The organism is Alteromonas sp. 76-1, from assembly GCF_900654235.1.
GTDB lineage: Bacteria > Pseudomonadota > Gammaproteobacteria > Enterobacterales > Alteromonadaceae > Alteromonas > Alteromonas naphthalenivorans.
In genome coordinates, this window is the sequence record NZ_LR136958.1 from 2,940,667 (window position 1) to 2,998,337 (window position 57,671).

Annotated in this window: 48 protein-coding genes (2 of these 48 only partly in view); 16 read left to right on the plus strand and 32 right to left on the minus strand. The window is 43.8% G+C overall.

The window, feature by feature from the left end; translation table 11 throughout:
- Positions 1 to 1,310 carry the 3' portion of an AAA family ATPase gene (locus tag ALT761_RS12710; RefSeq protein WP_129739195.1) on the plus strand. The gene continues 1,630 nt to the left of window position 1, outside the view, so 1,310 of the gene's 2,940 nt are visible here — the last part of the coding sequence; its start codon lies beyond the left edge, outside the window; its stop codon occupies positions 1,308 to 1,310.
- A gap of 185 nt (positions 1,311 to 1,495) precedes the next feature.
- On the opposite strand, the gene ALT761_RS12715 is transcribed toward ALT761_RS12710, so the two are convergent.
- The 5 genes from ALT761_RS12715 to ALT761_RS12735 form a co-directional block, all read right to left on the minus strand.
- Positions 1,496 to 3,766: a xanthine dehydrogenase family protein molybdopterin-binding subunit gene (locus ALT761_RS12715; RefSeq protein ID WP_129739197.1), complete on the minus strand. Its 2,271-nt coding sequence runs from the start codon at positions 3,764 to 3,766 to the stop codon at positions 1,496 to 1,498.
- On the minus strand, positions 3,756 to 4,778 hold the full coding sequence (locus ALT761_RS12720; RefSeq protein WP_129739199.1) for an FAD binding domain-containing protein: 1,023 nt from the start codon (positions 4,776 to 4,778) through the stop codon (positions 3,756 to 3,758). Before ALT761_RS12720 ends, ALT761_RS12715 begins: the two co-directional genes overlap by 11 nt.
- Positions 4,778 to 5,305, minus strand: a complete 528-nt coding sequence (locus ALT761_RS12725; protein WP_129739201.1) for a (2Fe-2S)-binding protein — start codon at positions 5,303 to 5,305, stop codon at positions 4,778 to 4,780. The genes ALT761_RS12720 and ALT761_RS12725 overlap by 1 nt, the downstream gene beginning before the upstream one ends.
- 328 nt (positions 5,306 to 5,633) lie before the next feature.
- Positions 5,634 to 7,874, minus strand: coding sequence for a heparinase II/III domain-containing protein (locus tag ALT761_RS12730; RefSeq protein WP_129739203.1), 2,241 nt, complete (start codon positions 7,872 to 7,874; stop codon positions 5,634 to 5,636).
- 365 nt (positions 7,875 to 8,239) lie between these two features.
- Complete coding sequence (locus ALT761_RS12735) at positions 8,240 to 9,265, minus strand: zinc-binding alcohol dehydrogenase family protein (RefSeq protein WP_129739205.1); 1,026 nt, start codon at positions 9,263 to 9,265, stop codon at positions 8,240 to 8,242.
- Positions 9,266 to 9,396: 131 nt separating this feature from the next.
- Here ALT761_RS12735 and ALT761_RS12740 point away from each other — a divergent pair, with 131 nt between their 5' ends.
- On the plus strand, positions 9,397 to 10,329 hold the full coding sequence (locus tag ALT761_RS12740) for a LysR family transcriptional regulator (RefSeq protein WP_129739207.1): 933 nt from the start codon (positions 9,397 to 9,399) through the stop codon (positions 10,327 to 10,329).
- Here the strand turns inward: ALT761_RS12740 and ALT761_RS12745 are convergent.
- Positions 10,326 to 10,937, minus strand: a complete 612-nt coding sequence (locus tag ALT761_RS12745; protein WP_129739209.1) for an acyl carrier protein phosphodiesterase — start codon at positions 10,935 to 10,937, stop codon at positions 10,326 to 10,328. The genes ALT761_RS12740 and ALT761_RS12745 overlap by 4 nt on opposite strands.
- Positions 10,938 to 11,077: 140 nt before the next feature.
- Here ALT761_RS12745 and miaE point away from each other — a divergent pair, with 140 nt between their 5' ends.
- Both miaE and ALT761_RS12755 read left to right on the plus strand, forming a co-directional pair.
- Positions 11,078 to 11,836 carry a tRNA isopentenyl-2-thiomethyl-A-37 hydroxylase MiaE gene (gene miaE / locus ALT761_RS12750; protein ID WP_129739211.1) on the plus strand — a complete coding sequence of 253 codons (759 nt, stop codon included), beginning with the start codon at positions 11,078 to 11,080 and terminating at the stop codon, positions 11,834 to 11,836.
- 567 nt (positions 11,837 to 12,403) lie between these two features.
- The gene (locus ALT761_RS12755) at positions 12,404 to 13,000 is read left to right on the plus strand and encodes a Yip1 family protein (RefSeq protein WP_129739213.1); all 597 of its coding nucleotides are present in this window, start codon (positions 12,404 to 12,406) and stop codon (positions 12,998 to 13,000) included.
- A 127-nt stretch (positions 13,001 to 13,127) separates the two neighbouring features.
- Here the strand turns inward: ALT761_RS12755 and purF are convergent, their stop codons facing one another.
- The 10 genes from purF to ALT761_RS12805 form a co-directional block, all read right to left on the minus strand.
- Positions 13,128 to 14,651 (minus strand): amidophosphoribosyltransferase, encoded by a 1,524-nt coding sequence (gene purF / locus ALT761_RS12760; RefSeq protein WP_013783506.1) that lies wholly within the window; start codon positions 14,649 to 14,651, stop codon positions 13,128 to 13,130.
- A gap of 14 nt (positions 14,652 to 14,665) precedes the next feature.
- Complete coding sequence (locus tag ALT761_RS12765; protein WP_126871458.1) at positions 14,666 to 15,154, minus strand: CvpA family protein; 489 nt, start codon at positions 15,152 to 15,154, stop codon at positions 14,666 to 14,668.
- A gap of 160 nt (positions 15,155 to 15,314) precedes the next feature.
- Positions 15,315 to 15,923 carry an SPOR domain-containing protein gene (locus ALT761_RS12770; RefSeq protein WP_129739215.1) on the minus strand — a complete coding sequence of 203 codons (609 nt, stop codon included), beginning with the start codon at positions 15,921 to 15,923 and terminating at the stop codon, positions 15,315 to 15,317.
- Positions 15,924 to 15,954: 31 nt separating this feature from the next.
- Positions 15,955 to 17,274 carry a bifunctional tetrahydrofolate synthase/dihydrofolate synthase gene (gene folC, locus ALT761_RS12775; RefSeq protein WP_129739217.1) on the minus strand — a complete coding sequence of 440 codons (1,320 nt, stop codon included), beginning with the start codon at positions 17,272 to 17,274 and terminating at the stop codon, positions 15,955 to 15,957.
- Positions 17,274 to 18,119, minus strand: coding sequence for an acetyl-CoA carboxylase, carboxyltransferase subunit beta (accD, locus tag ALT761_RS12780; protein WP_013783502.1), 846 nt, complete (start codon positions 18,117 to 18,119; stop codon positions 17,274 to 17,276). Before accD ends, folC begins: the two co-directional genes overlap by 1 nt.
- A gap of 232 nt (positions 18,120 to 18,351) precedes the next feature.
- The gene (gene truA / locus ALT761_RS12785; RefSeq protein ID WP_126871455.1) at positions 18,352 to 19,143 is read right to left on the minus strand and encodes a tRNA pseudouridine(38-40) synthase TruA; all 792 of its coding nucleotides are present in this window, start codon (positions 19,141 to 19,143) and stop codon (positions 18,352 to 18,354) included.
- Positions 19,144 to 19,204: 61 nt separating this feature from the next.
- Positions 19,205 to 23,617, minus strand: a complete 4,413-nt coding sequence (locus tag ALT761_RS12790) for a FimV/HubP family polar landmark protein (protein ID WP_129739219.1) — start codon at positions 23,615 to 23,617, stop codon at positions 19,205 to 19,207.
- 422 nt (positions 23,618 to 24,039) lie between these two features.
- Complete coding sequence (locus ALT761_RS12795) at positions 24,040 to 25,056, minus strand: aspartate-semialdehyde dehydrogenase (protein ID WP_129739221.1); 1,017 nt, start codon at positions 25,054 to 25,056, stop codon at positions 24,040 to 24,042.
- Positions 25,057 to 25,115: 59 nt separating this feature from the next.
- Complete coding sequence (locus tag ALT761_RS12800) at positions 25,116 to 26,318, minus strand: 4-phosphoerythronate dehydrogenase (protein WP_129739223.1); 1,203 nt, start codon at positions 26,316 to 26,318, stop codon at positions 25,116 to 25,118.
- Between the two features lie 81 nt (positions 26,319 to 26,399).
- Positions 26,400 to 27,155 carry a class II aldolase/adducin family protein gene (locus tag ALT761_RS12805; RefSeq protein WP_013783497.1) on the minus strand — a complete coding sequence of 252 codons (756 nt, stop codon included), beginning with the start codon at positions 27,153 to 27,155 and terminating at the stop codon, positions 26,400 to 26,402.
- A gap of 78 nt (positions 27,156 to 27,233) precedes the next feature.
- On the opposite strand from ALT761_RS12805, the gene ALT761_RS12810 reads away from it, so the two are divergent.
- Positions 27,234 to 27,932 (plus strand): Crp/Fnr family transcriptional regulator, encoded by a 699-nt coding sequence (locus ALT761_RS12810; protein WP_129739225.1) that lies wholly within the window; start codon positions 27,234 to 27,236, stop codon positions 27,930 to 27,932.
- A 204-nt stretch (positions 27,933 to 28,136) separates the two neighbouring features.
- Here the strand turns inward: ALT761_RS12810 and fabB are convergent, their stop codons facing one another.
- Complete coding sequence (fabB, locus tag ALT761_RS12815) at positions 28,137 to 29,351, minus strand: beta-ketoacyl-ACP synthase I (protein WP_129739227.1); 1,215 nt, start codon at positions 29,349 to 29,351, stop codon at positions 28,137 to 28,139.
- Between the two features lie 459 nt (positions 29,352 to 29,810).
- On the opposite strand from fabB, the gene ALT761_RS12820 reads away from it, so the two are divergent.
- Both ALT761_RS12820 and mnmC read left to right on the plus strand, forming a co-directional pair.
- A complete protein-coding gene (locus tag ALT761_RS12820; RefSeq protein ID WP_129739229.1) occupies positions 29,811 to 30,830 on the plus strand; it encodes a GGDEF domain-containing protein in 1,020 nt (339 codons plus the stop codon).
- A gap of 36 nt (positions 30,831 to 30,866) precedes the next feature.
- Positions 30,867 to 32,993, plus strand: a complete 2,127-nt coding sequence (gene mnmC, locus ALT761_RS12825) for a bifunctional tRNA (5-methylaminomethyl-2-thiouridine)(34)-methyltransferase MnmD/FAD-dependent 5-carboxymethylaminomethyl-2-thiouridine(34) oxidoreductase MnmC (RefSeq protein ID WP_129739231.1) — start codon at positions 30,867 to 30,869, stop codon at positions 32,991 to 32,993.
- Positions 32,994 to 33,148: 155 nt separating this feature from the next.
- Here mnmC and ALT761_RS12830 read toward each other — a convergent pair whose 3' ends face one another.
- From ALT761_RS12830 to ALT761_RS12855, 6 genes are all read right to left on the minus strand, one after another.
- Entirely contained in the window at positions 33,149 to 33,865 is a 717-nt protein-coding gene (locus tag ALT761_RS12830) for a FlgO family outer membrane protein (RefSeq protein ID WP_129739233.1), read from the minus strand.
- A 2-nt stretch (positions 33,866 to 33,867) separates the two neighbouring features.
- A complete protein-coding gene (locus ALT761_RS12835) occupies positions 33,868 to 34,647 on the minus strand; it encodes a FlgO family outer membrane protein (RefSeq protein WP_129739235.1) in 780 nt (259 codons plus the stop codon).
- 4 nt (positions 34,648 to 34,651) lie between these two features.
- Positions 34,652 to 35,353 (minus strand): FlgO family outer membrane protein, encoded by a 702-nt coding sequence (locus tag ALT761_RS12840; protein WP_232043451.1) that lies wholly within the window; start codon positions 35,351 to 35,353, stop codon positions 34,652 to 34,654.
- Positions 35,354 to 35,820: 467 nt separating this feature from the next.
- A complete protein-coding gene (locus ALT761_RS12845) occupies positions 35,821 to 36,123 on the minus strand; it encodes a YfcL family protein (RefSeq protein ID WP_129739237.1) in 303 nt (100 codons plus the stop codon).
- A gap of 40 nt (positions 36,124 to 36,163) precedes the next feature.
- Positions 36,164 to 37,294: an ATP-NAD kinase family protein gene (locus tag ALT761_RS12850; protein ID WP_129739239.1), complete on the minus strand. Its 1,131-nt coding sequence runs from the start codon at positions 37,292 to 37,294 to the stop codon at positions 36,164 to 36,166.
- Positions 37,291 to 37,815, minus strand: a complete 525-nt coding sequence (locus ALT761_RS12855; RefSeq protein WP_129739241.1) for an elongation factor P hydroxylase — start codon at positions 37,813 to 37,815, stop codon at positions 37,291 to 37,293. The genes ALT761_RS12850 and ALT761_RS12855 overlap by 4 nt, the downstream gene beginning before the upstream one ends.
- 205 nt (positions 37,816 to 38,020) lie before the next feature.
- Between ALT761_RS12855 and ALT761_RS12860 the strand changes: the two genes are divergently transcribed.
- The 5 genes from ALT761_RS12860 to ALT761_RS12880 all read left to right on the plus strand — a co-directional run bounded on the left by ALT761_RS12860 (position 38,021) and on the right by ALT761_RS12880 (position 42,936).
- Positions 38,021 to 38,737, plus strand: coding sequence for an FFLEELY motif protein (locus ALT761_RS12860; protein ID WP_129739243.1), 717 nt, complete (start codon positions 38,021 to 38,023; stop codon positions 38,735 to 38,737).
- Between the two features lie 54 nt (positions 38,738 to 38,791).
- Positions 38,792 to 39,274: an acyl-CoA thioesterase gene (locus tag ALT761_RS12865; RefSeq protein WP_129739245.1), complete on the plus strand. Its 483-nt coding sequence runs from the start codon at positions 38,792 to 38,794 to the stop codon at positions 39,272 to 39,274.
- On the plus strand, positions 39,271 to 40,443 hold the full coding sequence (locus ALT761_RS12870; protein WP_129739247.1) for a retropepsin-like aspartic protease family protein: 1,173 nt from the start codon (positions 39,271 to 39,273) through the stop codon (positions 40,441 to 40,443). The genes ALT761_RS12865 and ALT761_RS12870 overlap by 4 nt, the downstream gene beginning before the upstream one ends.
- 289 nt (positions 40,444 to 40,732) lie before the next feature.
- Positions 40,733 to 41,791 (plus strand): flavin reductase family protein, encoded by a 1,059-nt coding sequence (locus ALT761_RS12875; protein WP_232043452.1) that lies wholly within the window; start codon positions 40,733 to 40,735, stop codon positions 41,789 to 41,791.
- 113 nt (positions 41,792 to 41,904) lie between these two features.
- A complete protein-coding gene (locus ALT761_RS12880) occupies positions 41,905 to 42,936 on the plus strand; it encodes a fatty acid desaturase family protein (RefSeq protein ID WP_442858148.1) in 1,032 nt (343 codons plus the stop codon).
- 120 nt (positions 42,937 to 43,056) lie between these two features.
- On the opposite strand, the gene ALT761_RS12885 is transcribed toward ALT761_RS12880, so the two are convergent.
- From ALT761_RS12885 to ALT761_RS12905, 5 genes are all read right to left on the minus strand, one after another.
- Complete coding sequence (locus ALT761_RS12885) at positions 43,057 to 43,926, minus strand: DMT family transporter (RefSeq protein ID WP_129739251.1); 870 nt, start codon at positions 43,924 to 43,926, stop codon at positions 43,057 to 43,059.
- Positions 43,927 to 44,354: 428 nt separating this feature from the next.
- A complete protein-coding gene (locus ALT761_RS12890; protein ID WP_129739253.1) occupies positions 44,355 to 44,969 on the minus strand; it encodes a hypothetical protein in 615 nt (204 codons plus the stop codon).
- Between the two features lie 111 nt (positions 44,970 to 45,080).
- A complete protein-coding gene (locus ALT761_RS12895; RefSeq protein ID WP_129739255.1) occupies positions 45,081 to 45,878 on the minus strand; it encodes a hypothetical protein in 798 nt (265 codons plus the stop codon).
- A gap of 76 nt (positions 45,879 to 45,954) precedes the next feature.
- A complete protein-coding gene (locus ALT761_RS12900; protein ID WP_197724980.1) occupies positions 45,955 to 46,500 on the minus strand; it encodes a hypothetical protein in 546 nt (181 codons plus the stop codon).
- 233 nt (positions 46,501 to 46,733) lie between these two features.
- Positions 46,734 to 47,753 carry a hypothetical protein gene (locus ALT761_RS12905; protein ID WP_129739257.1) on the minus strand — a complete coding sequence of 340 codons (1,020 nt, stop codon included), beginning with the start codon at positions 47,751 to 47,753 and terminating at the stop codon, positions 46,734 to 46,736.
- 97 nt (positions 47,754 to 47,850) lie between these two features.
- Between ALT761_RS12905 and ALT761_RS12910 the strand changes: the two genes are divergently transcribed.
- Positions 47,851 to 48,870 (plus strand): helix-turn-helix transcriptional regulator, encoded by a 1,020-nt coding sequence (locus ALT761_RS12910; protein WP_129739259.1) that lies wholly within the window; start codon positions 47,851 to 47,853, stop codon positions 48,868 to 48,870.
- A 72-nt stretch (positions 48,871 to 48,942) separates the two neighbouring features.
- Positions 48,943 to 49,671, plus strand: a complete 729-nt coding sequence (locus ALT761_RS12915; RefSeq protein WP_129739261.1) for a hypothetical protein — start codon at positions 48,943 to 48,945, stop codon at positions 49,669 to 49,671.
- Between the two features lie 307 nt (positions 49,672 to 49,978).
- Here ALT761_RS12915 and ALT761_RS12920 read toward each other — a convergent pair whose 3' ends face one another.
- The 3 genes from ALT761_RS12920 to ALT761_RS12930 all read right to left on the minus strand — a co-directional run bounded on the left by ALT761_RS12920 (position 49,979) and on the right by ALT761_RS12930 (position 54,412).
- Positions 49,979 to 50,944, minus strand: a complete 966-nt coding sequence (locus ALT761_RS12920) for a hypothetical protein (RefSeq protein WP_129739263.1) — start codon at positions 50,942 to 50,944, stop codon at positions 49,979 to 49,981.
- 469 nt (positions 50,945 to 51,413) lie between these two features.
- Complete coding sequence (locus ALT761_RS12925) at positions 51,414 to 53,456, minus strand: NADPH-dependent 2,4-dienoyl-CoA reductase (RefSeq protein ID WP_129740641.1); 2,043 nt, start codon at positions 53,454 to 53,456, stop codon at positions 51,414 to 51,416.
- 89 nt (positions 53,457 to 53,545) lie between these two features.
- A complete protein-coding gene (locus ALT761_RS12930) occupies positions 53,546 to 54,412 on the minus strand; it encodes a crotonase/enoyl-CoA hydratase family protein (protein ID WP_129739265.1) in 867 nt (288 codons plus the stop codon).
- A gap of 124 nt (positions 54,413 to 54,536) precedes the next feature.
- Between ALT761_RS12930 and ALT761_RS12935 the strand changes: the two genes are divergently transcribed.
- Positions 54,537 to 55,145 (plus strand): TetR/AcrR family transcriptional regulator, encoded by a 609-nt coding sequence (locus ALT761_RS12935; RefSeq protein WP_129739267.1) that lies wholly within the window; start codon positions 54,537 to 54,539, stop codon positions 55,143 to 55,145.
- An 8-nt stretch (positions 55,146 to 55,153) separates the two neighbouring features.
- On the opposite strand, the gene ALT761_RS12940 is transcribed toward ALT761_RS12935, so the two are convergent.
- On the minus strand, positions 55,154 to 56,800 hold the full coding sequence (locus tag ALT761_RS12940) for a GMC family oxidoreductase (protein WP_129739269.1): 1,647 nt from the start codon (positions 56,798 to 56,800) through the stop codon (positions 55,154 to 55,156).
- A 293-nt stretch (positions 56,801 to 57,093) separates the two neighbouring features.
- Between ALT761_RS12940 and ALT761_RS12945 the strand changes: the two genes are divergently transcribed.
- Positions 57,094 to 57,671, plus strand: the 5' portion of a protein-coding gene (locus ALT761_RS12945; RefSeq protein WP_129739271.1) for a DUF1439 domain-containing protein. 136 nt of this gene lie beyond the right edge of the window; only the first 578 of its 714 coding nucleotides appear in the window; its start codon is at positions 57,094 to 57,096; its stop codon lies beyond the right edge, outside the window.

A 57,671-nucleotide genomic window follows, 5' to 3' on the forward strand; every position in this document is an offset into this window, starting at 1 on the left:
ATATGGACTTCCCCAATATCGCGTTTTCAGATATTGCGGGGCATAAGTACATAAAATCTAGACTTGGCGAAGTAGCCAGCTTGCTTAAACAGCGAAACACGCTTACCGAACTCGGTGTTTCTATGCCCGCGGGCATGTTGCTTTACGGCCCACCAGGCACGGGGAAAACCATGCTTGCTAAAGCCTTCGCACATGAAGCGTCGTTACCATTTATTGCTTGCTCTGGCACAGATATATTGTCGGAGTCTTTTATATCCAGCATTTTCGAGCGCGCCCGTAAATACGCGCCGTGTATAATATTTATCGATGAAATTGATGCGCTGCCTAGCCGAGGTACCATGGGTCCACATGCCGACGCATTAGTTAATAGATTACTGGTTGAAATTGATGGTTTTGCTTCTTCAAAAGACGAAATTTTTATTATTGGCGCTACTAACCTTAAAGATAAGCTCGACCCGGCTCTTACACGCTCAGGCAGATTAGATTTGAATTTTGAGGTACCCTCGCCTGATAAAGCCGCACGAAAATGGTTACTGTCTGAGCTACTGTCTCATTCATTATATGATGACGGCATTGATGTTGACGCGCTGCTATTGCCAACAACCGGCCTTACCGGTGCCGATTTAAACAAAATTCATCGTGAAGCGGTACTTACTGCTATTCGCAACAAGGTAGAAACCATCACCCTCACCATGTTGCTAGAAGAAATCAATACCATTAAATACGGTGCAAAAAGTGTAGTTAACAACAAAAATAACGACAAGGACCGCTTGCGCGAAACGGCCATCCACGAAGCCGGTCACGCGGTAATTTCAAAGTTGCTCATGCCAGAGCGCAACATTGAACAGGTTAGTATTATTGCCAGAGAGCGAGCGCTTGGCATGGTGTCTTATGAGGCTGGGCAAGAGTTAAAGCAAACTAGGGCACACTGGGAAGCGTTGACGTGCGTGGCGCTGGCTGGCCGTACTGCCCAAGTTGAATATAGCGGTGAACTCGGTATCGATACCGGCGCTAGCAGCGACTTAACCCAAGCCACTCACTACGCATGGATTGCTATCACTAGATTTGGGATGCACCCAAATTTGTATAATCTAGACATGAATTATCTATACAAGCAATCGAATACAGCGCTATTTGAAAGCGACATTGAACAAGCAATACAAGAATGGATTGGTGAAGCTACAGACAAAACCAGTGTATTAGTCACTAAGTACTGGCAAGATATTATGAAGTTAGCCGATGCGCTCATCGAACATGAAACCATTGATGAAGCACAGATGATGGCGTTACTTGAAGCACCATCATCATAGACTTTTTTAATCTAACTCGCATAGGCTTACTTACGACTACTACTTTAAAACGTATACTCAGGCGCTTTCGCATAAAACTACTATATTGAAGCGATAACGCCAGAAACGAGTGCTTGTTATTATTTGTGCTAGCTCATACACATTTCAGGCACTGGTTTACAGGACAGACATACGCAAGCCTAAAATTAACTGTGCCGCTGACTCTTCAAACCTTCCATCACCTTATCCATTGTGACCGGAAATTCCCGGATTCGCACGCCTGTTGCATCTGTAATCGCATTGGCAATAGCTGCTCCAGCGCCTGTAATACCAAGTTCACCAATACCTTTGGCGCCAATAGGAGATGCTTCATAATCTGGCGTTTCTAGGAAATCTAACGTGACCTCAGCAATATCGCGGTTTACCGCAATATGATATTCACCGAAGTCAGGATTAATAAAACTGGCCGAATCTGTGTGATGATGAATGGCTTCAGTAAGTGCATACCCTGCCCCCCATACCATCCCGCCTTTAATTTGCGAAGACGCCGTTTTTTCATTAAGTATTTTACCTGCTGAAAAAATGCCATATTGCCTTTTCAGTCGCACTTCACCTGTGTGGGTGTCCACTTCAACTTCAACGAAATGCGCGCCACAAGAATACTGCTCGTCTTCACTTGTGTCGTCTTCGCTAACTTCACCTATTTCAGTTAACGGAAATTCGCTTTCGTCGATAAGATCACTTAAAAGAAAACGCTGCGGCTCACTAGTATTAGCGTGGGTGTCCAGATTTGTTTTACTGTGGGTGTCCACATCGTTTTCATAAACCACCAGCGTGTTGCCTTCTAACACCAACTCGCATTCCGAATTGGGATTTACCAACTTTTGTTTGAGTGCTTTCTTCAACGATTGCTTCAACAACTCGCAGGCCTTCATTAATGCTGAGCCTGTGCTGGCTGCGCCGAAAGAGCCCCCAGAACCACAGGATGGTGGCAAGCTGCTATCACCAAGTTGTACATCTACACTATCAAGCTGTGAATGGAATGCGCCCGCCGCTATCTGCGCCAATATTGTGTAAGATCCCGTTCCGATATCTGTCATATCCGAACGCACAGTAAGCTTTCCGTTGCTGTCGAGGCTTATGCTGGCTGCACTGGGTACCAGAACGTTCATACGCATAGCACTCGCTACACCGTGGCCTATTAATTTCCCAGGCTTGGGCGCTGGTTTATGTTGCCACCCAAACTTCTGTGCCCCTTCTTGCAAGCAATCTCCCAACCTGTGGGTGGTAAACCGCTTACCACTTACTGGATGAACTTGGGGTAAGTTTTTAATTCGAAAGGTAAGCGGATCTATCCCCGCTTTTAGGGCTAATTCATCGATGGCCGACTCAAACGCAAGTGAACCGATGGCATCGCCAGGAGAGCGCGTCGAATCGATAAGTGGTATATCTGCATCTTTAATTCGGTGCGTGCTTTTAATATGCTCCGCACGATAGGTTACCCGCGCAACAGCACCCGTAGCCTCGGCAAACGCGTAACCTTTTGCTCTTGGCATAGCACTATGATGCTGAATATCACCTATCAGACCATCACTATCGCAACTTAAATGCATCTGCTGAAAGCTATTTCCCCTATGGGGCGAGTTATAGAATACCTGCCGCCTGCTTAGTACAATCTTTACTGGTCGTTTCAGATATCGCGCGCCTAAACAAGCTAGTACAGCATCGTAATGCAAACCTAACTTTGAACCAAAACCTCCCCCAACATAGGGGCTTTTCACCTCAATGTTCTGTTCATCTAATTCGAAAGTTACGGCTAACGCCTCTACTGCCGATGCAATAATTTGCACACTGGTGTACACCGTAAGTTTGTCACCATCAAAATTAGCGATGGTGGCATGTGGCTCCATGGCCGCGGATATTTGAGAAGGTGTGGTATAGTCAGCCTCTATCCCCACAGCCTTTTTATCATGGTCTGTATTTCCACTTTCGACATCAGCTTCAAATCCGCCATCAAGGGAATCAGGCACGGTAGTAGCCTGCTCTGAAGATAGAAGCAAATCTGGACTTTTAGCATCAATCGTATACTCAACCAAACTCGCAGCATAACGCGCTTGTTCTAACGTATCGGCAATGACTAAAGCAACTGGCGCACCAAAGTGACGAATATGAGGCTCGTTTAGTACCGCCCTACTTTGCGTAAAACGGCTTTCGCTCGCAGGCTTACTGAATGGTTTTAGCGGTCCAGCATTTTTATAAGTCAGAACAGCATGCACGCCCTCTGCCTTTTCAGCTTTCTCTGCTGATAAATGGGTAATTTCTCCTATCGCAGTGTCGGAAGCTACCAGCCACCCTACTAACGCTTTTTCATCGAACTGCTGCTCGGCCGCATACCGTGCGTGTCCAGTTACTTTTAAAACACCGTCAACGCGATTTATGGGCTTACCTAATACATTCTTTGCAGTATCAATTTTCATGTAGCGCTCCTTCGTAATCTTCATTTTCACGCTGATGTTCATAAAGTGAATTCAGCACGCTTTTGAATGTATTGCGGAGTAAATCAGGTTTGAAATTATTACTGCCATATACCTTCGCATCGGCTAACTCTGCGTCAATCGCAAGGTCTAGTACTTCGTCTGAAAATTCAGTGCCAACCAGCAATTTTATAGCAGAAGCCGGGTACCAAGGCTTGGTGCCTACTCCACCAAACGCTAATGTCAGCTTTTCAATTGTATCGTTTTTTAAAACAAGCCCTGCCGCAACTGATACAAGCGCGAAGGCATAGGAAGAACGGTCACGCACCTTACGATAATACTGTGTGCCATTGCACTGTTTAGGAATAATAACGGCACTAATGACTTCATCGTCTTTTAATACATTTTCAACATGAGGCGTGCTGCCAGGTTCACAGTAAAAATCGCGGAGCGGAATTTCTCGTATTCCGTCAGAGTGACCGTTTAACACTACCCGCGCATTCAGGGCCATCATGGCCACCGCCATATCAGATGGGTGAGTGGCAATGCAATCTTCGCTAGTGCCTAAAATGGCATGAATACGGTTCATGCTCGTCAGTGCAGCGCAGCCCGAGCCCGGTTGTCGTTTATTGCAGGCTTTAGTCGTGTCATAAAAATAGTAGCACCGCGTGCGCTGCAATAAGTTTCCGCCGGTTGTGGCTCTATTTCGAAGCTGTACCGTGGCGCCGCTTAATAACGCTTGAGACAACAAAGAAAGTGATGGTTTTTGATATGCATAATTGGCAAGTGTGGTGTTGGTAACCATGGCACCAATGCGAAAATGATCACTTTCTTCGGTAATACTTTGTTCATCTTCCCATTGGCTTAAATTAATCAACTGTGAAGGGGTTTCAACTTGAAGTTTCATCAAGTCGATAAGGTTAGTACCCCCAGCAATATACTTAGCGCCGTCTTCAGTTGATAGACCCGTAATATCTTGAGTGTGTTTTATATGCTGTACGCTGAACGGATTCATTATTGTGGCTCCAAAGCAATAACATCTTGTATTGCATCGACAATATTGGGATAAGCGCCACAGCGACATAAATTACCGCTCATTCTTTCGCTAATATCTTCTTTTTGTGAGTAATCAGAGCTACAAGTTACCGCACTGGGGTTCTTTGCCGCTAGTTCACCCAGTAGCGCCACGCCCGAGCATATTTGTCCAGATGTGCAATAGCCGCACTGAAACGCATCTCGCTCCACAAAAGCTTTCTGTAGTGGGTGTAATTGGACCTCACCATCACTACTTTTTGTAGCGCTAGTTTTCTTAGCAATACCCTCAATTGTGGTAACCGATTTACCTTCAAGCTGAAACGCGAAAACCAAACACGCATTTACTCGCTCTCCGTCAACTAATACGGTACAGGCACCGCATTGGCCGTGATCGCAGCCTTTTTTGGCGCCAAACATAGAGAGGTGTTGATGCAAAAAATCGAGTAGCGTGGTTCTTGGATCTTCTGGGAGGGGATAAGCTTCTTCATTTACAAAAAGAGTGGACATGGCGTTTTCCTATACCGTACAGCTATCAATCCATTACTGCTCAGGAGTTAGCTGAATATTTGTCATTCACCTTTTCACTACGCCTCCTCTTTATGTTTGGTTCAGCATTAAATGTTGCGGTTAAAAAAAAGAAAAACCGCACGCTCTTTAGGTTGCCCTTAACATATGAATGTAAACGACAACTATCGGAGTTTGTGCGGCTTTAGTTACACTGCGCATTTCGTTACGCAAAGCATTGCTATTTAAAAACAGCGTTCACATACACTTTCCATGAACCTGTCATTACCATGCTTTGATTTTATGCCATAATTTCTATAGCGAGACCAAATTACTGGTACAAGTAAGGGCCCGTCCAGCTATACTTTTCACCGTTTATTTTCACACTATGTTTGGCGCTTTTCGACGCATCTTCATTAGAGATAATAAACACTTGCTCAGTACCTTTAACGTCGGTAATTTTAATACCTGTATAGGCTTCGCTATCAAGCACCACACTCAAGTCAGTAATACTACTTTTTGAGTTCTGTGATGATTCACTAACTGGGCTATAAGACCCATGAGGCTCTACTACCGATACGAACAGGGTATCCTGTGTATCACTTCTACGAAGCATAATCGCAGGATCACGTCGTAAGTTAAACTCAGGGTCGCTAGCGCCTATACGGGTAAAAAACACTTCATCTTCACTGTTAGTGATAGAAGTAATGGTGTAATACTTACCATTACTCAACCACGAAAACTGAGTGTTGTGGTCTGCCGCATCACCTTTTCCTTCAACGTATAAATGTTGATAGCCATTATCATCACCTAACGGATTTAGGCTCGTTGGCGTATCGTATTTGAAGTTCATATCTAATACTTGGCCAAAATAGTAGAACGGAAAGTCATACTGATTTTTCTTATCTGACTCAATCCGCATAATGTCTAACACGAACGGCTTTTCGAAGTTGTCGTTAGCGATCATAGCCATAGTGCGGTGCATCAAGGTACCAGGGTATGCATTTTCTTCTGTCGCACTTACCACTTTGATATCTTCGCGCTCTGCATCAAAAGTAAATAACTCAGAATGATGCTGACTCGCTATATCGTAATCGCCGTTAAAATGTTTCTTCTGATTTATCGACAAAGTGTTATGCGCGATGGTGGTTTTCGCCCAGGTTTTATTCTCTTTTAAGTAATTACCGCCACCTTTTTGCTCAATATTTACAAAACGCGCTAAACCGTAGTCTTGTAATACTTCCTCGCCTTTTTCATACATTGAAAAAGAAAGTTTGTCGTAATGGCCATGACTTAAGCCTTGGGCCGCATACTTAAACACCAAGGTCATATCTTCATCACCTTGGCGCAATACACCTATGCCACCTTGCTTGCCATTCACGCCGTCACTTAAGTTCACTGATTGCTTGATAAAAGGTTCAGCCTTACCATCGCGAACGTCAATTGCCGCTTGTAGCCCTGATTCTTGCAATAACACTTCGCCTTGTTTTTCAACAACGCTAAGCAGTTGTGGATTCTTATCACCGTAGAAATAAGCTAAATCCACCGCACTTACCAAAGAGCTCTTGTAATAAGACATCCCTTTTTGGGCATCATTAATTGGGAAGAATTCACCATCAGCATCAGACAAATTAAGAAGCGCGTTTACGCCTTTCAATAACACGTTGTCTTTATGTTGAAGTACTTTTAAGTCTGGACGGCTGTTATCCATTGCCAAAGCAAAAATAAGGAAAGGATACATTGCATAGCGTTGGTAATATGGTCCTTCGGTATAATAGCCATCGGGCGAGAAAGGTTCTTCTAGGTTAGCAAAGAAGCCTTTGCGCTGACCTTCTACCTTAATTGTGCCACCGTCGTTATCTTTACCGCCTACTTCTAAACCATCATCTTCAATACCATACAAGGCACGCTGAATAAGTTCTTCGTCGTTCATGACTAGGCCAATCATACCGACCGCCGCGATGCCCCACGTGCTATGGTTGTGAACGCGATTGAAAAACTGCGGGTTCTCTAGTGAGATAAAATCAGCGAACGGACGGAACAAATTCGTTTCTAGCGTTTCCCGTTCTTCAGCAGAAAGATAATCATAAATGGCATCATAAGCTTGGCTCATGTAAACCAACCAGTTACTGTCGTTTAAGCACTGCCAAAACAATTTACCACGTGAGTACGAGCGTTCTTGAGGGTGTAGCGGTAAATCTTTATACATGGCTTCATACTGAAACAACATATCGCGAATGTATTTTGCGTATTTTTCGTCGTTCAATACCTGATACAACACACCGGCTTTTTGAGCTACAAAGAAGTTTTGCTTGTGGCGTTGATGGGTATAACCGCCTGAAAAGTCTTTAGGGATAGGCGTATCAATTCCCATAGCAATTTCTGCATCTACTTCCTGTTTAACACTTGATAATGTTGTGTCAAACAGGGGAACTTGGCCTAAATTGTCTCTCATTCTTTCCACACCAGGTTTAGTAAGAATAAGATTAGGATGTTCTTTTGCTTGCAGGGTAAAAGGCGACATAGTTATGCCCACCGTTAATAACGTAAGGGTAAATTTTTTTATATTCATATTATAAGTTCCGTTTTTAACACTTCGCCTTTTTAGAATTTATTAACAATGGGTGTAGGGTAAAAATTGTTAATAAGAAGATAGCGAATTGAGAATTAGTACAATAACAGAACCTCTAAGGTATAAAAGCTGACCACTGCGAGAAAATGCAAAAACAACCTACTATTTGTTCAATATATAGTCACTTGTAGTATTTTTACTAAAAAACCATGTATAGGCAGGTACTAAATAAAAACGTAAATAGAACGACAAACGTGACGTACCACTTAGTACGCCACGTTTAATACGTTATGTTTCGCTAGTCAACATTGCATTGAGCTAGTTTTATCACATCAAACTCGAAATACGATTACCCAACAAAAAAGTTAGAAACCTTCTAAAACAATTTTTCCAATTGCTGTGCCTGCTTCTAGGGTTTTATGCGCTTCAATTAAGTTTGCTGCATTAATCTTACCCAAATGCTTACCTACGGTTGTTTTTACGTGGCCAGCATCAATTAACGCGGCAACATCGGATAGCAACTCACCTTGGGCGCTCATATCTTCTGTTTGGAACATTGAACGGGTAAACATAAACTCCCAGTGCAAAGAAATACTCTTTGGCTTGAGCTTTGAAATATCTAATGCTTTAGGGTCGTCAATAAGCGCAATTTTACCCATAGGCTTCATGATTTCTACGTAGGCATCGAGATATGCATCAGTGGCATTCAAGCTTGCCACATGTGTAACAGGTCCAATATTTAACGCTGTTATTTGTTCAGCCAATGGTTGGCGATGGTCAACAACATAATCTGCACCCAAGCTTTTCACCCACTGTTTAGAGCTTTCACGAGAAGCAGTGGCAATAACCGTAGCACCGGTTAAGCTTTTTAGCAGTTGAAGCATGATTGAACCAACCCCGCCAGCCGCGCCTACTACTAACACGGTTTCGTTAGTTTTCTTGGTATTACCCGCTTGTTGTTTTTCAAGCGCCAAATGTTGGAACAATAATTCCCATGCCGTTATCGCGGTAAGCGGTAATGCCGCCGCTTCGCTATCAGACAAGCTTTTCGGAGCACGGCCAACAATGCGTTCATCTACTAACTGGAATTCAGCATTCGTGCCTTGGCGTGTTAAATCGCCCGCGTAATATACTCTATCACCTACTTTCAAGGTTTTTACATCATCACCAGCTTCAACCACTTCACCTACCGCATCCCACCCCAAAATTTTAGGTTCACCATTTTCAGGCGACACACGTTGGCGAATTTTAAAATCTACTGGATTAACGGCAATAGCATTGATTTTCACCAACACATCACGTCCCGATGCGGCAGGCTTGGCAAGCTCTACATCCGTTAGTGCGTTTTCATCTGTTATAGGTAAAGATGTAGTGTATCCAATTGCTTTCATCGAGAAATCCCCTTCTGCTTAAGTAAAATACTGAACGAATGTGCATATGCGATGAGAATATAATACGCCTTGACTGTTTCAAATTAAACAGCACAATATTTGAAACATTTTCAATAGAAAATAGATAATCTATGTTACTTGAAGATCTCATTGTTATTTTAAAGGTCGCTGAGTTTCGCAGTATTACTGCCGCAGCAGCTAGCTTAGACATGCGCACAGCAACCGCTAGTGCTGCGGTTAAGCGAGTTGAAAGCACGCTAGGTTCCGACCTTTTTATTCGAACAACTCGTTCGCTTCGCCTATCTGCCGCGGGTGAGCGTTACTTACCTGTTTGCGAGCAAGCCATCACCATGCTTGAACACGCAAAGCAAAACCTGCAAGAAGATACAGGCAATATTGAGGGCGAATTACGCATAGGCTTATCGTCAGATTTAGGCCGCAATGTTATTTCCCCCTGGCTCAACCGCTTTATGGATGAGCACTCTGGTATTACCATGAAGCTGCATTTAAGCGACAGCAATATTGATTTTTATCGCGACCCTGTTGATATCGCCCTTCGTTACGGCTCGCCAAACGATGCCAGTTTATACGGCTTTAAAATATGTGAAGTGCCTAGGTTATTGGTCGCCTCCCCCGCTTATTTAAAGAAGCACGGCACACCAAAAACTTTAGAAGACCTACCTAAACACAACGGCCTTTTTTATCAGCTACACGATATTATTTATAATGAGTGGGAACTTGCACGCGACAATCAACCCGTGAAAATTAAAATGCAGGGTAACCGTGCTGCCAATGACGGCGACATGGTGCGAAGATGGTGTGTGAATGGCCATGGCCTTGCAGTAAAGTCTAGTTTGGACATGTGCGACGACCTGCTTAATAACCGCGCAGTCGCGTTAATGCCTGACTATATTGTTAAGCCTACCCAATTGTGGCTAATTTGCCCTAGTAGGCAAACCATAACGCCCGCCGTTAGGTTGCTAAGAGATACCCTTAGGACACAATGCCAATACCAATTACAACAGTTGGTGGCAGCAGGTATTTTTACCGAGGATAGAATCTAAACCGTGATGAGCCCGCTAGGTGTACCGCACTCAGGCCCGTGCTGCTGAACATGTTCAATTAATGCGGGAAAAAAGCCTAGAAATAGGCTATTCAAAGACGTGAAGTTTGCTTCTATATCTTGCACGCATTGAGCAAAATCATTTTTAAATCGTATGCGCTTCGCTACCGCCTGTATGGCGTAACCTATCCCTTCAAATTCCGCATAGTCTGCAAACCAGTTGTGCGTAATCATATGAGAAACACTACGCTGCATGGTGGTGGGCATGACAGGCAGCTTCTTTTCCAATAACGAAAAGCTGTGCTCACAAAATGCTTCAAATGGAATGGTAGAGAACCGCGCCCAATGCGTAATTAATAAATGATCGAACAGCATATCTATCGCCACGGGCGCAAAACGCCTATGCTCAGGTTTAAACAACGCTTTTGCTTGTTTTACGCTAGCATGACTGTCAGTAAACTTATCTACTGTATAGTGGTTTTCTAAGCCTCTACTTACGCCATTACTGAGCGTGGCAAGTGCTACACCCTTGCGAAAATCGCCAAGTAAATTCCCGTAGTGAGAATCGGCATTAGGTTGGGCTAAAAAAAGGTGTGCTAGATAATTCATTATTCCATTATACGTAAAATGGCTAGCAAATTGTTTACCCCATCAAATATTGTTTTGGTATTTGCAACGTCCCCATCGGTTCGAAGGATGAATGTGGTATAATTATACTTTACGTTAGCCCTAATTTAGTTTTAAAGACAGTGAATACAGCAGAATTACTCGCCCCAATAAATACGTTTTTACACGCTACAACACCAGATGCATGGGTTGAAGAAGCTACCAAGCCTGAAAACTTTTCCATGCTGCTTTTAGATCATTTGATTTGCGAGCTTAAAGCATCTCAATCGGCCATGTTTCTTATAAGAAAGTACGCTGTCGATAAAGAAAGTAGTGATGCCCTTTTAGCGTGGCTGCAACCCTTCGAGCAATACGTGTATAAACGTGAAGGTGACTGGCGAGACTTACCCTCTAAAAATAAACTGTCGAAATCTGTTATCCCACGCCCTGATTCAAAATATGGCCAAGACCTTATTGATAAAATGGTGCTGCTGATTAAAGAAGAGTTACATCACTTTTATCAGGTATTGGAGATGATGGACCATTTCGATATTGCGTATCGAAGCATCACCCCTTCGCGCTACGCAAAAGGGTTACTTAGGCACGTTAAAACTCACGAGCCAGATGCGTTAGTCGACAAACTCATATGTGGCGCTTATATCGAAGCCCGCTCTTGCGAGCGATTCGCAAAATTAGCGCCCCACGTAGATGCAAAGCTTGGTGAATTTTATATTTCCTTGCTTCGCTCTGAAGCTAGGCACTATCAAGACTACTTGTCGCTGGCCACCGATATCGCGGGCAAAGATATTTCAGAAAGAATTGCGTACTTTGGTGAGGTAGAGGCTGAATTAATCACTACCAGTGACAGCGATTTTAAATTCCATAGCGGGCTTCCAGCTTAAGGTATTTATAACGCCCTTTTAGTCTTTCTAAGATGAAGGGTTGGAAGTTGATAATGCGTGGTGCCATACCACGCTTTCAACTCATCGTTTATCGCCACCTTCTCTCTTTGAGTCTTGTTTACTTATTTTTATTCATACCCTTTTTCTTGTCTGGATGTTCTTCTCTAGTTATTTAAATGCTCTTATCTGGTTGCTCTCAACTAATTGGTCTCGCCTGATACTGTTACCTGATTACTTTTACTTGGTTGCACTTATCTAATTGCTCTTCTTTACGCGGCTAACCGGGTCGATAGCACCGCCTTACCTAAGATAATCCTTATATTAATTAACCTATTTAGCCTTCAATTCGTTTAAATTCCCGCCTGATTTCGACCCATCTTGGTGCACCCTACACAATTAGATTAATAAGTGCGTTTTAAGACCTATTTTTCACACTATTTATTTGACTGATTCATCATCCTGTAGCAAAATTGTCGTGTAAATTAAATGTTGCATTTTATACTTTAGTATTAACATTGATTCTTATAAAAAATAATACTCTTCAGACTTTCTCAGAGGCGAAGGACAATGCTTTTAAACCATGTTATTGGGATGTACACACATCCAAAAGAAGAATGCCGTAATATCGATCGACGCCAGGAAACTTTTTTCTACGCATTTAGCCACATTGCTATTATTGCGTTAATACCCACTATTGTGGCGTATTACTCAACCGTTTACACAGGTTGGAGTATGGGCGGAGATCTCATCAAATTAAGCGAAAGCAGTGCGCTATTAATGGCGACGGGTATGTATTTCGGCTTAGTTGCAGGCGTAGTGGCCTTGGCAGTGGTCATTCATGAACTTGCTAAAGCGTTTGAATCAACCACCACTTTCACGCAATCACTAGAGTTAGCCGCTTACACCGCTACCCCATTATTTATGGTGGGTTTTGCTGGTTTGTATCCAGAGCTTTGGGTGGTAATGGCTGCACTATTAGTAGGTGTAAGCTATTCAGTCTACCTACTTTTTTCTGGTGTGCCTTTGTTGATGCAATTGCCCCAAGAAAAAGGGTTTATCTATTCCAGCTCAGTGGTTACCTGTGGGCTAGTGTTGATGGTTATTTTAATGACTGGCGCGGTACTATTATGGGGTATTACAACAGGCCCTATTTTCGCCAGCTAGCGAATAAAAAGAAGGTGTAAATTACTTTACCCATTCAGCTCTACAATAATAAACACAAAAAAGCCGCTTAATAGCGGCTTTTTTGATGACTTCAGCACATAGTGAAAACTATCTGCTGAGGATTACCCTAGTCGTTAGAATCGATATTATGCATATCTAAATTGCTCAATTCTGCTTGCAGAATGGGCGCTTCACGAGACTTCTCGCCACGCGAAATATCAATACGTTCAAGGTAGTCTTGGTCTACATCACCGGTAATATAGTTGCCGTCGAAAACTGAAGTTTCAAAACGTTGAATTGAATCGTTTTCTTCCCGAACTGCTTCAACTAAATCAGTGATATCTTGGAATATAAGACCGTCAGCTTGAATAAGGTCGGCTATTTGATCGATTTCTCGGCCATAGGCAATCAGTTCGTTGGCAGAAGGCATGTCGATACCATATACGTTAGGGAAACGTATTTCAGGCGCTGCAGAGGCGAAGTATACCTTCTTAGCTCCAGATTCTCTGGCCATCTCAATAATTTGGCCAGAAGTAGTACCGCGAACAATAGAGTCATCAACTAGCAACACGTTCTTGCCTTTAAATTCAGACGAGATAGCGTTTAGCTTGCGGCGTACAGACTTCTTACGCATAGTTTGGCCAGGCATAATGAAGGTACGACCAATGTAGCGATTCTTCACAAAGCCCTGACGGTATGGCAACTCTAAGGTGTTAGCAATTTGCAGTGCCACATCCATAGACGTTTCAGGGATAGGAATAACAACGTCGATGTCTAAATCGCTCCATTCACGGGCAATTTTTTCACCTAATCGGCGGCCCATATTCACGCGAGAAGCATAAACTGAGATACCGTCGATAAAGCTATCTGGGCGTGCAAAATACACAAACTCAAAAATACAAGGCGAAGTAATGGGGTTCTCGGCACACTGTCTGGTATGAAGCTCGCCATTTTCAGTAATGTACACGGCTTCACCTGGCGACACATCGCGGATGAATTGGAAACCAACGGCATCCAGTGCCACACTTTCCGATGCTACCATCCACTCTTCGCCAAGCTCTGTCATACGCTTACCTAGCGCTAACGGGCGAATGCCGTGTGGGTCACGAAATGCCACAATACCTTGGCCGATAATAGCGGCAACAACCGCGTACGCACCGCGAATTTTCTTGTGTACTTTAGTAACTACTTCAAAGATATGTTCAGCGGTAACACTTAGCCCTGCCACTTGCTGTAGCTCGTGAGCAAGAATGTTTAACAACAATTCTGAATCAGATGTGGTGTTAATATGACGACGGGCAATTCGAAATACTTCTTCTTGCAAATCGTGTGCATTGGTTAAGTTACCATTGTGTGCAAACGCAATACCAAACGGTGAGTTCACATAGAAAGGCTGAGCTTCGGCTGAACTTGAGGTGCCCGCAGTAGGATAGCGAACATGCCCAATACCCATATTACCCGATAAACGCTTCATATGACGCGTATGAAATACATCACGAACCAAACCATTTGCCTTCCGCAAATTAAACATATTTTGGTCGATGGTCATTATTCCAGCGGCATCCTGTCCACGATGTTGGATTACCGTTAAACCATCGTACAAAGACTGAGCTACTGGTGTTTTACCAACTATTCCGACAATACCACACATGTGCGTTACCTATATCAAGCGGGATTTAAGAAACTGGAGGAGCCTTTCACATACGTGAAAAACCACTCAATAATGACACCAAATTCGGGAATAAGTACCGACGTTTGCCACCACTGCGATGAGGCAGCAGCAGAGAAAGTGTCCATGAAAAAGAGAAGCGCGCTAACGATAAGTACGCCGCGGAGCGCTCCAAATACAATGCCTAAAACGCGATCGGTACCTGACAAGCCTGTAGCCTGAACCAGTTGCCCAATTGCAAAATTTAACATGCCGCCTAGCATCAGAGTTGATACAAATAATGCGGCAATGGCAGCGCCATTTCGAAGATACACATCATCGATGGCAGTAAAATATACGGCTAAGTCGGCATAGAAATGGCTGGCAATAAAGAGTGCGCCAAACCATACCACAAGAGAGATGGCTTCTTTAACAAACCCTCTAATAAGGCTTATTAAGGTAGATACCGCAACGATACCCAATATGGAAAAGTCTACCCAGTTCATTGTCTCTTAATTGCGTTATAAACGCGGAAGTTGTTAGTAGCGACATGCCGTTGGCGAGATGGCGCGCATTCTAACAGAAGCCGGAAAAATTACCAATGTGTAATATTTTTAGCTTCTGATTTTCACGGCGTAGAAAGTGCTGTGTACCTATCGGTTTACACTATTCTACTTTAAACGTGGTGACCTTACCTTTCAGGTCAGTGAGTTCACGTAAATGGGGCAATGCTGCCTCTAATTTTTGTTTTTCTAAGTCTGGCCCAACAAACACTTTGTTGAGCGGACCAGAGTTAGTCATTATCCTGCGACTAAACGCACGATACCCGGCTTTCTCAAGCTTATTCAATAATGACTTTACGTTTTTCTCATGGCGAAAGCTGCCTAGTTGTATCACCCAACCTGCGTCATCCACAGTAGATGAATCTGGTGCTTCAACAATGGTTTGACTGGCAAGAGTGTCTTCTGCCGTTATTTTAGCCTCTACCGGCTCAGGCAACGCTTGAGTCTCACTAGACACATTAGACGGTGCGCCTTCATCATCCAGCGCTTTGTCGTCTGTTACCTTAACGGGCAACTGTGCCGCTTTAGCTACCCGCTCACTAGGAAAAGCTTCGGGCTCTACAATGGGTTTCTTAGGAGGACTTGCAGGAACAGATACAAACGGTTCTTTATTGGTTTGCTTCTTGCCATCGAGAAAGTCTGGTAAAAAAATAACTGCCAGCGCCACAATGATGATGGTGCCCACGAGTCTATTCTTTAATGCCGACGTCACTATTATCTCCTGTTGAACTTATTGTTCGATTTTATTGTTGTTCATTTGCGTTGGTATAATCTAACACTTCAGCCACGGTAACAAAGGAACCAAAGACCAATATAAGTTCGCCTTCTTGGTAATCATTACGAGCTGCTTTATAAGCATTCGTCACATCGCTGAAGGTTTTGATATAGCTTTTATCAAGCTGAGCATCCAAAAGCGCCCCCGCGAGTACGTCTGCATGGCAGCCTCGAGGGCCTGATGTGCTTGCTAAATACCATTGTGCATTCAGCGACGACAAAGGCGCAAGGGTTTCTACAATAGATTTGTCTTTTAACATACCCGCTACCACGCGTATTTTATTTGCGGGGTAACGTTTAAGCCATTCCCGCATTGCTTTGGTTGCTTGAGGGTTATGCGCGACATCCACCACCACTAGCGGGTTATGGCTAATTTCTTGTTGGCGCCCAGGCAAACGGGTATTGGCAATAATGTACTTTATCGCTGCTTCATCTGGCAGTAAGTTTAATAATTCTAGTGCCGCAAGTGCCGTACTCACGTTTTGCTGCGGAATATGCGGGTATGGCAGCTGGGTAAATTCAGTATGCTTACCCTTCCATTGCCACGTTCGACTGGTGCTAGCGCTAAGGCTATTGTCAGGTGCGGTATTCTCAACGATGAAAAAGTCTTGCTGCGCCCATCGAGCATCAACATCTAATTCAGACACAACGTCACGTAGTGAACTTGGCGGTAAAAGCTCGCCAATAACAGCTTTACCATTTTTTCGCATGATACCGGCTTTTTCACGAGCAATTGCTTCGCGGGTATCACCCAGCCAGTCTTGGTGATCAAGATCAATAGTCGTAATAATGGCTAAATCTGGGTCAAGAATATTAGCGGCATCTAACCTTCCCCCTAGTCCCACTTCCAATACGGCCACATCAACACCCCAATCCTGCATCATTTTCATTGCAGCTAAGGTGCCGAATTCAAAATAGGTTAACGTGATATCGCCTCGGGCTTTTTCGATAAGCTCGAAAGCACGGCAAAATGCGCTTTCTTCAGCCAATTCACCGTTAAGCCGCACACGTTCGCAGTAACTCACTAGATGAGGAGAACTAAACACCGCAACGGTTTTACCTTGCGCAAGCATTGCTTGCTCTAACAAGCGACAGGTCGTGCCTTTGCCATTAGTACCGGCAACGGTAATAAGTAAAGCGTCTTTTAGATGGATACCCATGGCATTTGCCACAGATTTAACGCGCTCAAGCCCCATATCAATGGCGCTTGGATGAATAGATTCAAGATGAGAAAGCCACTGACTCAACGTGGTTGTTGAGCCAGTATTTTGATTTTTTTGTGTATTCACTAATTCTGATGATGCAGCTTAAGTAACAAGCCGTGTAATTTATCACGCATTTCTCTGCGGTCAACAATCATATCAATAGCGCCTTTCTCAACAAGGAACTCACTACGCTGGAAACCTTGTGGTAACTTTTCGCGTACTGTTTGCTCGATAACACGAGGGCCAGCAAAACCAATCAAGGCTTTTGGCTCGGCAACGTTAACATCACCTAGCATCGCTAAACTGGCAGAAACGCCGCCCATTGTTGGGTCTGTTAACACAGAAATGTAAGGTAAACCTTTTTTGCTCATTTTTGCCAATGCTGCAGATGTTTTTGCCATTTGCATTAGCGACATAAGCGCTTCTTGCATACGAGCACCGCCACTGGCGGAGAAACAAATTAGTGGTGTGTTGTTTTCAAGACAAGCATTTACTGCAGCAACAAAGCGAGCACCTACCACAGAGGCCATTGAACCACCCATAAAGGCAAATTCGAAACTGGCTACTACTACCGGCATACCTTTTAATTTGCCCTGCATTACAACCAAGGCGTCTTTTTCATTAGTTTGCTTTTGCGCGGCGACAATCCGGTCTTTATAACGCTTTGAGTCTTTAAATTTCAAGATATCTTGTGGTTCGAATTCAGCGCCAAGCTCTACGCGATCCCCCTCATCAAGAAAACCGTCTATACGGCGACGGGCCGTAATACGCATGTGATGATCGCACTTAGGGCAAACTTCTTGAAGTTTTTCCAACTCAGTTTTGTACAACACAGCTTGGCAAGAGCCGCATTTTGTCCAAATCCCCTCAGGTACATTACCTTTTGTGGATGTTTGCGTACGCGGAAGAATTTTTTGAATCCAGCTCATGGAAAAGGAATCCTTTATATTTATTAGCGCACCGACACTGTTTTTTCATTCGTGCTTTGTGTCAATGCTACATGAATATTTCGGTTACTTTATTGTAGCGCAAGAGAAAAATACGCACTACGTTAGTACAACCACCTAATATAGCGCGCTATTAGACCACAATACAGTAAAATGGAAAAAACAAAACTGGTCTAAGAAGTTGAACGGTAACCTATTGCTACCGTTCACGCTCTTAAGATTCTGGAAGAAAAAGAGGCCCTAGAGGTGATTTTGGTATACCGAAATGCTCAGGGTAAGTCACATCTACCAAATACAACCCATTAGGTTTGGCAGTGGTAGCGGCTTTTGCACGGTCTTTTAAGGTAAGTAGATGCGCCATCCAATCGACAGGTTGCTCTCCTGCCCCAATGCAAAGCAGAGAACCCGTGATGTTCCGTACCATATGATGCAAAAACGCATTCGCACGGATATCTAACACCACATAACGACCTTGCCTATGTACACTCACGCTACTCACAGTTCGGTGAGGCGTTTTGCTTTGGCACAGCGAAGCCCTGAATGTAGTGAAATCGTGCTCACCTACCAGCGCCTGTGCGGCTTCATGCATTTTTTCTGCGTCTAACTCTCGGTATTCGTGAGTAACGCCATTGTGCAGGATAGCAGGTCGCATACGGGAGTTATAAATAACGTAGCGATAACGACGATGGGTGGCCGAAAAGCGGGCATGAAAATCATCAGAGACAGGTTTGGCCCAGGTTACAGCTATCGTGTCAGGCATGTTAGCGTTGATACCAAGTGTCCAAGCACGCTCTGGACGCTCTACATCGCAATCAAAATGGACTATCTGACCAGTTGCATGTACACCAGCATCGGTGCGACCAGCACAAAATACTATAATAGGCTTATTTGCGATAACGGTGAGTGCTTTCTCTAGGTATTCTTGCACGCTAGCCACGTCTTTTTGACGTTGCCAACCATGTACCGATGCACCATCATACTCGATGCCTAAGGCGATTCGCCCCATGTTTCAAACACCTCTAAATTGAAAAGCCGCTAAGTGTAGTCATACCGCACTCAACATGCAATTAACTGATGGATTTTAAAATACCTTCAGCTTCTTGCTTTTGCTCTTCACTACCCAGATTCATCACATCTTCGAGTAATTCTTTAGCGGCAACGATATCATCCATTTCTAGATAAACCCGTGCGAGGTCGAGGTTAGCGTTTTGCCCAGCATCTTTATCAATATCAATAACATCATCGGCATCATTAACACCGGTAAAATCAGATAGGCTTACGTCTAAATCAAGTTCTGCACTGTCTGGATCTATTTCATTGTCTTCACCATCATCCATCAGCGCTTCCACATCCAAGAAATCTTCTGGTGGAGTGCGTGGTTCGGTTTCAGCATCAAGATCCACATCGTTTAGTAGTGCACTTAAATCTAAATCTGGATTGTCGAGCTTAAGTTCAGGCTCGGGACCTTCTTCAAAATTTAGGCTTTCTGTCGATTCAGTGGTGTCAGCTGCAACGCTTGGTTCATCTTCTTGCTCGGATTCAATGCTTTGCAGCAATTCATCAAATTCTGCACCATCTAAATCGTCAAATATCTCTTCTTGTTCTGACTCTTCGGTTCCTGACAACCAGTCATCTAACCCTGGCACATCTTCTAATTCGTCGAAGTCGCTAGGGTCTTTTTCATCGGTAGAAGGCTCTTTATTGGCTGAGGGCTCTTCATTAGCTGAAGGCTCAGGCACCACGCCATCAACTTCATGCTCTAATTCAAATTCATCAATTTCATCGAAAGCGCTATCAAGAATACTGTCATCGTAATCGTTGCTTTCTGGCTCTGGCCCTGGCTCTGGCTCTGGCTCTGGCTCTGGCTCTGGCTCTGGCTCTTCAGCATCATCGCTTGATTCACCAAATGTAGGAATATCATCCATCATTTGTTTATCAAACGCCGCTAACGCATCGTCAAGTGGATCGGCTTCAGCTTCGGCTTCGGCTTCGGCTTCGGCTTCGGCTTCGGCTTCGGCTTCGGCTTCGGCTTCGGCTTCGGGTTCGGCTTCGGCTTCGGCTTCGGCTTCGGCTTCGGCTTCGGCTTCGGCTTCGGCTTCGGCTTCGGCTTCGGCTTCGGCTTCGGCAAGAGGCTCATCAGCATCTGGCTCGATGTCAAAAGTATCTTCTACATCTTCTTCATCAACAACATGAGGCTCATCTGGCGCAACGTCTAGACCTGTTTCAATATCAGAATCAAGCTCAGAAAGTAAATCGTCAGTCAGTAACTCGTCTTCATCACTGTCGTTTTCGTCGTCGCTGTGATTTTCGTCGTCACTATCGCTTTCGTCGTCGCTGTGGCTTCCATCGTCGCTGTGGGCACCGTCTACTTCTACATTTTCGGGTTCAGCAGACTCGAGAGCATCGTCCCTTTCATCATCACCATCAAAGTCTAGCTGAGCTTCAGCAGGCGGTGCTTCATCTAATACTTCGTCTTCGTTAAACCCGTCAATGTCATCTTGTGACTCGGCTTCTTCTAACGACGCTAAATCTTGTATTTCTGCTTCTGGTTCATCAATGACTTGCTCAGCGGAACCTAAAGATTCAAGTTCATCTAGTGGTTCATCATTGCTTAAATCTGTTGCGTCTGTTTCTGACTCATCTTCACTGTGCTCTTCATCGGCGAGTAACTCTTCAACAAGCTCGTCATGGGAAGCAGCTTCATCTTCATTGTCTAATGTTAATTCTTCGGGCTCGGGCTCTGGCGCTAGCGCATCGGCCTCAAGTTCTTCATCACTAGAATCATCTTCAGCTAGTGCTTCATCAATAGGTAATTCATCAGCAACATCTTGGTCAGCTTCGTCAAAATCTGATGTTTCTTGCTGCTCGATTTCACTGTCTGTGCTTTCGGCTTCTAAGACTTCATTTTCGATGGGATCATTCTCAAGCGCATCGGACTGAGTTTGTTCAATATCACTGTCGATGTCGATATCAGCTTCAAGTTCAGCAAGAAGTTCATCTGCAAGCGCATCGCCGGAATCAGTACCTTCATCGGATTCAATATCTGCTTCTAGCTCAGCGAGTAAATCATCGGTAAGTGGATCATTAAAGTCATCGCTAGCTTCTGGAGCTTCAGTAGCCTCAGAGGTTTCTTCTGACTCGTTTTCAAACGCGTCATCTGGTTGATTTTCAGCTTCTAGCTCTGCTAACAAATCATCAGTAAGTGGGTCATCAAAATCGCCACTTTCGTCAAAGTCAGGCTGAGTTTCCTCTTCCGCATCGGGCGCTAAAGCTTCATCTTCAGAGTCGATTCCCGCTTCAAGCTCGGCGAGCAAATCGTCTGTTAACGGGTCGTCAAAGTCAGCATTATCATTGTCTGATTCACCATCTATCTGAGCGTCTGCTGATTCGGGCGCTACATCGTCATCATCCGATTCAATGTCAGCTTCAAGCTCGGCCAGCAAGTCATCTGTGAAAGGGTCAGAAAAATCATCATCTGCAGATTCATCTACTTCAGGGGCCGGCTCTTCGTCAGATGCATTTTCATCGAATCCCAACTCTTCTTCACTTTCAGCCTGCAATTCAGAAATTAAGTCATCCGACAAAGGATCAGAGAAATCATCAGCATTCTCCATGTCTTCAACATCAATTTCGTCTAGGTCATCGGTAATACTGTCTAGGCTTTGAATGGCTTGTGGTGAAGGAGATGACGCAACAGACTCTATTGTATCTTCTTCGCTTTCGCTGTCTTCGTCACCTTCGTCTAGGCCACCCATCATTTCGATTTGCTCAATCTCGTTAAGCAAATCATCAGTAATACGATCGAGTTCTTGATTCTGCTGATTAATTTCATCATCAAGCTTATCAATCATTTCTTCGTTAATAAGCTCATCTTTACTGTCTAGTTCATCTAGCAGCGTTGTTTCTGGTGCATTTTGTTCAAGCAAATCATCAATGCTGATCTCAGGCGTTTCGTCTTCATCATCAACACTGGGTAAGGTGGCAGTATCTTCTTCACTTTCATTCGATGCTGACTGAGCGGCTTCAAAAATGTCGTCTACCGAATCGCTCGTTGCAGCTTCTGCCATTGCGCCATCTAAAATATCATCGATATCAAAGTCGTCATCTAAGGCATCGGGTTCAGACGCATCTGGCGCTTCTTCAATATCGGTTTCTTCTTGAGCTTCGTCTAATTCTTCACCAAGGTCTGCATCAAGCGAATCGTCAAAGTTAGCCAAATCATCATCGTCATCACCAGATAAATCAAACCCTTCTAAACTGCTGTTTTCATCTTCACTGAGCTTATCGGATAAATCATCATCATCGAACAAACTGTCTAGCTCATTCTGGTCAAGCTCATCACTGCCCGACTCAAATAAGTCATCGGTATCGTCTTCAGGCACCAACATGTCATCGTCAAGGTCGCCGAAGGTTTCTAAATCATCATCAAGACTTTCCTCTAGTTCAGAGGTAAGCACATCATCAAGCAAGTCGTCGTCGTTGAATAGATCGTCATCCGTCAGCTCCATGCTATCGCCAAGATCAGGCTCTAGTGCGCTGGCCAAGTCAGCCATGTCAGTATCTGGTACAGGTACATCATCAGAGATTTCTGGTACTTCGGGTGCTTCTGCAGCTTCAGCTGGTTTGCGTTTCAACAACCACGCAATTAGCCCGCCGACCAATAATAAGGTAATAATGCCGGAGCCTATAATGAGAAGCATTGGGCTAGAAAGCGAACTCCACATCGACTTTTGTTTTTCTGCTTCTCGCTGCATTTGCTCGGCTTTCATCATGTCGAGCAGCTCTTGTTGCAGCGCTACTTGTGTATCTATTTGTGTTTTAACATCGCCTTCAACCTGATTACGAAGCTCTTGAAGTTCACCATTAACCTCGTCAACCCGCTCATACAGTTTGCGATTTTCGTTTAACAAGGCTTCCACGTTTTCTAACGACGCAGCAAATTGCATCCGAAGTTCATCAAATTGACGGGTTTGCTCTTGATCTAAACGCGTAATTTTTTGTTCTATATTGGATTGAGTTTGGCTTAAATCGTTTTGATTCACCAAAGGCGCAGGCGGTTTAATATTTCGTACGCTGCTACCTGGTTTGTTTAGCAACTCAGCGAAGGTTCGCTCGTCACTTTCTGCTCGAATTTGTGCTTGTCTTGCATCAATACGAGAAATATAACGTTCTGACGGCAACTTCAGCATAGAACCATCAACCAATAGATTTAAGTTCTGCTGTTCAAATGCATTGGGGTTTAGCTCATAAATAGCGGACATAACCTGATAAACTGACAGGTTATCATTTTGGCGATAACGCTCAGCTATACGCCAAAGGGTATCTTGAGAATCAATGGGGCCGTATTCTAACCCAGAATACTGACTGGTCGCGTTCTTGGGCCCTTTCAGCAGGGTAGCGCGTTCCTGTGCATCGACATTATTGTGGGGGGCTAGTAAACATAAAGTAAGTAAAACTAAGCCCGTCAAATGCAATTTCATAGCAATCCTATATGCCCTCAAGCGTCAACACCACCAAGTATCATGGTGGAGATTCGTAGCTAAACCTCTTTTCATTTGCGCTTAAATGCAGCAAACGGGTTCAGCTTTTTATTCTTATCATTTGATAGCGCGTGCGCACGAATGAAAATGCCCTATCAATACAGATTTTCTACATTGCTTACCGCTATTTTTTTACCTTTATTGATGTATCGACAACATCACTAAGGCCAGTGGTATTTCCAACCTGGTTTAGGAAACTATAAACCAGTTATTAATGGCAATCTAGTTAGCCCTTCTGTTTTCGGTATCTATTTGTTGAATATCGATATAACTGCTTATCGGCCGAGTAAGCAAAATGTTTACTTACTCGGCGAAATCAATGTCATATGCCCTATTTTAGGCTTTGCCTACTTACCCTATGATTACATGTAATCGCGAATTAGGGTTTCAGCAATTTGAATACTGTTTGTTGCCGCACCTTTACGGATATTGTCTGACACAACCCAAAGGTTAAGACCACAGGGATGGGTAATATCGTTTCGAATACGTCCAACGTGAACCATATCATTGCCACTAGCACTGCTTACCTGAGTAGGAAACTCGTCGGCAGCATCATAAACTTTAACGCCTGGGGCATCTGCAAGTAACTGTTTAACCTGTTCAGCATCTATTGGCGCGCGAGTTTCTAAGTGAATGGCTTCACCGTGGCCGTAAAACACAGGCACTCTGACTGCGGTCGCATTAACCAAGATACTGTCATCACCCATAATTTTTTGTGTTTCCCACACCATTTTCATTTCTTCTTTGGTGTAGTCGTTATCTTGGAACGCATCAATCTGTGGAATAACGTTAAAGGCGATTTGACGGCTAAACGCTTTTGTCTCAAGCTCTCGCGCATTGAGTAGGCTAGCAGTTTGTTTCACCAGCTCTTCCATCGCTTCTTTTCCTGCACCCGATACAGACTGATACGTGCTCACGTTAATACGGTCAATACCTACAGCATCGTGTATCGGCTTCAACGCCACCATCATTTGAATGGTTGAACAGTTAGGATTGGCAATAATGTTTCTGTTTCGAAAGTCAGCCAATACATGAGCATTAACTTCTGGCACGACAAGCGGAATGTCTGGCTCGTACCTAAATTCAGACGTGTTATCAATAACAATACAGCCTGCATCAGCAGCACGTGGCGCGAATTCCGCAGAAATGCTGCCGCCCGCTGAAAAGAAGCCAAACTGTACCAACGACCAATCGAAAGTATCTGCATCCAACACTTCTACATCTTCGCCCTTGAAGCTAATACTGGTTCCCGCTGAACGTTTGCTGGCTAGTGGATATAAACGATTTACTGGAAAGCCACGCTCTGCCAGTAGTTCTATCATAGTTTGCCCAACTAGACCGGTCGCGCCTAATACGGCAACGTCAAAGGCTTGTGACATAAGTGTTGTTTCTCCTGTAAATAGTATTGCTTAAAAATAGAAGACGTTAGGCTGGCAAGCTAGGCTTGCAACAAAAAACCTAACCCTTTTAATTGCTGTTTAATTCCATCTGATGTGTGACGGGGCAATATCAGCGTGTATGCACTGCATTCCCGTCTTACTCGATAGCTTTTGCGCATAGTAGCAAAGGTATGGCTAATGCTGGCACTAATTTCTTCGCTTTGCGCACTTTCATTTTGCTGTCTTTCCAACGCTTCCCCTAACTGTTCGCGAAACGCTTCATCATCAACACGCAAGTTATAAACCTGTAGCATTAATCCTATCAAATCGTGTTTCGATAATGCAGAAGCTGACGCCGACGCCAATGCTACTTTAATGGGTTCGACAGCAGACAAATAGTCGCCGAGGGATTTCGTGTTTGGTTCTTCCAATAAATTACATATTTGTTCGTAAACATACTGGGTACCACGGACTTTGCCCTCAACTGAATGCCCAGCAATATGAGGTGTCATCAACCAACAGTATTGTAATAGTTCAGGGTTAATGGCGGGCTCATTTTCAAAGACATCTAACACTACTGTGGGCGCGTTGGGTTGTTTAAGCCTATTTAACAAAGCCAGTTCATCAATCACCTCACCGCGACATGCATTAATTAGCAGCTTATTGCTACCTAGCTGCCCTAGCACATCAGCATTAATCAACTTACCTGTAGTGTGGCGGCCTGTATTCACATAAGGCACATGAAGCGTGATGACATCACAATCGATAATATCTTGAAAATCAACGAAACTACGTGGGTCATCCGACTCGTTTAATGGGGGATCGCACAACTTATATTCAATGTTCAATGCCGCTAATCGTTTAGCCAACGCAGTGCCTACATGCCCTGCCCCCACAATACCGACGGTAATAGCATTAATATCTATTTTACCTGCACGGTCAGCTAAAAATAATGCGCTTAGCACATATTCGGCCACGGCAACGGCGTTACAACCGCCCGCGGAATTCCAGCTGATCCCCTGACTATTAAGCCAGGTTTTATCCATGTGGTTAGTGCCAGAGGTAGCAGTGGTAACGAACTGAAGTTGCGATGCTTGGCTAAGCAAGGCTTCATTGACCTTGGTAGTGGAACGCACAGCCAAGATATCTACGTTTTTGATATCTTCCGGAGTAAGGGTTTGCCATGCGTAACTGCTAACATCGCCTAAGCCGCTGAAGTATTCACGGCCTAAAGGGATAGTGTCTTCAAAGAGTATTTTCATGGTGCTAAGTTTACCTCAATCCTTCGGATTAGTAACCTTGAGCACCATGAATCAATACAGTTTTTTAGTCTAATTTAGCGCTTATTCATCGAAACCAGGGAATCGACGAGCAACCCGCCGTTTAATACCCGGCCACGCTAGGCTTCCACCCGCTTGCTTCGTTACCTCAGACGCTTGGGCACGGATCCCTTGTAAAATAGCAGAATGAATGGGGATTAACTTCTGGCCTGTGGCTTGCGCTTTTAACTGAATTTCGCAGGCTCGCTGAAAGATGAACATAAATAAAAACGCATCAGGAATGTTATCGGCACAGGTAAGCAGCCCGTGATTGCGCAATATCATAAATTGCGTATCACCTAAATCACGAACTAGGCGCGCTTTCTCATCAGGATTTAAGGCTACCCCTTCATAGGCATGGTAGGACAATGAGGCTAACGGAAACAAAGACTGCTGTGAATACGCTTGCAATCCTTCCTCTAATACTGAAAGCGCTACCCCTTCGGTAGTATGCAAATGCATAACGCACTTCGCATTGTCTCTGGCTTCGTGCACTGCACTGTGAATAGTGAATCCCGCTGGATTTATATCGTATTCACTTTCCATCACCTTGTTACCATGTAAGTCTACTTTCACCAAACTTGATGCAGTAACTTCATCGAACATCATGCCGTATGGATTTATCAGAAAATGATGTTCGGGGCCCGGCACCCGTGCCGAAATATGGGTAAATATTAAATCGTCCCAGCCATACATGGCCACTGCGCGATAACAGGCGGCTAAATCCACACGAGTTTGCCACTCTTGCTCACTCACTTGTGCTTTTACTTTTGAACTCATCATAGATCTCCTACATTTTTTGCTACCTTACGCCTAAATTACAGGCTAAACTGTCGGATAAACGACACTGTAATAAAAATGTTAAATCAACAATACACTTCAGTTTTAACCAGCTCGATATGGTTTTCTTCACTCCCTGAAAACTTGCAAAGTGCCTTGCTCGATAAAGTGCGTATTCGCCATTTAAAGGCAGGCCAACAATTGCATGCAAAAGGTGAAGAGGGAATTGGCTTTTATGGCGTGTGTGAAGGACGCCTGCGCGTAGTGAACATAGGGGAAAACGGGAAAGAAATGCTATTTGCCTTGCTGGGCCCGGGCACGTGGTTTGGTGAAATATCCTTATTCGATGATTTACCCCGCACTCATAACAGTGTGTGTGAAATCGATACTGTTATTGCCGTTATTCCCAAAGTTGCGTTTAACGCAGTGTTAAAGGCCCACCCCGAGCTTTATCCACACTTCGCGCGCTTGCTTTGCTCAAGAGTAAGAAGTGCATTTCAATTTATTGATTCCAGTGCTGGGCTAAACTTACAACACCAGTTAATTAAGCGCTTGCTTATGCTAACCACCAGTTATGGTCAGCATCTACCGCAAGACAGCGCCATTACCTTAACCTTGTCGCAAGAATCTTTAGCGCAAATGATAAATAGCAGCCGACAAACCGTAAATCAGCTCTTGGGCGATTTACAGAACCAAGGATTACTGCATTTACATTATGGGAAAATAACGATTAGTCGACCAAGTGCCCTGTTTGCTCTATTAAAAGATAAAGAGTGAGTTTGACCTACGTCTACTGTCTTACTTAAAGGTATGAATAAAAGCGCTGGAAGCAAAAAGGCCCGATGTCAGTAACCTAAATTACCATCATCGAGCCTTTAAAATTAACGACTGAACGTGAGCTGCTGTTAAGCAGTCTAGTATCTGGTTTGTTTTTAAAGCCGACTGTCGACGCTAATTCAAACCAGTTAACTCATTGCTTTATTAACCTTGGTAGCGCTGCATCACCAACGTTGCGTTAGTACCGCCAAAACCAAAACTATTAGACATAACCGTGTTCAACGTTGCTTCACGTGCTTGTGTCACAATGTCGAGACCAGCAGCTGCGTCATCCAATGTGTCGATATTAATTGACGGTGCAATAAAGTTATTTTCCATCATTAATACGCTGTATATAGCTTCGTTAACGCCAGCAGCACCTAATGCATGACCTGTTAGTGACTTTGTTGCACTAATTGGTACACCAGATTGGCCGAATACTTCCTGAATAGCCGCCAGTTCTTTTACATCACCAACTGGGGTTGAAGTACCATGGGTATTCAAGTAGTCGATGGGTGCAGATACATTCGCCATGGCCATTTTCATGCAACGGATTGCGCCCTCGCCTGATGGTGCTACCATGTCGAAGCCATCAGAAGTTGCGCCGTAGCCAACCACTTCACCATAAATTTTTGCGCCACGGGCTAATGCGTGCTCAAGCTCTTCAACCACAACCATACCGCCGCCGCCTGAACTTACAAAGCCATCGCGTGCTGCATCATAAGTACGTGATGCTACTGAAGGATTGTCGTTATATTTAGAACTCAGTGCGCCCATGGCGTCGAACTGACTTGACAGTGCCCAGTGCAATTCTTCACCGCCACCTGCAAATACAACGTCTTGCTTACCCAGTTGAATAAGCTCCATGGCGTTACCAATACAATGCGCACTGGTGGCACACGCTGATGCGATTGAGTAATTCACACCACGAATTTTAAATGGCGTAGCAAGACACGCTGAAACCGTAGACGCCATACAACGTGGCACCATATAAGGGCCCACACGTTTTACGCCTTTTTCACGCAGAATGTCTGCCGAAAGTACTTGGTTTTCAGAAGACGCGCCACCAGAGCCAGCAATGATGCCGGTGCGATCGTTTGAAATGTCGCTATCTTCAAGGCCTGAATCTTCAATGGCTTGTTGCATTGCAACATAAGCATAGGCCGCTGCATCACCCATAAACCGCATAGCTTTGCGGTCGATGTGCTCTTTAAGGTCGATATCGATATTACCCCACACTTGGCTTCTTAGGCCCATTTCAGCGAACTGCTCAGAGTGTGTAATACCTGACTTACCTGCTTTTAGTGAAGCAAGTACATCTTGTTTATTGACGCCGATGCTTGAAACAATTCCAAGACCGGTGATAACTGCTCTTCTCATAGTTTACCCTTTGCGTTGATGCGGCTATGGTAACGATTTTGATTGGTAAAGTGGTCTGCTTTGCAACTTAAGACCTAGCACTTCACTTTTTAACCGCATCCTGATGCATTTGCTTTAATTATTTTTGCGCCACGTGAATTGCTTCATGCAATGTATCATGAAAGGCACATTCAAATACTAGAAGAAAATAGCAAGTTCACAAAAGCTTCACTTAATTATTAACCTATTCACTGTGGTTATCGGCAAGGCTCATGCATTGAAGATAATCGAAATACCAGTTTAATTTCATCAAACTGGTCACATCTCTTATCTATTCGTCTATCTTTAACAATTAAGATAAACACCGTGAGCCAAATCAGATAACATTGTGTTGTGTCACTATGCTCCTGCGCCCTCTACTATGTGCAGTTCTTAAAGACAAAAATCTTCAGTCAAATTTGTAAGGGAATACACATCACCATGGCCACTTCTAATTTGTGGGGCAACGAACTCGAGTTTCGTCGTACGGTATTGAGAGTTGTTCTACTTGTTATCATTGTTGCAGGTGTCATTTTTACTATCAATAATTGGATAGTAGGCCACAAAGTATTAGCGTTTGTTGAGTTACTGGTTGTCGTTCTTTCTCTGGCTATTTTAGCGATTCATAAAAAGACAACGAACCTAAAATTATGGTCTTCTGTGTTTCTATTCGCTCTGTACACCGTGATTCTTATTGGCATTCTTAGCGCTTCATTTACCTCAGCACTGTACAGCTGGCTTTTCATTGTTCCGGTTCTATCCTATTTGCTGTTGGGCACCCAATTAGGCACCATCTACTCTGTATTATATGTATTATCAGGCTGCGGTATCCTAACCTACCGACATATTGTGCATAATCCCGACACGCCCGTCATTGCCATTGTCAATATTGCGTTAACGCTTACTGCTATTTGGGCGTTATCTTATACCTATGAGCGAAAACGGGCAGAGACCGTCAAACGTTTGCAGGAAATGGCCTCATTAGACCCGCTCACAGGGCTGAACAACCGCTTGCTTCTAGGCTCAATTTTCGACATGCTCTGCGAAACGTTGCCCGAAAAACAAAAATCTGTCTCTATGGTGTTAGTCGACCTTGATCATTTTAAGAGAGTAAACGATAAATATGGCCATGGCGTAGGAGATGCAGTACTGGTTGACGTATCACGAATTATCAATAGTATGCGCAGACGAAACGATTGGGCTTTTCGATTCGGCGGCGAAGAGTTTTGTTTACTTGTACCTGATGTTACGCCTTCTCAGGCTCATAGCATTGCTGAGCGCTTACGGCATTCAGTTGAACACTCGTTAAACGTAGAGGGTTTTGACGATAATATGAGCGTAAGTATCGGCGTGGCCCGCTGGCCTGAAAATGGTAACGCGTTATCTGAAATCTACAAGGTCGCCGACGAGAGGCTGTATAAAGCCAAAGAACAAGGTCGCAATCAGACAGTCTCTAAATAGTTAATCATCAACCGCATTAAGAGTTAAATTACACCGGTGAAATCTCAACAAGCAAGCGTGCATTTCAATGAAAACGGCACCCCTGTCGCCGACCATTTTGGCGACGTATACTTTTCCAATGACAGTGGCATCAATGAAACCCAGTATGTATTTATGGGTGGAAATAGCATTGTTGAACGTTGGCAGGCACATAGCGCCCCTAGCTTTGTGATTGCTGAAACCGGCTTTGGCACTGGGCTTAATTTTCTGGTTGCCATGCAAGCGTTTAAACACTTTAGAAACGCCAATCCCAGCCACCCGCTTAAACAATTATTCTTTTTGAGTACGGAAAAATTCCCACTACCCAAACCAGATATGGAAAAGGCATTACTGGCATTTCCCGCTTTGAAAGAAGAAGCTGGCGCATTAAGTACGCGCTATCCTATGGAGCTAGATGGGTGTCATAGGCGTCATTTCGATGAATTTGATACCACGTTGGATTTGTGGATTGGGGATGTACACGATTTATTGCCTCAATGGCATAGCCCAACAGCTGGGCTGATTGATGCATGGTTTTTAGATGGCTTCGCCCCCAGTAAAAACCCTGACATGTGGGCCGACACGTTATTTGAGCAAATGGCGCGGTTGTCTAAAGTAGGCGCTACCTTTGCCACCTTTACAGCAGCGGGTTTTGTAAAGCGCGGGTTGGCTGCCGCTGGATTTACCGTATCAAAACGTAAAGGCTTTGGTAGAAAACGCGATATGTTGGTGGGTATTTATGAAACAGAAGCTGCGTCGACATTAGCTGAAAAGCGTGCCTTCGAAGGCCCCTACTATCGTTATAATCAAGCTGCTGTTACACCTAAAAGCCACGTTATTGTGGTGGGCAATGGCCTTGCGGCAGCTACGGTGACACTTTCTTTAGCTAAGCGCGGCATTAACGTTACGGTATGTCATGATCAAGAGGCTTTAGCCTCAGGCGCGTCAGGCAACCCACAAGGGGGGTTTTTCCCTCAGCTTCATTCCGAGGCCAGTATTGCCAGCCGTATTCAAGCGCATAGCTTTTTGTATGCTTCGCATATTTACCACACCTTGCTTGATGATAAAGATACCCCACCAAGTACTACGTTGAAAAAAACGCCTGTGGCACACGACTTTTGCGGTGTTGCGCAGCTTAACTTTAACGAGAAGGTCGCCGTTCGGCAGAAAAAACTGGTGGCTAATGGTGTATGGCCCGAAGCGTTAATTAAACCAATAAGCCCTGAGGCGCTATCGGAAAAAGCGAGCATTGCCTTACCTTATGATGGACTGTTTATAGAGCAAGGGGGCTGGATATCGCCACCTGACTTAGTGCAAGCGCTAATTGAGCAAGCAAAACAGTACGCAGATGTGACCGTATTATGTCACCATGAGTACCTTTCTCACACGGTACTGAATGACAATGACAAAACATCATTATCAGATGCGCTTGCCCAAGCACACCACCTTGCTGTGGAGTTTAGTGTAACGGCGGGCATAAAGGATTCATCAAATAATAAGACCTTGTTTGCTGATCATCTTATTTTGGCCACAGGTGCTGGTGCTGTGGGCAGTAATGCCTTTGCTTCATTACCGCTGCGCCCCGTGCGCGGGCAAGTAGAAGCCATTACCACTCAAGCACCCATAAACGCATTAACCACTGTGATATGCCACAAAGGCTATATGACTCCAGCATTAAATAACCGACATGCGCTTGGCTCAACCTACATCAAAAACGACCTATCTACTGAAGTACGAGCTCAGGAAAGTGAACAAAACCTGCAAACTCACCAGCAAGCCATGGCGAATACCGATGTTGTACAACAGCTCGAGCATGACGGCGAAGCAAGGGCTGCCACGCGATTAGGATCACCGGATCATCAACCTGTATCTGGCATGCTTGCAGATTTTTCGGCACTTAAAACTCAATATGTTGGTTTGTCGTTAGGTAAGCCGCTTTCTACCGCAGCCCCGTTGCCAGCAACCCCAGTAAGCACATTATGTTGTTTAGGGTCACGCGGCCTCACTACCGCGCCTTTAATGGCGGAATTATTAGCAAGTACGTTAACCCATGAGCCTTTGCCGTTAAACAACGACTTGTGTCAGGCGGTACATCCTGCACGGTTTATGGTGAGAGACTGTATACGAAGTATCTTTGATGAATAGCGATGGCTTTTATCGCTATTTTTAAGCAGCAATTTTTTAAGCTGCAATAAAAAAGCGCAGTGCTGAACGCCCATTTTACTGGGCCACTTCAGACTGCGCTTTTTTGTTTAATTCGATTGTCGCCGGAAGTTAAAAACTCACCAATCCGTAACGCCTTATTGTACTGGTACCTGCGCCGTTAAGCCTTTATTTAAATCGGTCACGATGAACGCGGGAATATAAATGTTCGCACTGGCAACAACTTGCTTGTTTTGCATTGAAACAATACGGGCATTAATGCGAACGCCCCTGTCGTCTTCAATAATAGTGCCTGTCACTACATGGTCCATCGACACTTGCTTGGCCAGTGCATTCGCTTTGCGGCTTAATACAAAATCACCAAAGGGCGTTACTGTCACGCCACCAGCCATTTTAAAGTCTACAATGGCTAGCCCAAAATCTTGAAGCTCGGCAATAAGGTATTCAGAAAGTTGATTTCCCAACACCGTGCTATCACCTAAAGATTCATTCAAGCGCACAAAACTGGTTACCCCCACCATGTCTTGCTGAGTAAGGCGGGTTGCGTTATCCATTAAATCCATCGCCAATTGCGATGCATAGTCATTTAAACGTTTGTGGGTTTGTGAAGGAGAAAATCCTTGGTGCAATGGGTCTCTGTAGCCTGGATCCACAGCAATATGCTGCTGATATTCACGGTCACGAGAGTCTGGGTGGTACTCAAGGCCTGATCCCCTTGGCACAGGAACGGGCTCAGCGGAGTGAGAAATTTCTCCGTCATCACCTAGCCAAAAAGAGCCGATTGATTCAGTACTGGTACACGCGGTGAGGCTAGCGGCTAACCCCATTGCCAGCAAAGCAATAAGCCTTTTCATGATTAACCTCTACTTAATTTAACGCCATCACGCATGCCGTTCTTTTGGCTACCGTCGCTAGGGATTAACGCTTCTACCACATAAAATGGCACTAGCATTTGGGCACTCGCCACTACCGCGCGAGATTCTATGCCCAATATTCTGGCGTTAACCAGCACGCCGCCTTGGTGCTTAGCCATGGTGCCCGTAAGTACGTAATCTATGGGTAAACTGCTGCTTAACTCTAAATAGTCGCGGCTAAGAACGAAGTCGCCACCGTCGGTAATTCGAATGTAGTCTGTGGCTTTAAAATCGATAACGGGCACACGAAATTTATGCAGTTCGTGAACAAATGATTCTGCCATTTGCTTACCCAGTAAATCCGTTTCTTGCAGATTGGTATCAATAAGCGCGAAATGCGTTACGCCTATAGGCGTTTTTTCATTCACATATTCCATGTTCGCGATAAGGTCTTGGGTCATATTTTTTACGTAATCACCAATATGCTTAGTTAGCGGTCGCCCTTTATAGGCCCCTTGGACACTCGAATAAAGTGTAGGTTGACCTATAGCGCCAAACGCATCCATACCCTCTTGCTCGTTTGACTGTTCGTCATCGTCTTCTTTTTGTGGTGAAGGACGGTCTATCGCCATAATATCTACCACGTTCATGGCCGGTCGAGACGTTTCTTCAACTGCCACTTCTTCTTCACCTAACATCATAGAGCAACCGCTCAGGGCTAGCGTTGATGTTGCTAGGATACATGCCGTGCGTTTAGCCGTGCGTTTAAATAGTGCGTTCATCCCGTTACCTTCCACCTTCAGTTCTGTAGAGTCGACCATTACGGCTCGTTACTCGCTCTTCTTCCCAGAAAATCTCCGCCGGGAAAAAGCGGGTAGCTGCCGCCACCACGTCTTTATTTCTTACGTTGATAATTCTTGCGTTAACCACAGCACCAGACTGTTGGTAAACCAAGGTACCCGTTATGTAGAAGTCGACCCGTTCAATATCGGACAATTGGTCAATATTGCGCGTAAGTACTCTATCGCTTTCGTCATTAACAATTATATCGTTCGAAAGCTTAAATTCTTGAGTAGTAAAACCACGTTTTGTGGCTTCGGTCATCATGCCCTGCTCTAATTGATGCCCTAACATCATCAATGGATGTTGATCATTCTTGTTGTATTTCATGGTATCAACAGGCACAAATCCCGCCACGGCATAGCGCGCTTGCCTAGAAGGTCTCAAATCGGCAAACAACTCGTTGGCTAAAACGTAGGTGTGATATTCAACATTCCCAAGGGCTGGAACCGCCAAGGGATCAGACTGTGACATTTGGGCTTTAGGATCATCCGACGATTGACAGCCGCCAATGATGGCAAGTATTAATCCGGCAGAAATCGCTCGCGAAGTGCTGCGCAAAAAACCTTGCACGGTGCAGTACCCTGCTATTTTGGGTGCGTTACTAGCGCTACGCTTGTAACCCGCAAGTTGAATTAAACCGAACATATATTCACCTAGAAATAAGCCATTTGTAAAAAACGCGTTATGTGACACTTGTTGTCTTTTCTTATCAACAACAAGATTAGCAATATTCGCACCACAACCTGTGGGGGCGTGTCATGTAGCGCATAAAGTCTGAGAAAAGGTAAACGCTGAAAAGTGCCGAACTAAAGCAAGCCATGTCAGAAGGCCTGTAAAACACAGCCGTAAGCCGCATTGCTCCGCTACTTGGGGCTAAGAAAGAATATATTTTAGTTAGCCTACCTTTAGAAAAGGAACGCCAATCAAAGTATCTGAGGGTTTAAAATAACACCAACATTTGAGAGAAATTAAGGGTGCCTAAGCGGCAAGGCTATGCCGCTTTCAGGCGTAATTTGCCGGATAATTATTCCGTTTCCAGCTTCCATGCATAGCGCTTTATTGTGCGCTTGTTACGCGCTTTGTAACGCGCTTTGTTGTGCGACATTTTGTCGCTAGCTGCGCGCTTGGTCGAATAATCGTGACCAAAGGCGCTTAACCTGGGCAGCATCCTCGCCCTCTAGTTCTTTGTTATCAAACGCGGCTTGCAAGCTTGCTGCCATATCTGAATCTAATTGCTGCATAGTTGCGCTGCTTTGCATTTCTAGCTGACGAGATACCACTGCGAAATGGCCTTGTAAGTAACTGGCCGTAAACAGCTCATCGTCACTACCATGATTAACTACATCATCTAACGCAGCCTCTATCGCTGCAATTTGGTTTACTACTTGTTGGGGGGCTGAAGCCGGAGGTAACACGTATTTCTCCTATTCTTAAACGTAATCTAAAATTTCTAAACTATTCGGCGTTATAAAGAACCTTGTCTTTGTAACCAGTAATAATGGTGAACGCACCTTGTAGCGATGCATCTAACTCGGCATCGCCAGAATCTAATCGTAATGGTTTATTACCAAGCGATTGTAACTTTTGTTTAGTCGCAACAACCCGCATATTTTCTTTGCCAATAGCGCGGATAAAGTCTGGGCTAAGCTGCTGATTTCCACGCCCCAAAATATGACCTTGCCCACCAATAACGGTTAATACCACTTGGGTTGGCTTTCCTTGGGTAAGCGAAAGCAATTCAGATGCAGTTACATCGTTAGCTACAAGCGTTTTATCCAGCACCACATCAACACCTAGTAAGGTATTTTCTAAATCCAGAAACTCCATAACCGCGCCAACGGTAGAGCCCGACCCCATAACAAAATAGGTGTCTGGGTTGTCGTCCATTAATTCGCTAATGGTAGCGGCAATATCATCAAGGACTAGCGCTTCGTCCTCTTTACCACCCATTTTTACGGCTTGCACGTAAGTGAGTTCGGCGGGCACTCGCATCTCGCCATAGTGTTTTGCTATCACTTTTCCAGTTCGAAATGCGTTTTCATCGATATCTCGTACTTCGCCTTCCATCACACTGACAATTTCGCCCTTGATCATTTGGCTAATGACCTGCCCTGCGGCAGACGGAGTCACACAGTACACGCCAGAGTGGATTTTACATCCCGCCGGCACACCTAACACCGGCACTTTGTCACCCACAATTTTACACACATTGCGGGCAGTACCATCACCACCAGCAAATAAAATAACATCAAGATTACAGCCAAGGAATGCCTGTACAGCACGCTCGGTATCTTCCCCTTCTGTTTGTTGCGATGTACTCTTGTACACCACCTCAAAGGGTAAGCCTAACGAAGCACACACGTCTTCGCCCATCTCTGAACCGGCGGTAACGATAGTGAACTTTTCTGACAAAGCCTCTACTATAGACAGTGCTTTGCCCATTTTTTCGTTAGCCTTTTTTTCAGCGCCCATTGCTAACGCCTTTTCACGCACATCGGCACCATCACTGCCTTTTAATGCAAGCGCACCGCCTATACCTGCAAAAGGGTTAACTACCACGCCTAATCGAAATACCGGCTTGTTCATTGGGTTACTGCGCTCCCGTTAATTTCTGTGTGTTTTTTTAAAGCATCGATGAAGCGCGCCGCCCGAGGGGGGAAACCATTATTTTTATACCACGCTAACTGGGCTTCAACATTTTTAGTGAAACCTTTTCTATCGGGTTCGGCACCATTTAAATTATCGGTACTCACTTGAAATTGGCGCCCTGCGGCTTCGGTAAACGCCCATTCAATAGCTTGCGGCTTAATCTCTACACTTTCAAATTCAGCTTGCTGCTTGGCATCTCGCCCATCAGGACAATACCAATAACCGTAATCTTCAAGTAAACGACGCTTCTCACCCGCCACACACCAGTGGGCAATTTCATGCAGCGCGCTGGAAAAGAAGCCGTGTGCAAACACAATACGATGATAGGAAATATCTTCATTGGCAGGAAGATAAACAGGCTCGTCATCACCTAATACCAGCTTCGTTTGAAAGTCGGTAAAGGTGCTGTTGAACAAAGTAATAAGCGCAGGTACGTCAGGGTCTATCTCATTCGCCACGCTGAAAAACTCCAGCAGCGAGTGAATAACTTACCCGTGTTATATTGCACCAAGTACTAAAATTCAAAGACGTTTCCCGTTAGCCATACATTTAAGGGCGGGTATTATAACAGTGAAAATATGGCGGGAATAGGCTTAGCGGCTTGCATGCGCCACTCGCTTGCGTCAAGCTAGTATTAAAGCACTACGGAAGGATGTTATTTGCGTGCCACAGAATATCGTTAAGCATATACACAGAGTGAATGCGCTTCGAGACCTAGCGCTTAAAGTGGGTATTATGGATAGTATCCACGAACTTCAGCATTGGCAGTGCGAGCGCCTGCTGGTGTCTCACGATGATTTAGCCAAACAAGCGCGTTATCAAAAAGCCATGCAATTTTTTGTAGATGAACTTTATGGCCCAAAAGATTTCAGCCAGCGTGACGCAGATTTAATCCGCGTCATCCCTAAACTTGCCAAAGTGCTGCCCGACAAAGCTATGAATGCAATGAACGATGCGTTGGCACTTAATGCCCTGTCATTCGATTTAGACATGCAAATGGTCCATCAACTCAAAGGGGCGCCATTAAATCGGGACAGTTACGCTCAAGCCTACCGCAATACAGGACGCCAAACAGATAGGCAACGCCAGCTCGATATTATTGCGCACCTTGGCGAACAACTCGGTGATGTGATTAAAATTAGGGGAATTGGCATGTTAATTAGCTTATCAAGACGCCCCGCCAAACTAGCTGGGCTGTTGTCGCTGCACGAACTTCTAGAAAATGGCTTTCACTCATTTAAAGCCATCGGTAACGTGCAAAGCTTTATTCACCCTGTACTTGAGCGAGAAGAAGCACTGATGCATGCGTTGTTTGATGAGTCAGTCTCCTTGCCTGAAGATAATCCGCTTCCTATCGTCTCGCACAATCCAACACCTTGATGTAGCGGTACGCTCTCAATATACCCAACAACGTAGTCATAGAGTTTTATAAATATGCAAGCATTGTTACCCTGGCGATACCCGTCGCCTTTTACTAAATTATGGCCAATAGACGCCAGTCATTTAGATCACTACAACCACGTTAATAATGTGGCTTACTTAAGCCAAGCAGAAGCATTGGCGTGGTCTCATTCCAATTCACTTGGACTGCATTTTTCTGACTATCAGTCGCTTAACCGCGCTATGGTGATTAAACGCCATGAACTTGATTATCACCTGCCCTCTCACGAAGGTGATAATCTACAATGCGCAACGTGGATTGTAAGTTGTGATAACAAGCTAACCCTAAAAAGGCATTTTCAATTTATTTGCGAGCGTAGAAAGAAAACCGTATTTGAAGCACTCACCACATTTGTTTGCGTTAGCTTAGATAGTGGCGCACCCAAGCGTTTGCCCGAACCCTTTAAGGAAATTTATGGTAATGCATGCATTGAATCTAGCCTTCAACTGCAAAGCACGGGGAAATATAAGCGATGAACAAAGGGTTGTTAGCGTGTTTATTTGTGGTGCTTGCTGCATCTTTGCTGTTAAACGGCTACCTGTTTCTTTCGTTGAACCAAGCCGTAGAAATAGCGGCGTCGAACAAAGCGTCGCTTATTCAATCTTCAGCCAACCTAAATAGCTATAAAGACGTGCCCGCTACAGATAAACGTAATGCGGAAACTAACAGTAATGTGTACGACGGGTCAAAAAGAGAACTTCAAGTCACCAATAACTACATTCATGAACTAACCCTACTGTTAAACAGCGGTAATTACGCTTTACTCAAGCAACAATTAAATAGCGCACTACAACAATTTCCCACCGATGAAAGCTTGTTGTTGCTTGAGGCCGAATTAATTGTAAGAACACAGCCGCTATCAGATGCGCTTATACACTTTCATGATTTAGCAGAATTGCCGTTTTCGCCAGCCAGCAAAGCCAAGGTTGAAAAGCGAATTGCCAACCTTTACGACACTGCTCAAAACGAGCTTTCCGCTAGCGGTCAATGGGACTTACTGGCAAACTTAAATGAACCCTTATTTCAACGGGTGCCTGATAACAGGCAGTATATTCTTCAACTTGCTGAGGCTTATGCCAGGCAACAAAAAATTACGTTAATGGAAGATGTACTGGCAAGCCTTTCTTATAACGATAGCCAAGCCAATGCGATACGGAAAATCGCGTACAGTGAAAGTAATAGTGATGACCCGAATAGTACTGACGAGCGCATTGCTCGCAACGAACTTCTTGGAAACGATGTTACCCGCGTAGCACTTGTACGAGACGGCGATCAGTACCGTGTGGGTGTAAAAGCCCTTAATCAACAAGCTGACATGGTGCTAGATACCGGTGCCACCACAACCGCCATCACCACAGATTTATTCAGCCGCTTAGGTGGGCTACGTCGCCTTACTTTTATTGGTAATTTTGATGTAAACACTGCCTCTGGCACCATCAGTGCGCCGTTGGTACACATCCCTACTTTTTATTTTGCAGGCTTCCGTTTTGATGATGTTTCAGCGCTAGTGCTCCCCGTCGATGCGTTGCCTAGCGCAGATGGGCTGTTAGGCATGAATATTTTAGGTAAATTCGACTTTTCCATTAGCCCCCAAGACAGCGAGCTTACCTTAAAAGTACGAGAAGAAAGTAATGCCCCGGATTAGACCGAATACATTCCGCCTAGTAATCATTCATCGCTAGCTTAATACAACGTCTTAACCAACTCGAATTCATCAACATTCCTGCTGCATAAATTAAATACACGTTACAAACCCCACGAAAACCTACCTGCCAAAAATCTACCTACGTGAGTACGTATTTTTAACTCTTCACTTGACGGGAATAAATTTAAGCTTACACTTGTGCGCTGACTGAGCATACACTTGTACGCTTAAATTATTTTTACTCTTTAGCTAAGTCTGTTTTGAAAAATTAATAGGTGTGATCTCTACGTTGAAACTATTACTCGATAATCTAGCCCATCGCTTGCTCCATCACAGTTCATGGAGAGGATATTGGGAAGTGCTTATACAGCAGGTTAAACCTGCGTGGCGAGATGGCTATTACAGAGCGCAAGTTGAAGCTGTCAGAAATCTTAGTTCTGACATGTTGGAAGTTATGCTAAAGCCCGAAAAAGCTTGGCCTAGTCATATTGCAGGGCAACATATCGCGCTAACCATTGAAGTGAATGGAAGGCTTACTACCCGCGTATTTACCGTTGCTTGCGGGGCAAGCTTTCACCGCGAAATGAAAAATATTCGGCTTGTCACCAAGGTCAATAACAAAGGTGCACTTACCCCGGCTCTTTCCTCGATAACACCCAATACATGGGTGAACATTTCAGCGCCTAAGGGTAATTTCACCTTACCTAATACCGATAAACCCGTGCTTATGGTGGCTGGCGGCTCGGGCATAACGCCGTTTATCGCTATGCTTGAAGACGCCATTGAAAATAACGCAATACACCGCGCACCTGTTCATCTGCTTTACTTTGCAAAGCCCAACGAGCACGTGTTGCAAAGCGAATTACTAGCACTTAAAAAACGCGCCAACAACTTTACTTTTGCCGTGTTGACTCGACAAAAAGATGGCGATGTAAAAGATTACCTATCCCACTTTGCTGATGCCCACTGGTTGGTGTGTGGCCCTAATGCGATGTACGAACAGGTTCACGAAGTAGCCAAACTGGTGAGGGCACCGTTAGACAGTGAGCATTTTGCCGCATTGCCCACTGTGAACATTGGAAGTTTGAGCGAAAAAGAAACCTTTTCTTTGGTGCACAACGGTCAGCATTTATCGGTGAGTAATCAGAAATCTCTGCTTTCGCAGCTTCAAGAAGCGAAGCAGCCTGTGACTTATGGCTGCGGTATGGGCATTTGCCATCAATGCCAATGTGTGAAAAAGCGGGGCGTAGTGCGAGATACCCGCACCGGCGAGCTGTCTGATAGTGCCGAGCAACTTATTCAGCTATGTGTATCGCAAGCCGTAACCGATTTGGAGATTCAACTATGAACACTCGCGTCTTAATTAACACCGAGGAACTACAAGAAGCGCCTAGTAAAACTGACGCGCGATTACAACAAGCAACTACCCCACCGCAGAGCGTAAGCAAACCCTATTACGACATGTTGGAAGCTCAACTTGATGCAATAAAGTCGGAAGTAAAAGATAAAATAGGTGCTGAAGATGCAGCCTATATTCGACGTATTATTCTTATCCAGCGTATTTGTGAATGGAGTGGCCGTATATTATTAATGCTTGGTTTCTTACAGCCTCTACTTTGGGTAGCTGGCGTACTAAGTTTAGCCACAGCTAAAATACTGGATAACATGGAAATTGGCCATAACGTGATGCACGGTCAGTATGACTGGATGAACGACAGTCATATTAATTCAAAGCGCTATGAGTGGGATATTGCCTGCGATGGGGCAAGCTGGAACCGCGTGCACAACTACGAACATCACACCTACACCAATATTATTGGCAAGGATAGAGACTTTGGCTATGGCCTACTTCGCTTATCGAACGACTTTAGATGGCGGGTAAAGAACCTTTGGCAGTTCGCTACCTATATTTTGCTTAGCGTAATGTTTCAGTGGGGTGTGTCGTATCACGAGATGGCCGCAGAACGCGTATTCTTCGGCAAGAAGAAAAAAAACCGCAAAAACCAAGTAACCCATAGCGAGCTTAAAAAACACTTTTTCAGTAAAGGCGCACGTCAGTTGGTAAAAGATTATGTGCTCTTCCCTTTGCTGGCTGGCCCGCTGTTCTTATGGGTATTGTCAGGCAACCTTATTGCTAATTTGCTACGTAATTTATGGACATCTACCATCATCTTTTGCGGGCACTTTACCGGCGATGTGGAAACCTTTAAAGCAGAGGATTGCAAAAATGAGACACGCGGCCAGTGGTACTATCGTCAGGCCTTAGGCTCATCAAATATTAAGGGCGGAAATTTATTTCACATACTTACTGGGCATTTAAGTTTTCAGGTAGAACACCATTTATTTCCTGACATTCCCGCCAGACGATACCGAGAAATGGCCCCTAAAGTACAAGCCGTATTTAAACAACACGGTATGCACTACAACACTGGCAGCTTTTGGAAGCAGTACGCTAGCGTACTAAAGCGCATTGTTCGCTACTCTTTTCCTTAAGCGCAAAAACCTACCAGCCGGCCATAGCGCTTGCGCTGGTATTTTTGCGCGCAAAGGTATTTACGGAAAAAGTACTTACAGGAAAAAGTACTGGCTGAACAAGCTACTGGCAAAAAAGGTTTAATTCAATCTAAGCACGATAACGCCGACAAAAGCAGCGGTTAATCCTAGCACTTCTTGACGGCTAAATGTTTCTTTTAAAACAACATGAGAATAAAGGAGAATAAGTAAAATATTCATTCCTGAAATTGCGGAAACTAACCCAGTATTACCAATAGAAAAAGCAGATATTATTGCAACCATTCCACTTACATTTGCAACCCCGACTAGTAGTCCGCAAGAAAAGGTTTTTATTTCCGACCAATTAGTTTTATCTGAATATTGAGATGCTATAAATTTCTTACGCTTTGCTAACCACCTCATGGCAAAAAGGAAACTGCCAAAGCCGAACATAGACGTTAACGTTGCAAAAACATCGGCCTCTAAAAGTGTGGACTGTTTACCCATTAAATCAGTAAACGTAAAGCACAATGCAGCAAGTAGCCCCCATTGCGCCCCTTTTAAATTATTAATAGAGATATCTGAAGAATATCTAATAATACAAAGGCCACAAAAAATGATAACAAATCCAATTAATTGAATAGAGGTTAACGTCTCTTTCCAAATTAAAAATGCAAAGATGAGGACGAACAAAGGCGTTAACCCTGATAATACGCTGATAAGTGATGCTTTTCCTACTGAAAACCCTTTGTGTAAAACAGCATTAGCGGCAAAAGATCCAAAGCCTAACCCCATACCAACAGCGACATCAGCCCAGCCATACCAACGTTGGTTTAACAACACTACGCCTACTACGCTGATGATAAAGCCTATGCAGAAAACACCAAATAGCAGCAGGTCTCGATTTAAGTTTTTTTGTGATGTCCATTGATACAAGATCCCCCGCAAACCAAAGAAAAATGTTGCGAGCAATGCAAAAACAATCCACATAATAAATGAGTCTCATGGTCGTGATGATTTGATAGCTTAAAGTGAAAAAAAAGCGCTTACTAATTAATAACCTGTTTTATTTAAAGATGTGCGGGGTTCTATTATTTCATCATATGCTTTATTGATGATTCTTTTATTTCAAATACATGAAAGCGTTAGCGCAGCTATGACGTTTTTATACTTGCTATTATACGTGCTAAAAAGTCGGTGCCATAAGGTGCCATAAAATGAAGAGCGGCCACTGCCTGTATCAACTAAAGAAGTCCGTTAAAGACAAACAGCGGACATTCAACGCCCACATAAGAGGCTTCAAAACTTAAGCGGCGATTGGTTAAAATTGGGCGGAGCACCAAACTAATCGCCGCGTAGTTTTGATGTCCCAATGAGAGTTTTTCAGCGAACGACTTGATGCGTTTGTTAGGAATACCTCAACCAGCAACCCCAATGATTGAGCGTAATTTTTCCGTTAGCTCTTTCTTTAATATTGGAATCTGCTCTAAGTCTGCCAAGGCTCGATCTTGTCGAGAAAACATTTTATCTATCTGCTCATTGCTGATGTTAGCCCGACTAATATACTTTTCAGCAGAACGATAGGTCTGAACTCCTTTAGCAACGTTGCGATGAAAGTTAGTCATAACAACGTCTACTGATTCTGGAAGTAAAACCCGGTTCTCATCATAGTAATGAACTAAAGCACGCCACGCATCAATGAATTCATCATAGTAATCGCATTGGTCCGAACTATTAAAAGTTGCGTCATTTATTGTTTTTTCTAACTCAGTAACTAACCTGAACAGTTCAACAATAACATTGGCCTGTTTCTCAAAAATACCACCATAAGAAATTTGAAGCCTAATCCTCTCTTTCTCAAGAGCTGACTGATAGGAAGAGATTGATTTAGCTGCGTCTTGGGCTAATTGTGATTTGAATGCCTCCACATCCTTATTCAGCCAATGCGTAATAATTGACTTTGTCAAAAATGCCAAGATAGCGAGAACTATCGAGTTTGCAGTAACTACTGCGATTACTGAGTTAACATCCATACTTTTCAGGTATTCCTAGCGCCCTGTGAACAGGCAAAAAATAGTTAGTTAAAATTAGCGACGAAGGAGCAAAACCAACTGTTTTTTGTCCTTGTTTAACAGCTTGTTATGTTACAAGTTACGCTGCATGTCTCTTAACTTCATAGCAGTACAGCAAAAATCTCTAGCGAGGTCACTAGTTTGATCTGAAATCTGAATCCAATGAGACTCAGGTATATCAGGATTATAACGGCGAAACTCAGATATATTTATATAGTCATATCCACCAACGGCACCAGCTGACTGCTGCGAAAAGTGCCTAATAAAAGTCCACGCCTTCTGAAGTAGTAGAACTCTGAGTTCTTCAAGCTCTAAATTGTTAAAGTGATAAACAGGGTCATTTTCATAATAAATTAGGTCATTAAATGGCTTAATTACATTATCAGGAACAAACCTTCTAAAAGGTTCATCGTTAATTTTTTGGATAACATCATAAGGTAAGATACCATTTAGAAACTCAAAAACTCTACGATCCTGCTCAGAGTATGAGCTTACTGCTGGTGCAACAGCGCTAGGGTTAGCCAGCATTGTGTAAGCAAAATTCTCAGCCTGAATTTTCCACTCTTTTAGCTGCTGAACCGTATACGTATTAAAGTCAGCATCAATTAGATTCCCATGGTTTCTACACATCCAAATGCCATTATCTAAGCTCTTCCTTTGCTCAGTCGTCATCGTAGGATCAAATCTAGGGCCGTTTTCTGCGGCAGCAGAAATGTGCGCAGCTATCCCATTATTTATTTTTTTTTCTAAATCAGTGTTGGAAGGGCCAAGTGTAAACTGCCCACAATTGGGAAATGAGCACCGCCACCCAGCGCGATCAGCCAATGTTCTCTTCGTTCCTTCGGAAAAATCATCTCTACCTTTACTCATATTCACCTAAATTTGATTTGTAACATAACGCCTAAAGCTGGCGCGTTGCTTTTTTGCGTCGCCCTGCCTTTGCTTGTTAAATTCTGACCAGCTTCTGCACACCATTACCCATCCTTGCGTTGTTGAGTGTGACAAAGCCAGAACCATCATTAAAAGCATAAAATACAGAATTTTCGTGTAAAACTTGTTTCAAATTTTCAAGTTCAGCGGGATTAATAGGCTCTACTATCCAGATGCCTGCGGTCACGTAAGCTGGATTAGTTCGATCTATGGTGCAGCAATATGCAAAGTCGGCTAGTGCAGTAAGTAGTGGTCTTAGACCACCAATTAATGTATCCGATTCATCCAACTTTGCCTCAAGGGATATTACCATTGCCATTTTTGAATAATCGAGATCATAAGAATCCAGCTCTGAACTGTTGGAATAGGTAATGATGTATTGCCCATCAGGAAAATAAGTAGGAGCGCCTTCCATCACCGTAACCAGAGCCTTTGGATTTGAAAATTGAAACTCCAAATCTTGAACATCGCTCATAAGAGAAACAGATGTAAGTACAATGCCAGTTGCAGATATCAACCACTTTTTCAGACTTTCTTTATTCGGGAATTTCTTCTCGTTCATCGCACGAATCTCTCTGAGAAATTTAACAGTAAGTTATACCGACCATGCAAGGTTGGCAACCTTGCATGGTCAAAATGTCCAATGTCGTACATGCGCTCATAGGTGCCATTAAATTTTGAATGAGCCAACGGCGGCTTTACGTACGATTAGGTCCCATAGAGTCACGGGATCAAGAAGGCAAACAGCTGTCACTCAAAGCTGCGGCTACTAAGTATTGCGGCATTCGTGACTTGCTATGTACGATACAAATAATTATTAAGCACTTCAACTAACTCAAGTGCTTCAATTTTTGAAAGATAAGGTATCTTTATAGTTCTAGCCCAAAAGAAAGTTTTACCCGTTTTTAGTTTCACATGTGAAAAAGGCATAGCCAACATTCTGTTATCCTTCCGGTTAGGGATAGGAGTCAAAAATTCTACATCTCGATACAGAGTTTCACTGTCTAGAACTTTAATCTGACCTTTTACTTTTGCGGCAGCAATTAAGCCGCACCATTCGTGCGAAAAGAAAACAATATCTTCTACATGAATATGGTGAACAAACTTCTTTGCGTCACCATATGCTTCAAGACGACTATTATCTATCATCGACCAAATAGAGTTCTCGTCCCAACGACGATTTGTGTCGAATATTACGCCTTTCACATCACTTGGGTTTTTGTGTTGATCATGTGGAAGTGCAAAGAATTCAAAGTAATTTTCTCCAGCGAGTTCATAAACCCTATATGGTAGGAAATAAATAGAAATACCGTTTTTCTTCCAGTAATCAACGTGAGAAATTAGTGATTGATCGGCTGCACTGCCGATAATTAATAGATGTTGTTTATTGTTCATTTTTTCAGGCTCTAGTTCGTGCTCAAGGCCGAAAGCTTCTTTGTGAGCTTGAACTAGAGACGTTTCGTTTTGACTATGCCGTATAAATTTTTCTTCTAATTTTTGGTAGCTCCATTGACCAGCATCTTGCATGTACCTTAGAGCTTGATTGACGGTATCTTCCCCATCAGATGCACTCTTTAAGCTAAATAATAATAATTCACCTATTTCATTGAGAGCATATATATTCACTCCACCTTGCCGCTGCTTTCCCTGAAGCACAGGCATTAATCTAGCTTCTTCAAACAATACATCTAAAATACTACTTGAAATTAAGCTCTCTAGATTATTCGCAGACTTTCCAAAACTCGAAAAGTCTTTAAACTCTAAAAGTTCTAATTTCTTAAAAACGTTGGCTTGTTCTTCTATTTTGTAGAGCATTTTTGCACTCCTTCGAATGATCATTCAGTAAAATAAGATAAGGTATAGTGATTAAAAGGCGCGACAATATGTGTCGCACGAGTAAGGACGAGCTGAGATGAGTCAGATAACAGAACGGAATACACTAAGTCGCCAATGGGAAATCTTGAGACTCTTACCTTCATTTGGGGTAGGTATGACGGCCAGCGAACTAGTGAAAAGACTTACAGGCCTAGGTTTTAATGTTTCAAAGCGTACTGTAGAACGAGATTTAAATGAGCTGTCTCGACAATTTCCGTTGCTCTGTAACGACAAAAGTAGACCTTATGGCTGGCGCTGGATGGATAATGCTTCGTTTGATATACCTAATCTCAGCTTCAGTGATTGTGTTTCCCTGGCAATAGCCGAAGAAGTTATCGCTCCACTACTACCACCCTCGGTTTTAAGACCATTAAAGCCACGTTTCGAATATGCTAAAAAACATTTGCAAGAAGCTAATCGAGATAATGCTCTTGCTCAATGGACGGATAAAGTCGCCATTCGAACACCATCAATGCCGTTACTCCCTCCAGCTATTGACGGACAAGTCCTTAACGTTATCCAGACTGCTCTGCTAGATGATAAGCAAGTGCAAGTTGTTTATTCGGGTGTTTGGGCGGAAGAGGCTAAAACACTCGTGTTACACCCCCTCGGGTTGATTCAGCGAGGTAAGATACTTTATTTAGCTGCCACAGCATTTAGTTACAAAGATGTCCGTTTATATGCGTTACAGAGAATAAATGTCGCTGAACAACTAAAAGAGAATATTGATAAGCCAGTAAATTTTTCGTTGCAACATTATATCGATTCTGGTGCTGCTGAATTTAGGTTGAGTGGTGACATTGCTTTTGAAGCTCGAATTCATCGTTCGGTCATCAACTATCTTTTTGAGACTCCGTTATCGCATGATATGCAGGTTAAGGACACTAATACTGACTGGCTTAACCTTACTGCCACCGTTAAGGATTCTTGGCAGTTCAGATGGTGGCTACGTTCACAAGGGAGCAGTATTGAAGTGCTTGCACCTACGAATTTGCGACAAACAATTAAAAATGAAGTCACCGCATTATCCAATTTGTATAAAGTAGATAATTTTTAATCTATGCGACAAATTATGACGCAGTTTAGGTGTAAGTTTTGTGTATAAGTTGAAAGGATAAAGGATTAAGTAATGACGAAGCGCGAGTTAAATGAAAAATTCAAACAATTTGCATGTTCCCACTACGGCTGTGATGGTGGAAATTTAGATTCGAGTGTTTGGGTATGTGGCTTGGAGTGGGGAACGGAGTTTAAAGACTTAGCTGATCTAGAAAAGACAATGGAGGGCCCCTTCAATGTGGGCAACTGGGATGGACAGGTACAAGAGCGTCTTAAATATCAATACAATAATAAGATTGCCTGGCTATACAGTTATCTCTATGACTGGGAACATGGGCATAAAGAACAAGCTGTTAAACACAAGCTTATGTGCTCGGATGGCATTGGATTTAAGATGAACGCTTTTCCTATTTCTTTCAAAAATCGCTCCAGTGTATCTTGGAATAGCGATATGGCTAAGCTCATAGGACTGCATTCTTTCGACGTTTATATAGAATGGTGTATTTCACATCGAGGGCGTTTTTTTCAAAGCTTAGTAAAAAAACATAGTCCGCGAGTAATAGTATGTACCGGCAAAGGCTCGATGATGTCCTTTTTTCGCTTTTTCGACTGCGATTTGACGACTGTAGACGACGGTCAAATGTTCAATGTTGCGCGTTGCAATGACAATAACACTCTGGTGTTTGTTGTCCCATTCTTTGGTGGTGCTTCGGGTATCAATAGTTTCGACAAAATGGCTGCACTGGCAAGTAATATATCTAAGTACGCTGATAATACCTTGGGCCCAACCGACTGGAAGTAAAGGAGCATACAAAACTGAATACACTCCTTTTTATGATTATATTAAATGGCTTCCTTACAATGACGCGGTTCTTATTGACCGGATAATTCTGCTCTTAGATTACTGTCCTTCGAAGTGGGGAACATATCGCGTAAGGGTCCGCTTCACGTACAGAGCAGCCCAATAGCCTCAATGGCTCAGTGAGACAAAGAGCGGAAGTTCACTAATCTAATATATTTGGAGAGATAGAAATGTCTTAGTTTACTAGGTTGTAATCTATTAAACAGTGGCATATATACAAGGCAGTGCACGTTCTTAAGACTGTTAGTTATGAAACTGAATATTTTATTCTTTCAATCAATTTTGTTTCAATATTCAATATCAGCATTCCGACAGCGGGATGAGTAAAAACTCCTGTATCTCCACCTTGAATTGAAGCATTGAAAAGAGTGTTGGAACCATCTGGATTTTGAGGTTGTTTGAAACCGAGAAGCTCTTTGTTATCCTCTTTACGTTCGTAAACTATAGGCGAAAGCAGGTTATTTGAAAATTGGAAACTACCTTCAGCAATAACTTTGCTGTCGAATCCATAGATTTGCAATGAAACCGATTGCGGTGGTCGGATATTAAGCGCTACCTTTTTTCCGACTTCAAAATCTATCCTTATTATCTGACTCGGTATTGTTGTTTGCAATTCAAAGTGAGACCTCGATTTTTTAGACGCTCGCCAACATACTCTATGCTCTAATTGATTAGCATAACTTTTTGGCTTATTGAAGAGAGGATCGTATTTGTGAATCATACTGCGAAAAGGAAGCTGGTTAGTCCATGGGCAAAATGATGGTATGTTATAGAAATCTCGACCATTATAATCACAGTTTTTTCTTCCAATGAATGTTAGCTCGGGATTTGAAGATATCTCATCAATGAGCTTACTAGGCCTAACGATCAAGCAACATGAAGTTCTATTTTCCTTTAAAGCCCAAAAAAGTGACTCACTAATAAGGTTGTTTGTTGTGCAAAGAACGAAAATATCTTCGTCAATGCAAGGATCGTAAACTATGGTTTCTCTTTCACTTGCATTATGATTAAAACCATGAAGAGAAATTTCCCCCTCGCGTTCGTCATCAATTAAACCTCCGAAATCGCCTTTCCGAAAATTTAAAATGTTTGAAAGATAAACTTGCCCTGAAATAAAGACATCTAAATAGGAACTTTCGAGAAACCTAAACTGTGGCTGATAAAACACAACGTCGTTAGAATCATTTATTGAATTACTCAGTGTTTGCTGCATTGTCGACTACTTAAAACTTGTTAAAAATAAATTATAAAACTTAGAACGCAACCGAATAAACGCAATTATATTCTCCGAACGGAAGTATTAATACGATTGCTCCACGAATATCAATTACAAGCAATAACAGTATAGACTCTGATTGTTACCATAGTTAGAGATAGTTTCTAAGCAATTTTACACCAGAAATCCCTTATCGAGATTTGTCCCTCGCTGAATCACTACGATATGCTCTCTTTTAAAAGGTTTGAGAAAACTCGTCCGCTTTACATACAAAGCTGCCGCATACCCAAAGAGCCCCAAAAGGCTCTTACTGGCGCTTAGCTATCTATAAAATACCGCAGCAAATAAAAAGGCCTATTCCCGCAGGAATAGGCCTTTTAGACAATTATCAATGTTGAAATCTATATTAGGGTTAGTAAATATTAACGTATCTTCCTAACCCTGCTGCAAAATCCCAAACATCAATTTAAACCGCAGCACACACTCGCGTACCTTGGTCGATAGCACGTTTTGCATCTAGTTCTAATGCTTCATCGGCACCACCAATTAGGTGATAAGGCATATTAAGCCCTTCAACGATGTCGCGCATCGGCTCTTGGCCAGCACAAATAATCACGTTATCGACAGGAAGTAGTTGGCTTTCACCATTAACAGTAATATGTAAGCCTTCATCGTCAATTTTGTCGTAGGTTACGCCTGGAATCATTTTAACCCCTTTCGCTAACAACCCTACGCGGTGAGCCCAGCCCGTGGTTTTACCTAAGCCAGCGCCCACTTTGTTGGTTTTACGTTGTAGCAAGAATATCTCGCGACTAGACGGCTCAGGCTGTGGCTTAACCCCTTCAATTCCTGAACGCGCGGTAAAGGTCATATCAATACCCCACTCTTTCATAAACGCAGGAATATCTTGGCTTGGAGTCGATTTACCGTGTGATAAGAACTCGGCCGTATCGAAGCCGATACCACCGGCCCCAATAATGGCTACGCGCTGCCCTACTGGCTTTTTGGCTTTAAGCACGTCTAAGTAGCTCATCACTTTTTCATGCTCAACGCCTTCAATGGCAGGCGTGCGCGGTTTTATACCGGTGGCCACCATCACTTCATCAAAGCCTTCGTCGTTAAGCATAGCTGCATCAACTCTGGTGTTTAGCTTTAACGTAATATTTTTGTGCAGCTCAATTTGACGAGCAAAATAACGCAAGGTTTCATAGAACTCTTCTTTACCCGGAATTTGTTTCGCTACATTGAATTGACCACCAATTTCGTTAGCACTGTCGTAAATCACTACATCGTGACCACGCTGGGCAGACGTTACGGCTGACGCTAAACCTGCTGGCCCTGCCCCAACTACCGCAATGCGTTTTTTGGTGTCGGCCGGCACTACATTTAGTTCTAACTCATGACACGCACGAGGGTTAACTAAACAGCTGGTTAACTTGCCATTAAATACATGGTCAAGGCAGGCTTGGTTACAGCCAATACAGGTGTTTATTTCGTCTGCGCGATTTTGCTGCGCTTTACGCACAAAGTCCGAATCGGCCAAGAAAGGGCGTGCCATCGACACCATGTCGGCATCGCCGCGCGCCAACACTTCTTCTGCCACTTTCGGCGTATTAATTCTATTTGAGGTTATCACCGGAATGCTCAAGGCTTCGCGGAACTTCGCTGTTACCCAAGTAAATGCGGCTCTGGGCACTTTTGTCGCAATAGTAGGAATACGGGCTTCGTGCCAACCAATGCCAGTATTGATGATAGTTGCACCGGCTTTTTCAATCTCTTTACCTAGCTGAACCACTTCTTCGTAGTTTGAGCCACCTTCAACAAGGTCTAGCATTGATAAACGGTAAATAATGATGAAGTGTTTGCCCACTGCTTCACGTACACGACGAACCACTTCAATAGGTAGTCGGATACGGTTTTCATATTCGCCGCCCCAGTCATCGTCTCTGTGGTTGGTGCGCTTGGCAATAAACTGGTTTAAGAAGTAACCTTCAGAGCCCATAATTTCAACGCCATCATAACCAGCACGCTGTGCTTGAGTAGCTGAAAATACGAAATCTTTAATTTGCTGTTCTATTTCGTCGTCTTCTAATGCCTTTGGCTTGAACGGGTTAATGGGCGCTTGTACTGCAGAAGGCGCCACCAATTTATCGCTATAAGCATAACGACCGGTATGCAAAATTTGCATACAAATTTTACCACCCGCAATATGCACGGCATCGGTCACTTCTTTATGGTGATTGATAGCTTCGTCTGTATCTAGTCGGCGAGTTGAAGGATGGGTTGAGCCTTCTTCGTTCGGCCCAATACCGCCGGTAACAATAAGGGCGACACCGCCTCTGGCACGCTCTGCATAAAACGCAGCCATGTGCTTATGGCCTTTTGGCATTTCTTCTAAGCCAGTGTGCATAGAACCCATTAACACACGGTTTTTAAGCTGGGTAAAACCTAAGTCTAACGGGCGAAATAAACTTGGGTATACAGGATGATCGGTAACGGTCGTATTCATCATAAATCCTTAACTAGTGCCTGTTTCTTAATGCTTCTATATTCTGTTTTTACAGCGTGTTTCTTGTAGGCTATTCGGTTGCCTGCACGCTAGTCTTTCATCTTATTTACTGCGCCATGAAGTGGCTCAAAATCAGGAAGCGATTGGGTTTTCTGTGCTTCCATGGCTTTCATCACATCTTCCATTTGGAACATGCCTGCCTGCCACGTTGCCATGTAAGTTAAGCTCTCAGCAATAGTGTGCTCGGTAGCGTAATTAATCATGGTTTTAGTGCCAGCTACCGCAACGGGAGAATTCATCGCGATAGACTGTGCTAACTTAGTCACTTCGCTCAGCATAATATCTTGATCATCAAATACCTTATTCACGAAGCCTAACTGCTGGGCTTCTTGAGCGCCAAAATTACGGCCGGTATACGCCAACTCTTTCACAACACCAATAGGAATAAGCTTAGGTAAACGTTGTAATGTACCTACGTCGGCGGTCATGCCTAATTGCGTTTCTTTAATGGTAAAGAAGGCATCGCTGGTGCAATAACGCATGTCGCAGGCGCTAAGTAAATCTACTGCACCGCCAATGGCACCGCCCTGTACTGCTCCAATCACCGGCATACGGGCTTGTTCAATCGCCGTAAAGCTATCTTGTAATAGCATCACCATACGGCGCATGCGTTCAGCGCGACGTGATGGGTCGCCTTTAAAGTCTTTCGCCATATTCAAAAATACCGACAAGTCCATGCCAGCTGAAAAATGCTTTCCGGTAGAAGAAATGATAACAACGCGGGCGGTGCCCTCGTCGTCTATCGCGCGAATGGCAGCGGGGAATTCTGTCCAAAAGGCAGGATTCATACTGTTCATGGCTTCTGGCCTGTTTAACACGACCTTTGCAATATACCCTTCTTGTATCACTTCAAGGGTAGAATACGGGTTTTCTTGCGACATTGACTCGGCTTCCATTTCACTCTCCTGTTAACATTTTTGCAAACTAGACAGCGTCAAGATAAAATGCAATGTTGACACTGTCAAGATAAAACGTTATCTATTCGTCTCAACCATAAAATAGGGTTTGGTTTACACCAGTATGACAAACGCAGCACAAACTTATCATCATGGCGATTTGCGCACCGCTTTATTAGAAGCGGCAACGAAACGGGTGGCAGAATTCGGGATAGACAGCTTATCACTTAGAAAGCTTGCGGAAGATGCTGGTGTGTCGCGAACCGCGCCCTATCATCATTTTAAAGACAAAAGCGCCTTGTTAAGCGCTATTGCGGCCAAAGGTTTTAGCCAGTGGCATACCAACGCCAAGCGAATTTTCGAACAACACGACGTGGCACCTCAAGCGCGATTTCGTCAGTTTATTCATGAGTATATAGGCTACGCAGCGGACAACCCGCAAATGTATGAGCTGATGTTTGGTCGTACTATTTGGCACGACAATGGCGCAACACAAGGGCTAAAAGAAGTGGCTTACCCTTGCTTTCAGTTCCAAGTAGATATGACAAAGTACTGGCAGCAAACAGGCCTACTACCAGCAGGGCAAGATGCACTTCGAATGGCGCAAGTAACCTGGGGCACCTTGCATGGTATTGCACGGTTATTAATTGATGGGATATATGCTGATCGCAGCCACGTTGATGAAATGTGTGACTGCGCCGCCGATTTGTTTATGCAAGTATCGAAAAACTAAGGCATCAGCTAAATGGGCGCAGCAAGCCCTTCATGTTCTGCTTTTATAAAATCTACCGCTCGTTCTGCAATCATGATGGTAGGTGCATTGGTATTTCCGCCAATAAGGCTTGGCATCACAGAGGCATCTACCACACGCAGGCCTTTTACGCCGCGTACTTTAAGCTGATTGTCGACCACGGCCATAGGGTCTTCGTCACTCCCCATTTTACAAGTACCGATAGGATGATAAATAGTTTCAGCCCGCTCCCTTAGAAACTCAAGAAGCGCTTCATCAGACTCAGCATCAGTGCCTGGATGCAGTTCACTGCCTTCAAATTTATCAAACGTAGGTGCAGCTAACAGCTTTCTTGCCATTCGTATGCCTTCAATCATTACTTGTCTATCGTCAGGTTCCGTGAGGTATCCTGGGTCGATAAGCGGGTGATCGGCAGGATGGCTGCTTTGCAGCGTAATACTGCCCCTGCTTTTAGGGTACAAACAACACACATGCACGCCGTAACCGTAACCAAAGGCAAACTTTCGCCCGTGATCATCTAATATAGCGGGCAAGAAATGAAATTGAATATCTGGCCCTCGGGTAGCAAGGCTTGAACTTACAAAACCGCCCGCTTCAGCCACATTAGAAGAATAAATTCCCTTGCGGTGAAAAAGATAATCGTACGAGGCCTTTAGGTACGAGGGTAATGCACCAGCAGCAATCGCATAACCTTCTCGTGCTTTACAGGTAAATTGAACAATAGCATCTAGGTGGTCTTGTAAATTTTGCCCCACCCCTGGCAGGTCATTCATGACATAAATGCCTTGGTCTTCCAATTCGTTTCTTGGCCCGATACCGGAAAGCATAAGTAGTTGGGGAGAATTGATAGCGCCTCCGCAGAGTATTACTTCGCTATTAGCCGCTTCACGGTTAATAGAGTACCGCGCAATTTTGCCTTTTTCTCGTACTTGCACGCCAATGGCTCTGTTGTCGTCAAACAGTACTTTTTCCACGGCCACACCGGTAAGTACAGTAAGATTATTGCGGTGAAGTGCTTGGCTTAAATAGCCTTTTGCGGTTGAGCAACGCTGTCCGTTAATTTGTGTAACATGATAATAGCCAATGCCTTCACGTATATCGCGGTTAAAATCATCTACAACATTAAAATCTGCGTGGCTTGCGGCTTCAACGAAAGCATCGGAAAGCACACTGGTGTGCTTAAGTTGAGAAACATGCAGCGGCCCACCTTCTCCATGGAATTCGTCTTCACCTTTAAAGAAGTTTTCTGAGCGTTTGAAGTACGGTAGTACGTCCTCAAACCCCCAGCCAGCTGCGCCCTGCTCTACCCAATAATCGTAGTCTTCTTTTTGGCCACGAATGTAACACATAGCATTAACGGAACTGCTGCCGCCTAGTGTTTTTCCTCGAGGCCAAAATAGCTCACGATCGTATAGTTCTTTTTGTGGTGCGGTATGGTACCCCCACCCTATGCCTTCAAATCGGCTTAATAGCGATAAACCAAAAGGAATATGAATAAGCGGGTTAGTGTCTTTCGTACCGGCTTCAAGCATAAGAATTTTCAGAGCTGGGTTTTCAGATAATCGTGCCGCTAATACCGCACCTGCGGACCCACCGCCTACGATGATATAGTCATACTTACCCTGAATCTCATTCATGCATTGCTCCAAAACACGTTTACGCGGTGAAATACTCAGTTAATGCCTGTATTACTATGCAATTACGAATTGTAGACGCATGACTGAGCTGTGCCGACTCTTATTATTAGATGCTTAGTATTAGTCACTTATTATCAAAAATAAAATGATATGCAGCATTGTGGTAAGACCAGACTACCAAAATAAACAGCCCATCTAAAAGTGATATGTTATATATTTTAAAAACTGTTTTATGTATAACGAGTTAAGTCCATCACAGGCCGTTTGAGCAGATAAACGCATAGCATGAAAAAATGAAACTAGGTTTACGCGACAAAGGTATGCTTCTTATTTCCCAGCTTTTAATCAAGCTAGGAAGGCTTCGCTACGACCAGTTTTCAGCCGATGAACTCAATGTTTTATTGTCTGAAAATCTGCCCCAATCGTTCCCCTTAGCCATACCCGCAGGCCAAGCACATGTGGTGGTAAACAGTGGTAAATTGACCTTTAATGCCCCAGACAACCGCCTATGCATTCAATTATTAGCGTCAATAACCATTAACGTTGCTGAAACGACCATTTACCGTGCCCACCTTATCATTACGCTAAGTGCCTCACCGGATTACAACAAACATGAATCTACCCTTTATTTTATCGATAAGCAGGTAGACAACATTATTATGGTGAACGACGACTACGCCTTATTAAAAGACACCCAATTTTTACTTTCTCGCTTTGTACCCGGTAATTTAGATTCGCTGTTGGGTCGCTCGTTAAAAAATATATTATCACTGGTAACTGTGGGTACTTCCGACCAAGCGGTAGAATATTTGAAGCTATATTTAAGCGGCTCGAAACAAGCCGTACTTGATTTCCATAAGCCTCAAATTGA

Excerpts from the sequence above, each read along its gene's own strand:
- ALT761_RS12800 (WP_129739223.1), bottom strand. The coding sequence starts at position 26,318 with ATGAAAATACTCTTTGAAGACACTATCCCTTTAGGCCGTGAATACTTC.
- ALT761_RS12820 (WP_129739229.1), top strand. The coding sequence starts at position 29,811 with ATGGCCACTTCTAATTTGTGGGGCAACGAACTCGAGTTTCGTCGTACG.
- ALT761_RS12810 (WP_129739225.1), top strand. The coding sequence starts at position 27,234 with ATGTTAAATCAACAATACACTTCAGTTTTAACCAGCTCGATATGGTTT.
- ALT761_RS12835 (WP_129739235.1), bottom strand. The coding sequence starts at position 34,647 with ATGAACGCACTATTTAAACGCACGGCTAAACGCACGGCATGTATCCTA.
- ALT761_RS12880 (WP_442858148.1), top strand. The coding sequence starts at position 41,905 with ATGTTGGAAGCTCAACTTGATGCAATAAAGTCGGAAGTAAAAGATAAA.
- ALT761_RS12920 (WP_129739263.1), bottom strand. The coding sequence starts at position 50,944 with ATGCAGCAAACACTGAGTAATTCAATAAATGATTCTAACGACGTTGTG.
- ALT761_RS12890 (WP_129739253.1), bottom strand. The coding sequence starts at position 44,969 with ATGGATGTTAACTCAGTAATCGCAGTAGTTACTGCAAACTCGATAGTT.
- ALT761_RS12940 (WP_129739269.1), bottom strand. The coding sequence starts at position 56,800 with ATGAATGAGATTCAGGGTAAGTATGACTATATCATCGTAGGCGGTGGG.
- ALT761_RS12715 (WP_129739197.1), bottom strand. The coding sequence starts at position 3,766 with ATGAAAATTGATACTGCAAAGAATGTATTAGGTAAGCCCATAAATCGC.
- ALT761_RS12905 (WP_129739257.1), bottom strand. The coding sequence starts at position 47,753 with ATGCTCTACAAAATAGAAGAACAAGCCAACGTTTTTAAGAAATTAGAA.
- ALT761_RS12740 (WP_129739207.1), top strand. The coding sequence starts at position 9,397 with ATGTTACTTGAAGATCTCATTGTTATTTTAAAGGTCGCTGAGTTTCGC.
- ALT761_RS12885 (WP_129739251.1), bottom strand. The coding sequence starts at position 43,926 with ATGTGGATTGTTTTTGCATTGCTCGCAACATTTTTCTTTGGTTTGCGG.
- ALT761_RS12840 (WP_232043451.1), bottom strand. The coding sequence starts at position 35,353 with ATGTTCGGTTTAATTCAACTTGCGGGTTACAAGCGTAGCGCTAGTAAC.
- ALT761_RS12830 (WP_129739233.1), bottom strand. The coding sequence starts at position 33,865 with ATGAAAAGGCTTATTGCTTTGCTGGCAATGGGGTTAGCCGCTAGCCTC.
- accD (WP_013783502.1), bottom strand. The coding sequence starts at position 18,119 with ATGAGCTGGATTCAAAAAATTCTTCCGCGTACGCAAACATCCACAAAA.
- ALT761_RS12900 (WP_197724980.1), bottom strand. The coding sequence starts at position 46,500 with ATGAACGAGAAGAAATTCCCGAATAAAGAAAGTCTGAAAAAGTGGTTG.
- ALT761_RS12725 (WP_129739201.1), bottom strand. The coding sequence starts at position 5,305 with ATGTCCACTCTTTTTGTAAATGAAGAAGCTTATCCCCTCCCAGAAGAT.
- ALT761_RS12935 (WP_129739267.1), top strand. The coding sequence starts at position 54,537 with ATGACAAACGCAGCACAAACTTATCATCATGGCGATTTGCGCACCGCT.
- ALT761_RS12915 (WP_129739261.1), top strand. The coding sequence starts at position 48,943 with ATGACGAAGCGCGAGTTAAATGAAAAATTCAAACAATTTGCATGTTCC.
- ALT761_RS12730 (WP_129739203.1), bottom strand. The coding sequence starts at position 7,874 with ATGAATATAAAAAAATTTACCCTTACGTTATTAACGGTGGGCATAACT.
- ALT761_RS12735 (WP_129739205.1), bottom strand. The coding sequence starts at position 9,265 with ATGAAAGCAATTGGATACACTACATCTTTACCTATAACAGATGAAAAC.
- ALT761_RS12720 (WP_129739199.1), bottom strand. The coding sequence starts at position 4,778 with ATGAATCCGTTCAGCGTACAGCATATAAAACACACTCAAGATATTACG.
- ALT761_RS12930 (WP_129739265.1), bottom strand. The coding sequence starts at position 54,412 with ATGGAAGCCGAGTCAATGTCGCAAGAAAACCCGTATTCTACCCTTGAA.
- ALT761_RS12795 (WP_129739221.1), bottom strand. The coding sequence starts at position 25,056 with ATGTCACAAGCCTTTGACGTTGCCGTATTAGGCGCGACCGGTCTAGTT.
- ALT761_RS12850 (WP_129739239.1), bottom strand. The coding sequence starts at position 37,294 with ATGAACAAGCCGGTATTTCGATTAGGCGTGGTAGTTAACCCTTTTGCA.
- ALT761_RS12910 (WP_129739259.1), top strand. The coding sequence starts at position 47,851 with ATGAGTCAGATAACAGAACGGAATACACTAAGTCGCCAATGGGAAATC.
- ALT761_RS12865 (WP_129739245.1), top strand. The coding sequence starts at position 38,792 with ATGCAAGCATTGTTACCCTGGCGATACCCGTCGCCTTTTACTAAATTA.
- ALT761_RS12790 (WP_129739219.1), bottom strand. The coding sequence starts at position 23,617 with ATGAAATTGCATTTGACGGGCTTAGTTTTACTTACTTTATGTTTACTA.
- ALT761_RS12925 (WP_129740641.1), bottom strand. The coding sequence starts at position 53,456 with ATGAATACGACCGTTACCGATCATCCTGTATACCCAAGTTTATTTCGC.
- purF (WP_013783506.1), bottom strand. The coding sequence starts at position 14,651 with ATGTGTGGTATTGTCGGAATAGTTGGTAAAACACCAGTAGCTCAGTCT.
- ALT761_RS12745 (WP_129739209.1), bottom strand. The coding sequence starts at position 10,937 with ATGAATTATCTAGCACACCTTTTTTTAGCCCAACCTAATGCCGATTCT.
- fabB (WP_129739227.1), bottom strand. The coding sequence starts at position 29,351 with ATGAGAAGAGCAGTTATCACCGGTCTTGGAATTGTTTCAAGCATCGGC.
- ALT761_RS12895 (WP_129739255.1), bottom strand. The coding sequence starts at position 45,878 with ATGAGTAAAGGTAGAGATGATTTTTCCGAAGGAACGAAGAGAACATTG.
- ALT761_RS12805 (WP_013783497.1), bottom strand. The coding sequence starts at position 27,155 with ATGAGTTCAAAAGTAAAAGCACAAGTGAGTGAGCAAGAGTGGCAAACT.
- ALT761_RS12755 (WP_129739213.1), top strand. The coding sequence starts at position 12,404 with ATGCTTTTAAACCATGTTATTGGGATGTACACACATCCAAAAGAAGAA.
- truA (WP_126871455.1), bottom strand. The coding sequence starts at position 19,143 with ATGGGGCGAATCGCCTTAGGCATCGAGTATGATGGTGCATCGGTACAT.
- ALT761_RS12870 (WP_129739247.1), top strand. The coding sequence starts at position 39,271 with ATGAACAAAGGGTTGTTAGCGTGTTTATTTGTGGTGCTTGCTGCATCT.
- ALT761_RS12765 (WP_126871458.1), bottom strand. The coding sequence starts at position 15,154 with ATGAACTGGGTAGACTTTTCCATATTGGGTATCGTTGCGGTATCTACC.